This is a genomic window from Streptomyces sp. NPDC093221 (assembly GCF_044753885.1).
Classification (GTDB): domain Bacteria; phylum Actinomycetota; class Actinomycetes; order Streptomycetales; family Streptomycetaceae; genus Actinacidiphila.
In genome coordinates, this window is record NZ_JBIVOA010000001.1 from 1,273,605 (window position 1) to 1,331,275 (window position 57,671).

Below are 57,671 nucleotides of genomic sequence, written 5' to 3' on the forward strand. Positions count from 1 at the left end.
AGGCGGGGAATCTGGCGGTCACCACCGCACCCGCCGTCCAGGTCGAGACCGGCGGCGGCCAGCCGGTCACCCAACGGCCGGTCACCACCAGCGGATTCGACACCTTCGGCGAGGCCGTCGAAGAGGTCGATCCGACCGGCAACCAGACCACCACGGTCTACGACGCCAACGGCAACAAGGTCTCCGAGACCCTGCCGCCGTACACCCCGGCGGGCGCGTCCGCCCCGCTGGCGGCCACGTCGACCTGGTCGTACGACTCCGACGGCAACCAGATCTCCTCCACCACGCCGGGCGGGAAGACCACCGGCTTCCTGTACGACCAGCTCGGCGACCTCGCGCAGGTCACCGAGCCGGACGGCACCAAGCTGCACACCACGTACGACACCAACGGCGACCAACTCTCGGTGACGGACGGCACCGGGGCCGTCACCCAGGCCACCTGGGACTACCTCGGCCGGCAGGTCACCTCGACCACGCTGGAGCGCTTCCCCTCCAACCGGGTGCTGACCACCACCAACTCGTACGCGGTGACCACCGGGAATCCGTACGGCGCGAATCTGGCGTCGACCACGACGCCCGCCGGGGTCACCACCACCTACGGGTACGACCGGGCCAGCGAGGTCACCTCGGTCACCGACGGCGCGGGCAACACCACGAAGTACACGTACGACTTCATGGGGAACCGGCAGAAGACGATCCAGCCGGACAACACCTGGACCGAGACCGACTTCGACGTCGCGGGCAACCCGACGCTGAGCACCCAGTACGACGCCGCCAACACGCAGCTCAGGCAGACCCACCAGGTCTACGACGGCGTCGGCAACCTCACCGCCTCCACGGACGCGAACGGCAACACCAGCCACTTCACGTACGACGCGGCGGGCACCGTCACCCAGGAGATCCAGCCGGTCACCGCGACCACCTCGATCACCACGTCCTTCGGGTACGACGCGGCGGGCAACAGGACCCGGTTCACCGACGGCCGCAACAACTCCTGGCTGTACGGATACACCCCGTGGGGCCAGCAGGAGACGGTGAAGCAGCCGGCCACCGCCCAGTACGGCTCGGCGGCCGACTCCACGACCACCAACGTCTACGACCTCGACGGGCAGTTGGTCTCCAGCACGCTGCCCGGCGGCGTCACCCACACGATGACGTACGACCAGCTCGGCAATCTGAAGACCGCCTCGGGACAGGGCGCCGACGCCGCCACCGCGACCCGCAGCTTCACCTACGACCACGACAACCAGGTGACCGCCGCCGACACCGCGGAGGCGGGCACCACCGGCGCCAAGGACCACCAGGCCGCCACCCACGAGACGTTCAGCTACGACGACCGCGGCGACCTGACGTCGGCGGGCGGCTCCGGCGGCTCGTCCAACTTCACCTACAACGACGACGGTTCACCGCTGACCCGCTCGGACGCGGCCGGCACCACCTCCTACGGCTACGACACCGCGGGCCGGCTGTCCACGCTCAACGACGCGGCCTCCGGCACCGCGCTCACCTACGGCTACAACACGCTGAACCAGACCGCGTCGGTCAAGTACGGCGCGAGCGGCCAGACCCGCACCTTCACGTACAACACCGCGCACGACCTCACCGGCGACACCCTGACGCAGGGCGCCAGCACACTGTCGGCCATCACCTACGGCTACGACAGGAACGGCAACCTGACGTCGAAGAACACCGTCGGGGTCGCGGGCGCCTCCAACAACGTCTACACCTACGACCAGGCCGACCGCCTCAGCTCGTGGAACAACGGCACGGCCACCACGAACTACTCCTACGACGACTCCGGCAACCGCACCCGCGTCGGCGCCGACGTCTACACCTACGACGCCCGCGACCAGCTCACCTCGGACGGCGTCCACAGCTACGCGTACTCCGCGCGCGGCACCATGACCTCGGACACCTCCACCGCCAACGGCCAAGTGGCCTACTCCACCGACGCGTACAACAACCAGATCACCGCGGGCACGCACTCGTACACGCTCGACGCGTCGGGCCGGAACATCACCGACGCCAACTCGGCCGACCAGTCCTCGCGCGCCTTCCAGTACTCGGGCGCCGACAACACCATCGCCGCGGACGGCAACTACAGCTATACGTACGATCCCGGCGGCTCGCTGATCGGCATCAACGGCGGCACCGCGCCGGGCACCGGCCAACTGGCCCTGACCGACAGCCACGACGACGTCATCGGGAACTTCGCGCCGGGGGCGACCACCCTGGCCGGTTCCACGACGTACGACCCGATGGGCAAGGTCACCGCCAACAACGGGCTCATCGGCCACCTCGGCTTCCAGTCCGGCTGGACGGAGGCCGACACCGGCAAGGTCGGCACCGCGTCACGCTGGTACAACCCGGCGACCGGCACCTTCATGAACAAGGACTCCGCGTCCGTCAATCCGGTGCCGAACGAGGCGGCGGCCAACCCCTTCGCGTACGTCGGCGACAACCCGCTCGACGGCACCGACCCCTCGGGCAACTGGGGCCTGGGCAGCGTCTGGCACGCGGCGAGCCACGCCGTCAGCCACGCGGTGAGCAGCACCTACCACGCGGCCACCTCGTACGCCTCCAGCAGTTGGAGCTCCTTCAACTTCTACGCCTCGTACGCCTACTACCACTACACGCCGCCGATCGTGCACAAGGTCGTGCACGCCGCCAAGCGCGTGGTGAAGAGGGTCGTCCACCACGTGCGGGACGTCTACCGCGCCACCGTCCGCTACACCCGCCGCGTCTACCACTACGCGGCGCGCAAGGTGAAACGCGTCGTCCACGCCGCCGTGCACGCCGTCCACTCGGCCTACCACGCGGTCAAGAAGGTCGCGAAACGCGTGGTCCACGCGGTGAAGAAGACCGCCAAGGCGGTGGCGAAGGCATCCAGAACGGCGTATCACGCCACCGTCAAGGCCGTGAAAACCGCGGCCACCTACGCCAAGCACCATGCGGCGGCCATCACGTCCTTCGTGGTCTCCACCGCCGTCTTCATGGGCTGCGAGGCGGTCACGGCGGGCGTCGGCTCCATCGGCTGCGCGGCGGTCGCGGGCGCGGCCGGGTCACTGGTCGAGCAGGGCTTCAAGTGCGCCGAGGCGGGCGGCGCGGCGTGCAGCGCGGGCGCCTTCGCGACCTCCGCCGTGACGGGCGCCGTCGCGGGCGCGATCGGCGGGGCGCTCGGGTCGCTGGGCGGCAAGGTGCTCAGCAAGTTCGCCCCCAAGGCGATGGAGGCCGTCGGCGGGTTGTTCGGCAAGGGCGCCACCGAGGCCGAGGAGGCGGCGGCGGGCGACGCCACCCAGACCGCGGCGCGCCAGGGCGAGTCGGGCGCCGCCAAGTCGGCCACCGACAGCGGGACCTGCCACAGCTTCACGGCCGGCTCCCGTGTCCTCATGGCGGGCGGCGGCACCAAGGCCATCGACCGGATCAAGGTGGGCGACTCCGTCGTCAACTCGGTGCCGGGTGCCTCCGGTACGCAGAGCCACAAGGTCACCGCGGTGATCGTGACGACGACGGACCACGATTTCGTGGACGTCGGGGTGAAGCCGGTCGCGGCCAACGCCGTGACGTCCGCCGCGAAGAAGGTGATCCGGCGCGCGGCCCTCGGCCTCGCGGCCTCCGCGGCGGTCCTGGGCGCCCTGGGCGCGACCCACCACGCGGCCGACTCCCACCCGGCCACGGCCCCGGTGGCGGCGGTCTCCCCGGCCGCCCCGACGCCGGCGAACGGCCACCTCACCACCACCTTCCACCACCCCTTCTACGACGAGACCCAGTCCGCCTTCGTCGAGGCCAAGGACCTCCACCAGGGCGACCTCCTCCAAACCCCCACCGGCACCGCCCAGATCACCACCGTCCGCCTCTTCCACGCCCACACCACCACATACGACCTGACGATCGGCGACCTCCACACGTACTATGTGCTGGCAGGGATTACGCCGGTCCTGGTTCACAACTGTGGTCCTGGGGTTGCAACTGAAGACGATGCGATGCTTGCTCTCAACCGTGCGGAAGAGTTGCAGGCGTCCCGCAATGATTACTTCATGGCGGACGTGAAGGGCACCACGGCGGTAATTGGTGTCTTCAACTCTCAGACGAAGACGTTCGCCACTCGGATCGGAATCAATGGGGGCGGCACAATGCCTTCCGGGTGGACGCTTCGACCGGGAGAGGAATTCGTGCAGGCGGCTGGACATGCAGAGGAAGGGATCCTTAACAGCTTGGGGCCAAATGAGCATGCAGTGTTCGGTGCGGCATCGCGAAACTTCTGCGTTGCCATCTGTTCGCCCATGCTGAACGTTCGCGGGGTGACGTTGGGTGGCGCAGGAATCCGCGGTCATGCTGCACAAAATTCCCCATTCACAATCTTCTGGGCCACTGGAGGCTAGAGGGGCATGGAGATTCCGTCAGAAATTCAGGCAATTTCGAACGCTTCGGACTCTGAGCTGATGCTGATCTGTGCTGCAGCCGCGGAACGGGGGGTGACTTTCTGTCGAGCCCTAGGCCCTTCGGAGTACTTGACGTGGGTCGATGCCTCGCTTGAGCTTGCTTGGGCGGCAGCTGCTGGCGAGTCTGTCCAGGACGAATGCGCCGAGGCGTTGGATGGGCTGGAGATGGAACCTCAGGACGGCGAGGGTGATTCTTATCGCCCAGAGTTCTATGTGGCTCAGGCGGTGGGGCTCGTGGGAAATGCTCTTGCCGTCTCCTTGAGGCCTTCAGCCCCGAAGGCGGAGATGTCTATCAATACCCTCAGGTCACTGCTCTCCATGCTCGATTTCAAGCTGTCAGGAGAAAATCCCGTAATTGTAAGATACGGAGAAGAGCCTCCTCCTCCAGGGCTGCTAGTGCAAATGGAGATTGACGCCGAGCGTGAGGTCCTTGCGCTTCTTTCTCAGGGGTCAGAAGATTCCGCTCAAGGTGTGATTGGACGCTCGGTGGCAACCCAGGCGCAGGTATCAGCAAGCGCATTTTCCGTGCAACTGACTCCTTCTATCGAGGCGTTTGCCGAACTAAACAACTGGGAAATTTGAGAGGCGATCTTAACTCAAGATTCCGCGTCATAAGGTAAGTATCTGAAAAACCATGTCGCCCTTCCCGGAGCTGTTCCGGGGAGGGCTACATGGCGTCTTGACGGCAGTAGTTGACGGCAACGTCAGCGGACGGGTGCTGCACAAAGCGGCGGGCCGTCGCCGTCGTCGGGGTTGGTGGCGGCCTCGGAGGACTTGCCGAGGGTGCGGCCGAGGAGGTCGATGGCGTCGCGCTGGAGGCGGAGGCGGACGTGGGCGTACACGGTGGCGGTGACGCCGATGTGTGCGTGACCCAACAGCTCCTTGATGACGACGAGTTCCACGCCCTGTTCCAGGAGGAGGGTGGCGGTCGAGTGCCTCAGGTCGTGGAACCGGCTCAGCAGGTCGAGGTCGACCCCAAGTCGGTCGAGCGCTGGGTGAACCTCGGGCGTATCCCACGTCGTGCCACCGCCCTCCAGGCGGCCAAGGCCCTGGGAGAAGACGTGCACGCACTCTGGCCGGCGCTCCGCCAAGCCCGCCCCGCCCGCGCCATCAGCCCCGAACTGGTCGCGCTCTACGACCAGCGGGCCGACATCCCTGTCTCGGCGTTCACCGACCTGATGGCCCAGGCCCGGGAACGGATCGACATCCTCGTCTACGCGGCCGTCTTACTCCACGAGGCGTACCCGCGGCTGAACGAACTCCTCAGCGAACGCGCCGCCGAAGGCTGCACCGTCCGCATCGCGATCGGGGACCCCGACAGCGACAACATCCAAGCCCGCGGCCAGGAGGAGCGCTTCGGCCACGGCATCGAATCCCGCTGCCGCCTCGCCCTCATGCACTACAGGCCGCTCGCCGGCACCCCCGGCATCGAAGTCCGCACCCACGAAACCACGCTCTACAACTCCCTCTACCGCGCCGACGACCAGCAACTCGTCAACGCCCACATCTGGGGCGTCAACGCCTACGCCGCCCCCATATGGCACCTTCGCCGACACGAGACAGGCGGCATGTTCGATACCTACGCCGACAGCTTCGACGCCGTGTGGGCGACGGCGACGCCCGTACGAGAGGAAGGCTGACCGTGGCCCGCACCGAGTACTACGACGACCCCACCGCCCCCAAGCCGAACAGCATGGTCGTCGCCGCCTCCGCCGTCGTCACCGACGACCACGGCCGCATCCTCCTCCAGCGCCGACGCGACAACGACCTATGGGCACTGCCCGGAGGCGGCATGGACCTCACGGACTCCCTGCTCGGCACAGCCGTCCGCGAAGTCAAGGAAGAAACCGGCCTCGACGTTGAGATCACCGGCCTGGTCGGCACCTACACCGACCCGAAACACGTCATCGCCTACACCGACGGCGAGGTCCGCCGCCAGTTCAACGTCTGCTTCACCGCCCGCATCACCGGCGGCCAACTGGCAATCTCCGACGAATCCACCGAACTCCGGTTCATGCCGCCCGAAGAGATCGAGCAACTGCCGATGCACCACACCCAGAGGCTCCGGCTCCAGCACTTCCTGGAACACCGTGAAAGCCCCTACCTGGGCTGAACCGGCTGACGGCAGTAGCTGACGGCAACAACCCTGCACAACCACGGACACCCACGCACATCACCGGACCAGCAAACCATGCCTGACCTGCGAAAAAGCAGGTCGAGGGGCTCGCTTAGCACACGTACTATGTGCTGGCGGGCGAGACGCCGGTCCTCGTTCATAATGTAAATGAAGGCGATCTCTGCAATTTGACTCTCGGGCCCAACTTGAAGGGGCAGAAAGCGGAGGGGGTTACTGCTGAGCGTGGAGACACTGTTCTCGCTCACGAGCAGCGGATGATCAATGAATTCGGGGATCGGAACGGTTGCGCGGCTTGCGGTGCCGAAAAGTATGGCTACAAGGATGGGCACTGGACTGGCGACCACAACCCGCCGAACAAGCTCTCCCCGAATGGTCCGTGGACTCTCTATCCGCACTGCAAGGCATGTTCCAAACAGCAGGGTGGAATCGTGCGAACGCTGATCAAGGAGTATTACGACTTCCCGGTGTGGAAGCCGAGACAGTGGGTGGATTCAATGATGCTTTTCGCCTCGTGCACGACAAGATTCGCGCACGGTTTGGTTGTCGCTGCCGCGCCTGGGAGTGTTGACAACCACGCAGGCTGGGACGCGGCTGCTGATGTGGTGCACGGCGGTCCGGACTCCTTGTTCATCGCGGTGCAGCAAGCCGCCAGCGGTCCGGTGTCAGTCCAATGTATGCAGGGGCCTTACCAGTCGAGTGGAAAGGTTCTTGTGTACTCAGGGAATCTGACTCTCCCCAAGGCGTCCCTCGAAATTTCGGATCCTAATGAATCGGTGAGACTGCTGATTTCCGTTCCGAATGTAGAAAATCGGGTCGACGTCTACGGAGACGGAACCGATGAGCCTGATGAGGTGGTCATCGTCCTGACGGGCGATGAGTCGTGGTGATCCGCAAGCTCTGATGTATGGGCTCTGTCGGCAAGTCGGACGCCACGATAATCTCTCAACTCTGCGTGCGCGAGAGGCCGTACCTGGGCTGAATCGTATGATGGCAGTAGTGAAGGCAACAACCACGGTTTTCCCGCAAACCACGGACGTCAGCGGAACGCAAAACGCACGCTGACCAGAGACGCTTGGCCCTTATACCTATTCGCGGGGCGCTTCGCTACTCTGGTGATCGAGTCCTTTTTATCAGTGGCAACCTTATCGAGGATAATCGGGCCACTTTCATGTGCTCACGGGTCAAGGCATGCCAGCGGAAGAGGCAATCTTCACGCATGACCGGGGAAATTGGCTACGAGAAGCGGCTTCGGTGCGCTACGGTCTCTTGAACGTGTTTGGCGAGCCAGGGGCACACTCCACGGTCGAGCCAATCTTTACGAGACCTAAGGGGTGCAAGGGTGTTGATCGATGACTGGGTCGCAGAGGCAGGCCGCATGCAGCGGGAAGGGGCATCGATTATCGACATCGCTGCCTTTCTTCGGGCGTTCGGGGAAAATGGCGGAAGGAAGATTAACGCGGCATCCGCTCTCGGCAAAGAGTATGGCTGGTCAGTAAAAATGAAGCTTGAATTGCTGAGCTGGACCGAAGGTGGTACCACGGACCAAGAGCTGATATCCCTTGTTCCGTCCTGGTTTCCTGGCGGCTAATTTAATCTCAATTATCCCACTGGGTCGGACCGCGTCGTGGAGAAGACCTTTGCCCTGCTCCACCACTTCAAAGGACTTGCTGTTCGGTGGGAACGCCGCACCGAACTTCACGACGCCTTCGAATCTCTGGCCCGCAGCCCCATCTGCTGGAGACGTCCTAACAGACCCGCATCATGACGCTTCAGAAGGGCAGCGGCTCGGCGTCCAGCGGCTCGGCGTATCCCAGGGCCCACCGGCCGGGGACGGTCTCGCAGATCGCCTCCAGGTCGGCCATGGTCCGGCCCCGGACGTGCAGCCAACTGTGGGTGCCCAAGCCATCCTGGCGCAGCAGCTTTCCCGGGGCGGAGAACCAACGCACTGGAAAGTCCTCCGGCCCTGTCCACATCGGATAATCGGGCAGCGCGACCCGCTGGAAGCGGTCAGGCACCGTCCCAAGCAGGTCCGCCGGCAGCTCGCACGCGTTGTACAGCCGACCTCCGCTGCCGAACAGTGCCTCGCTCAGTACGAGCTCGACGCAGGCCAGAGACACCCGGTCCAAGAACGGCACCCAGCCGTGCCGCGCCTGGACGAACACCGGCGGATCGTCTTGCTCAAGGTCGCGCAGGCGCACGCCCCAGAAGGCGCAGCCCTGGTTTTCGCTACGGAAGACGAGGACACCGCCGCACTCGTCATGCACGAACATCTCGGCGGGCGGCAGCAGCGGATCCTGGTTGGCGATCAGGCCGGACCGCGTACCCAGGAGCGTGTAGACCTCGCGCAGCGCGGCCGGCAGGGAGCAGCCGAGCGTCGCCTCGGCTTGCGCCAGTTCCGCTGCCGGCGTGCCGTCATCCTCGGTCAACGGTGCGTCCCAAGCAGCGGCGAAGCCGCGGACAAAGGCCCACGCCCGCCCCTGGTCGGTGACTCCGCCGTAGAGAGCCTGGGCCACGTCGAACACGCCGGTCATGCCGCGAACCGTACCGGAAGCACGCGGCGCATCACCCAGAGACGATCGGGCCGCCAGCGAGAGCAGCCCTACCGGGCGGGTCCGAAGTCCTGGTAGAGCACCGAGGCAAGCATGAAGCCGACGGACACTACGACCTGACCGCACTCGCCAAGATCGTGTGACGAATTCTAAGCGGTCAGAGCACTAGCGCGACTCCGTTGCCTGCTTGCGGTCCTGGGGGATTTCACAGGTTGCATCAACCGCGAGGTGTGAACGTGACAGTGGAGGTGAACCCGTGAGCGCGGTGGATGCGGCGACCGTCAAGCGGGTTGCCAAGGACTGGGCGGCTCGGTACCCAGGGTTCGATGTCAGATGGTGATCGTGTGACGAGCGCTCAAGGACGGAATTCTTCGTCGGTGCCGGGAGGACCGGGTAGGTGGGCGGAACGGTGAGTCGGTCGGACGGGTTGAGTAACGAAGGGCTGTCGGCGCAGTTCGCGGCCATGGGGCGCGGGCAGCGCTGCCAGGCGGCGTATTTCGCCCTGCGGCGACTGCGGGGGCCGTTGGTCGGTATGGCGATGCCCGAGGAGTGGGGAGTGGACCCGGCGGCGCTCGGGGAACTGCTCCGGGCCGGGGCGGACGTGGCGGACGGCGGGAGCGGTGCGGAGTTCGCCCGGGCGGTCGCCGCGTTGACCGCCGCCCCGCTGTTCGAGTCGGAGATCGAGCCGGAGTTCGCGGAGAGCTTCCAACTGGAAGCTCTCAACGGCTGGTTGATGCTCGCGGACGCTCTCGGCGAGATGAGCGAGGCCGACACCGAGCGGATCATCGACGTCGCCCGCGCGACGGCCGTCTACCTTGACGACTACATGGCCGGCTCGCTCACCGAGGTCGCCGGTCAAGAGACCCGCGAGCGCTGGCTCGCTGATGTCGACGAGTCCCTGCGCGTTTACGGGCTGGGGTATTTCGGCACCCGGAACCTCGCCGTCGAGGCCGAGTGTCACGACGCCGTTCTCGCCGCCCCGGCCGGTGCGGATCTCCTGACGTCCGCCGTACGCGAGCGACTTGAGGCATCCTGCGACGCGTACAGCGAGCAACTTGCCGCTGTACTCCGCGGCTTCGCGGCGCAATTGACACGTGGCGTCGTGACCGTGGAGACGTGGGACCCGTCCTACCGGAACTCGAAGGTCCCTCTGTCGGACCTCGCGACGGTAGTCGGCGCGGTTCCGCCGGGCACGTCGATGGGTCTGACGTTGGACGACGGTGAGGACGACTGCGTCATCGTGACCGTGGAGCCGGAGTTCTCCACGGTCACGTTGTTCCGGGACCGGACGTTCTACAACCTTCAGACGTCCGACGACTCCGCAGACACGGTGATCACTGTCGCAGGGGAGGAGATCACCTGGCCGAAGGGCTGTCTCCTACCTCCCGCGACGGGCCCCGAGGTCCTCCTGGAGGCCAGTGACCGACAGACGGTGTGGGAGCGGTACACATGGGTCGAACAGGGCTGACGGAGACGGTCGCCAGTGAAGTGGTCGTCCCGGCGGCATCGGAGCTGCGAGCGGGAGACGTGTGTATGGTCTCCATTCCTCCGACGCGTCTCTACGTCGGCCATGACGAGGAGTACGACCCGCCGCGCGATCTGGGGTGAAGTCCCGTACCCACGGCGGGAATCTATCGAGTGAAGGTCGGGGGGCGGAGGCGGTGACGGGGGAGTTCGCGCGGAGCGCGACGCGGGAGCAGGCGGCGGTGTTCGGGGCGGCCTGTGCCGAGCGGGCGGCGGCGATCTTGTTCTGGGTGGTGGCCGGGGACGGGCGTACGGCGGATCTGGAGGCGTACGCAGCGGAGTTGGAGGCGCTGTGGACGCCCGGGACGCTGACGGAGGGGCGCGGGCGCATCGAGGGGATGCGGGAACTGGTCGAGGGTGACGGGGCGTCGGGGGCGCGGGCGTTCGCGTATCAGGGGGCGGTGGCGCTGCACACGGCCATGGGCGCGGAGCCGGTCCTCGGGTGCTCGTCGGTCCTGCGCGACATGGCGTTCCGGCTCGGGCGGCGCTGCGGCGCCGATCTGCTGACCGGGGAGGACGAGACACAGCGGCAGGACATCGCCGACCTGACGTCAGGGGCGGCGGACGGCGCGATCCGCGAGAGGTCACGGGAGGCGGGGCGGCGCTGGCTGGCCCTGGCGGCCGGTCAATTCGGCGGGCGGCCTGGGGAGATGGGGAGATGAGGACGACGTAAGTGGGGCACGCCGGGGCAGGCGTGATTGTGTAGGGGCAGGGGGGGCGGTGCCGTTGCGTCCCCGGACGACGACCTCCGAGGTGCGTACATGGACAGACGGATATCCCGGCGCCTCGCCTGCGCCGCGACCCTGCTCGCGGTGATCGGCGTGGCGGGGTGCAAGGACACGACACTCGGCGCCGACCCGACGGGCAGCGCGAACCCGTCGGGTGCGGCGGGCCCCGCGGCCGGCAACGGGCGGGCGGTGAGCCCGCTGGACAACCCGGACGGGACGAAGGCCGGTCTGGCCGCGATCACCTCGGACGCCGACAAGAAGAAGGCGCGCGACCTGATCGCCAAGGTGAAGACCAAGGGCCGCGGCCCCAAGACGGGTTACTCGCGGGCGCAGTTCGGCGCCGCGTGGATGGACTCCGCGCCCTCCGTCCCCTTCGCGCACAACGGCTGCGACACGCGTAACGACCTGCTGAAGCGGGACGGCGACGACATCCACTACAAGGGCACGTCCAAGTGCGTGATCGCGACGATGACGCTCAACGACCCGTACACCGGCCGGGTCATCAAGTGGACCAAGACCAAGGCCACCACCGTCCAGATCGACCACGTGATGCCCCTGTCGTACGACTGGCAGATGGGCGCGGCGCACTGGAGCAAGGACAAGCGGGAGTCGATCGCCAACGACCCGCTCAACCTCATCCCGGTCGACGGCCCGTCCAACGGCTCGAAGAGCGACTCGGGACCGGCGTCCTGGCTGCCGCCGAACAAGCAGATCCGGTGCTCGTACGCGGTCCGGGTCGCACAGGTCTCGATCAAGTACCAACTGCCGGTGACCAGCGCGGACAAGGACACGATGCTCGCGCAGTGCGGAGGGTGACGCCGGGGGGCCGCGGTGTGATTGTCAACGGCGCGCGGCCCCGCCATACTTTGCTGGCCGCGCGCACCGCGATCACTCCGATCGCCTCTGGTGGATCGCGCCGCCCGAGCCCCCAGAGGACCCCGTGTCGAACAGCCGTCGCCTGCCCAAGCCGATGCGGTACCGCGTCATCGCGACAGTCGCCGCAGTGATCGTCGTCGGGGGCGGCGGCGCACTCGCCGTGGGCGCCACGTCCGGCGGTGGAACGGGCGGGTCGGCGGCGGCCGGCCAGGCCGCCAACCGGTCCGCCGACGCGAACGCCCCGCAGGGCGCGACGAGCACCCTCAACGCACCGAACGGCGCCAAGAACGCGGCCCCGAAGGGCTCCCCGGCCGGCACCCCGAGCGGCAGCCCCTCCGCGTCGCACGCCCCGGCCGCCGCCCAGACGGCCAAGCCCGGCAACCCGGTCGCCTCGGTCCCCGGCTCCCTGCCGTCCGTACCCCGCCAGACCCGCCGTCCGGCCGCGCCGTTCAGCGGCTTCGTCCGCACCTTCACCGGCCTCGCCTTCGACACCTGCACCGCGCCCAGCGCGAGCAAGATGGCGTCCTGGAAGAGCGGTTCGCCCTACGGCGCCGCCGCGGTCTACATCGGCGGCGCCAACCGCGGCTGCGCACAACCCCAGTTGACGTCCTCGTGGGTGACGACCGTCAGCGCGGCGGGCTGGAAGCTCATCCCGATCTACGTCGGCGCGCAGCCGCCCTGCCAGACCGGCAACAGCCCCGAACGGCTCACGGCGGCCAACGCGGCCACGCTCGGCGCGCGCGACGGCGCCGACGCGGTGACGAAGGCCGCGGCCCTCGGTATGCGCCCGGCCAGCGCGCTCTACCTCGACATGGAGCCGTACGCCGTCTCCGACACCTCGTGCAACAACGCCGTCCTCACTTACGTCCAGGCGTGGAACCGGGCGCTGCACACCGGCGGTTACCTGGCGGGCTTCTACGGCTTCAGCTCGTCCAGCGCCGCTGCCGTGGCGGCGGCCAAGGCGACCATGGACGACATGCCGGACGCCTTCTGGTACGCCAAGTACGACGGCGTCAACAGCACCACCTCCGGCTTCCCGTTCGCCGCGAATCTGTGGACCGGGCACCGGCGCGGACACCAGTTCCTGGTCAACTCCAAGGAGACCTACGGCGGCGTCACGCTGACCGTGGACCGCGACGCCTGGGACGGCCCGGTCGCCGTCGTCTGACGGCGGGGCGGTGAGGGTGGCGGGGACAAAGGCGCCAGGGCCCACCGGGTGCGCGGCGGCCCGGCCGCGAGGCGTACTCTCCCCCGCGAGGAGAGCCGTTTGCGCCGAGTGCTGGAAATCGGCGGGCCCCGGTCCATATCCTCGTACTCGATCATCGCTTCAGTACCGCTAGGTCGTTCCCATGCCGGGAGGCACCATGGTCCGCCGCCGCACCGCCGTCTCGATCGCCGCAGCCGCGCTGCTGGCGGCATCGCCCGCCCTCACCGCGTGCGGTTCGGGACCCGCGCACCCGGGGGCCGCGGCGGTGGTCGGGGACCAGAAGATCTCGATCGCCACGCTCCAGCACGAGGTCGACCAGGTGCGCGACGCGCAGAGCAAGTCGCCGCAGGCGGCGCAGCTCATCGGGCAGAGCGGCAAGCTGCCGCAGCAGACGCTGAGCATGCTGGTGCAGAACAAGGTGATCGACAAGGCCGTGTCCGACGCCGGGCTCTCGGTCAGCACCGCCGAGGTGCAGCAGTCGCACGCGCAGGCGTTGCAGCAGTTCGGCGGCGACGAGAGCCAGTTCGAGGCGGCGCTGCTCCAGCAGTACGACATCGTGCCGTCCGGCATCGACACCTTCCTGCGGACCAACATCGCCGTCGGCAAGCTGATCCAGAGCCTCGGCTTCCAGCCCGGCAGCGACACCGGGAACGCGGCGGCCATCGCCGTCATCTCCAAGACCGCGAAGTCGCTCGGCGTGGACGTCAACCCGCGCTACGGCACCTGGGACGCCAAGAAGGCCATCGTCGGCGCCACCAACGAGCCGTGGGTCGTGACCAAGACGGCGACCCCGGCGGACCCGAGCGCGTAAGCGGACCCGGCCGCGCGGTCCGTGCAGCGGCCGCCCGCAGGGCATGTCGGTGGTCCGGGGTACGTTCGAGGGGTGAACGACGTAGACGACGCGAACGCGCCCGGGCGGCTGGTGCTGCTCACGACCAGCCACCGGGTCGCGCCGGGACAGCTCTCCTGGCCCGCCTGGCAGACGCTGCGCGAGGCCGACCTCGTGGTCTGCGCCGACCCCGAGCATCCGCAGCTCCCGTATCTGCGCGAGGCGGGGGTACGGGTCGAGCTGGCGACGCCCGGCGGGCGCGAGCTGGTGGACGCGACGGCGGGCGGCCGTACGGTCGTCTATCTGCCGCCCGGCGGCGGCGCGGGCGACCCGGCCGTCACCGACGAACTGGCCAGGCTCGGCGGCTCGGGACGGGTCGCCATGCCCGACCTGGAGCTGCTGCCCGGCTCGTACGACCTGCCCGGCGCCCGGCTGCTCGACCTCGTCCAGGTGATGGACCGGATCAGGGCCGAGTGCCCGTGGAGCAGCCTGCGGACGCACGAGGACCTGGCGAAGTACGGCATCGAGGAGATGTACGAGCTGGTCGAGGCGATCGAGGAGGGGGACCGCGCGGCGGTGCGCGAGGAGCTGGGCGACGTCCTGCTCCAGGTCGTCTTCCACGCGGCCATCGCGGAGGGCGACCCCGAGGAGCCGTTCGGCATCGACGACGTGGCCGGGGGACTGGTGGACAAGCTCGTCCACCGGCACCCGCACATCTTCGGCGACGAGGTCGCCGAGACCCCCGAGCAGGTGCGGGCGAACTGGATCCGCCTCAAGGGCGTCGAGAAGTCCCGCGACTCGGTCACCGACGGCGTGCCCCTCGCCTCGCCCGCCCTCGCCCTGGCCGCCAAGCTCGCGGGCCGCGCCCGGGAGGCCGGCCTCCCGCTCCCGGCCGACGACACCCCGGCCGACGGCACCCCCGCCCCCGGCACCCCCGCCACCGACGAGACCGCCACCGACGAGACCGCCCTCGGTGACCACCTCCTCGCCGAGGCCGCCGCCGCCCAGGCCGCGGGCCTCGACCCGGAAGCCGCCCTGCGCCACGCGGCCCGCCGCTACCGCGACGCGATCCGTACGGCGGAGCGGACCCGTACCGCCGAGCCACCCCGTACGACCGAGGCGGGCTAGCCCCGATGCGCGTCGACGTGCCGCACGCGTGGCCGGCCGACGAGGCGGAGGCGCTGGCGCTCCAGGACCGGCTGCGCCCGCTGGCCGACCACCGCGGCCCCGGACCGGCCGCGCCCCGCCTGGTCGCCGGGCTCGACGTCGCCTACGCGGGCGACGGACGCGGCACCGGGGACCTCGTCGCGGCGGCCGTGGTGGTCATCGACACCGCGACGCTCGACGTGGTCGAGCGCGCCACGGCCACCGCGACCACGACCTTCCCGTACGTGCCCGGACTCTTCGCCTTCCGCGAACTGCCCGTCCTCGTCGAGGCGTTGCGCACCCTGCGGGCCACCCCCGACCTGCTGCTCTGCGACGGCCACGGTCTGTCCCACCCGCGCCGCTTCGGCCTCGCCTGCCACCTGGGCGTGCTGACCGGGCTGCCGACCGCCGGAGTCGCCAAGACCCCGTTCGTCGGCCGCTACGACCCCGACGCCCTCGCCCCGGAGCGCGGCGCGTACGCCGACCTCCTCGACGGCGGCGAAACCGTCGGCCGCGCCCTGCGCACCCAAACCGGCGTCAAGCCCGTCTACGTCTCCACCGGCCACGGCATCGACCTCGCCACCGCCTGCGCCCACACCCTGACCCTCGCCCCCGCCTACCGCCTCCCCGAAACCACCCGCCAGTCCGACCGCCTGAGCCGCGTCGCCCTGGCGTCCACAACGTCAGAGAGCCCCTGACGCCCCTGCCCCCGCAACGGCCAGGTCCCCGCCCCCGCAACGGCCAGGTCCCGGTGAGCCGGGAACGCGGCCGGGCCGGATAGCGTCGGCGCATGACCGACCCCACCACCGACTCGCCCACCGGCCCCACCCCCGCCCCCACCGACCCGGCCGACGGCGGCCCCACCCTCTTCACGTGGGAATTCGCCACCGACCCCTACCCCGCCTACGCCTGGCTGCGGGAGCACGCGCCCGTGCGGCGGACGACGTTGCCCAGCGGGGTGGAGGCGTGGCTGGTGACGCGGTACGCGGACGCGCGGGAGGCGCTGGCGGAGGGCCGGCTGAGCAAGAATCCGGTGCATCACGCGGAGTCGGCGGGGGCTAAGGGGAAGACCGGGATTCCGGGGGAGCGCAGCGCGGATCTGATGACGCATCTGCTGAACATCGATCCGCCGGACCACACGCGGCTGCGCCGCCTGGTGTCGAAGGCGTTCACCCCGCGCAGGGTCGCGGAGTTCGGGCCGCGGGTGCAGGAGCTGACGGACCGTTTCATCGACGGCTTCGCGGCGAGCGGCGAGGCGGACCTCATCCACGACTTCGCCTTCCCGCTGCCGATCTACGCGATCTGCGACCTGCTGGGCGTGCCGCCGCAGGACCAGGACGACTTCCGGGACTGGGCGGGGATGATGATCCGGCACGGCGGCGGCCCGCGCGGCGGAGTGGCGCGGTCGGTGAAGCGGATGCGCGCGTATCTGGTCGAGCTGATCCACCGTAAGAGAGAAGACCCGGGCGAGGACCTGATCTCCGGTCTGATCCGGGCGAGCGACCACGGCGAGCACCTGACCGAGAACGAGGCCGCCGCCATGGCCTTCATCCTGCTCTTCGCCGGTTTTGAGACGACTGTCAACCTCATCGGCAACGGGGTGCACACCTTGCTCCGCCACCCGGAGCAGCGCGCCCGCCTCCAGGAGTCGCTGGCCGCGGGCGAGACCGGCCTGCTGGAGACCGCGGTGGAGGAACTGCTGCGCTACGACGGCCCGGTGGAACTGGCCACCTGGCGTTACGCGACCGGCGACCTGAGCCTCGGCGGTCAGTCGATCGCGGCGGGCGACCCCGTACTGGTGGTACTCGCGGCGGCCGATCGCGACCCCGCGCGCTTCAACGCGCCCGATACCGTCGATCTGGCCCGGCGTGACAATCCCCACCTCGGTTACGGCCACGGCATCCACTACTGCCTGGGCGCGCCGCTGGCCCGGCTGGAGGCCAGGACGGCGCTCGCGTCCCTTCTCACCCGCCTCCCCGACCTGCGGCTCGCGGCGGATCCGGCCGAATTGCGCTGGCGCGGCGGACTGATCATGCGCGGACTGCGTACGCTGCCGGTGTCGTTCACCGCCGAGGCCGCACAACAGAAGTGACGGCGCGTCACGGTCGTGATCGCGACGTGATGATCGCTACACCGACTTGTGATCCGTTGGCCAACACCGCTACGTTCTGCGGTCAACGCGAGAAGCGCGGTCGCTCGTACGGGCACGGTGCGTACGGACGGCCACCTCTCGCGGACGGCTCGCGCCAGACGCGGCGGACGTCACGGAAGCGGAAGCGGAAACAGCAGTAACAGCACCAGCAACGTCGGCGGGCTCCGGCCCGCTCCCCGCCGCCGTCACGTCACGCACCGCGCTCCGGCGCGTAAGGCTTACGAGAAAGGCGACCGCATGCTCTCGTCCGGGAACGGCCGGCACCGCCGACCGCGACAGGCCCCGGCGGCCATGGTGACCGTCGCGGCGACCGGCGCGGGGATCGCACTCCCGCTCCTCGGCGCGGGGGCCGCGCACGCCGCGGACTCCAGCACGTGGGACAAAGTCGCGATATGCGAGACCGGCGGCCTGTGGAGCGCCGACCCGAGCAACGGCTTCTACGGCGGCCTGGCGATCACCCAGGACACCTGGAACGCCTACGGCGGCCAGGCGTACGCGCCACGCCCCGACCTCGCGTCCAGGACGGAACAGATCGCCGTCGCCGAGCGGATGCTCGCCGACCTCGGGCCGAACGCCTGGCCCGGCTGCGAGGACGGTACGGGGCTGCTGGACGCCGTGACGCCGCCCGTGGCGGGCGGCACGCCCGCGGCCACCCCCACCACCCCGGCGCCGTCCGCCTCGACCCCGCCCTCCGGCGACGCCACGACCGGCGGCTCCGGCGGCTCCGGCGGCACCGGGGGCTCGAACACCGACCCGTCGCTGCCGACGATCATCCCGACCGCGCCGGGGACGGACGCGCCCACCGGGCCCGCCGACGGCTCGACGGTCACCCCGGTGACGCCCACGGCGCCCACCGCCCCCGTCACCCCCACGTCGCCCGGTGACGGCTCGCGGACCACTCCGGGCTCGCCCACCGCCGACGCGCCCGCGACGCCCGGCACGGGCCGCCACGCGAAGCCGTACGTGCCCACCGACGCCGAGCTGGCCGCGGCCGACCAGGCGACCCGTACGGAGCTGACCGCCGTCACGGACGCGGACGCGGGCGCGGACAGCGGTACGGACACCGGCAAGGGCTCGGACGACGGCAGCACCGGAGCCACCGGCGCCAGCGACACCGGACACAGCGCCGACGGCGGCCACGACTACACCGTCGCGTACGGCGACTCGCTCGCCGGTATCGCCTCCAGCCACCACGTCCAGGGCGGCTGGAGCGGTCTCTACGACGCCAACCGGCAGGTGATCGGCCAGGACCCGAACCTCATCAAACCGGGTCAGATCCTGACACTTGACCTCGGCTGAGGGCTCCGCGTCTTCCTGACCGTCCGTCACGGCCGCGGGGGCAAACCGGACGAACCGTACGACGTCCTCCGCGGCCCGTGTGACAAGCCTCTCGCCCGCCCCTGTGACCGCCCGCTCGCAGAGCGCTGAAACCGGCCCCTGTGACCTGCGATTCTCTGAACCCGCCCTGGGGGCGGGAGCGGTGCGCGGGCGGAACGCGGATGTTTGTCCTTTCCGGCGCCTGTGCTTAGCGTCGTCATCGCTCGCCACAGCGGGCCCCGCCGGTCAGGAACGCCGAGTCCTGCCGCCGACCGACGGGAACAGTCGACGCGAAAGCGCCGTAGGCAGGAGCGGGGGACCCAAGGTCTTTCGCCGGTCACGTTCGTACGGCACGCAGCCTGCGGAACGCACCGGCTCGGGGTTAAGCACGGAATCCGCGGTCGCGGATCCGGCCGGGCAACTCACGCCCGAACCCGACAGCTCACCTCGCAGGCGTCGGTGAGGACACGAACCATGGCTAAGCACCGCCGTACGTCCAAGCTCGTCCGCATCGCCGCGCTCGCCGGTGTCACCGGCACCGCGATCGCCGTACCGCTCCTCGGAGCGACCTCCGCCTCCGCCGCCTCCGTCTCCACGTGGGACGCCGTCGCCCAGTGCGAGTCCGGCGGCAACTGGTCCATCAACACCGGCAACGGCTACTACGGTGGCCTCCAGTTCTCGCAGTCGAGCTGGGAGGCCGCGGGCGGCACCCAGTACGCCGCGCGCGCCGACCTGGCCACCAAGGACCAGCAGATCGCCACCGCCGAGAAGCTGCTCGCCATGCAGGGCCCGGGTGCCTGGGCCTGCGCCGGCGCCGGCAACCTGACCTCGGGCGGCTCCGCGGCGAACGTCGACACCTCGTCGCCGTCGTCGTCCTCCTCCTCGTCGTCGTCTTCCAGCTCTTCCAGCTCTTCGAGCTCCTCCGGCTCCAGCAGCTCGGACTCCTCGAACACCGGCTCCTCCGACAGCTCCTCGCAGCCGTCGCAGCAGCAGAGCACCCCGGCCCCGGCCGAGACCTCCGCGCCGGTCACCCACCACAAGAGCCACGGCAAGGGCAACGGCGAGTACACCGTCGTCTCCGGCGACTCGCTCTCCAAGATCGCCACCGCGCACCACGTCTCCGGCGGCTGGCAGCACCTGTTCGACCTGAACAAGGACATCGTGCAGGACGCCAACCTGATCTACCCGGGCCAGCACCTGCACCTGGGCTGAGGCCACGGGATGTGATCCCCGGCCGGGCACGTACTCTCCCCCGAGCGTGCCCGGCCGGGGCCTTTTTCCGTCTCAGGGTCCGGGCTCGGTACCGGGCGCGACACCGAAGACGGTTAGGCTCAGGTCGAAAAAGACAGAGACATCTCAGAAGGACTGAAGGAGACACTCGTGCCGTCCATCGACGTCGTCGTAGCCCGGGAAATCCTCGACTCGCGAGGCAACCCCACCGTCGAGGTCGAGGTCGGCCTCGACGACGGCAGCACCGGCCGCGCGGCGGTCCCGTCCGGCGCCTCCACCGGCGCATTCGAGGCCCTCGAACTCCGCGACGGCGACAAGAACCGCTACCAGGGCAAGGGCGTCGAAAAGGCCGTCCTCGCCGTCATCGAGCAGATCGGCCCGGAGCTGGTCGGCTACGACGCCACCGAGCAGCGGCTGATCGACCAGGCGATGTTCGACCTGGACGCCACGCCCGACAAGTCCTCGCTCGGCGCCAACGCGATCCTCGGCGTCTCGCTCGCCGTGGCGCACGCCGCCTCCGAGGCGTCCGACCTGCCGCTCTTCCGCTACCTGGGCGGCCCGAACGCGCATGTGCTGCCCGTGCCGATGATGAACATCCTCAACGGCGGCTCGCACGCGGACTCCAACGTCGACATCCAGGAGTTCATGATCGCCCCCGTCGGCGCGGAGTCCTTCTCCGAGGCGCTGCGCTGGGGCGCCGAGGTCTACCACACGCTCAAGGGCGTGCTGAAGACCAAGGGCCTGTCCACCGGCCTCGGCGACGAGGGCGGTTTCGCGCCGAATCTCGGCTCGAACCGCGAGGCGCTCGACCTGATCATCGAGGCCATCAAGCAGGCCGGGTACGCGCCCGGCCAGGACATCGCGCTCGCGCTGGACGTCGCCGCCTCCGAGTTCTACAAGGACGGCAAGTACCAGTTCGAGGGCAAGGAGCGCTCGGCCGCCGAGATGACCGAGTACTACGAGGACCTGGTCGCCTCCTACCCGCTGGTCTCCATCGAGGACCCGCTGTTCGAGGACGACTGGGCGGGCTGGAAGGTCCTCACCGAGAAGCTCGGCAGCAAGGTGCAGATCGTCGGCGACGACCTGTTCGTCACCAACCCCGAGCGCCTGCAGAAGGGCATCGACAACGACACGGCGAACGCGCTGCTGGTGAAGGTCAACCAGATCGGCTCGCTCACCGAGACGCTGGACGCCGTCGAGCTGGCCCAGCGCAACGGCTACAAGTGCATGATGTCGCACCGCTCCGGCGAGACCGAGGACGTCACCATCGCCGACCTGGCCGTCGCCACCAACTGCGGCCAGATCAAGACCGGCGCCCCGGCCCGCTCCGAGCGCGTCGCCAAGTACAACCAGCTCCTGCGGATCGAGGAGATCCTGGACGACGCCGCCGTGTACGCGGGTCGCTCGGCGTTCCCCCGCTTCAAGCACTGAGCCGTCCGTTTCCGGGCCCCGGCCTCCGTACGTCCCCGCACCCGGTCCCGTACCGTGGGCGGGGACGTACTGGCGTGCGCGCCCGTACGGCAGCGTGTGGACGCGACGGCGTGCGAGGACGGCGAGGGGAGACACGGCGTGGGGGCGGATCGGTTCTCCACCTCGGCCCGGCTGAAGGCCATCGGCCAGGAGGCGCAGGCCCGGGTGTACCGGGCGGCGGCCAAGCGGCGCCCGCCGCGGCGCAACAAGCTCACCGGCCGCGCGGCGCTGCTCGCCCTGGTGCTGTGCGCCCTGGTCGTGGCGCTCGCCTACCCGACACGGCAGTACATCGCCCAGCGCTCCGACATCGCCGACCAGCGCCGCGAGGCCCAGAAGGCCCGCCAGCGGGTCGAGGAGCTCCGCGAGGAGAAGGCGCGCTGGCAGGACCCGCAGTACGTACGGACGCAGGCCCGCGAGCACCTGCACTTCGTCCTGCCCGGCGAGACCGGCTACAACGTGGCGGCGCCGGCCCCGACCGGGGACGCCGCCGCCGACCACCGGACGACGAACGAGGCCGCCGCACACCGCCCCTGGTACGACAATCTGTGGGACAGCCTCGACCACGCCGACGCCGCCGCCGCGCCCCGGCACTGACCCCTCTCGCTCCCCGCGTACCGCCCCCGACCTAGAACGGCCCATGACGAAGCACCCCGAGCCCACCGCCCCCACCCCGCCCACCGACGCGGACGTCGCCGCGTTCACGGCGCAGCTCGGCCGCCCGCCGCGCGGCCTGCGCGCGATCGCGCACCGCTGCCCCTGCGGCAACCCGGACGTGGTCGAGACCCAGCCCCGGCTGGAGGACGGCACGCCCTTCCCGACGCTGTACTACCTGACCTGTCCGCGCGCCGCGTCCGCGATCGGCACGCTGGAGGCCGACGGCGTGATGAAGACGATGACCGCCCGGCTCGCCGAGGACGAGGAACTGGCCGCGGCCTACCGCGCGGCCCACGAGGACTACATCGCGCGGCGCGACGCCATCGAGGTCCTGGAGGGCTTTCCCAGCGCGGGCGGCATGCCGGACCGCGTCAAGTGCCTGCACGTGCTCGTCGGCCACTCCCTGGCCGCGGGCCCCGGCGTGAACCCGCTCGGCGACGAGGCCATCGCCATGCTGCCCGAGTGGTGGGCGAAGGGCCCGTGCGTCGCCCCCGCGATGGAGATCGTAACCGCGACCGGGACCGGAACCGCGACCGGGACCGGAACCGGGACCGCCCCCGAGACGGAGGAGTCCGCGTGACGACCGGTACGGCGACAGACGGGCCGCGGGGCACGACCGTCCGCGTGGCGGCCGTCGACTGCGGGACGAATTCGATCCGGCTGCTCGTCGCCGACGTCGACCCCGCGACCGGCGCGCTGACCGACCTCGACCGCAGGATGCGGATCGTCCGGCTCGGCCAGGGCGTGGACCGCACGGGGCGGCTGGCCCCCGAGGCGCTGGAGCGGACCTTCGCGGCCTGCCGCGAGTACGCGGAGGTGATCGCGGAGCACGGCGTCAGCGCGGACCGCGTCCGCTTCGTGGCGACCTCCGCGTCCCGCGACGCGGAGAACCGGGACGACTTCGTACGCGGAGTCGTCTCCCTCCTCGGCGTCGAGCCCGAGGTGATCAGCGGCGACCAGGAGGCCGCCTACTCCTTCACCGGCGCCACCCGCGGCCTGACCGGCGCCGAGGCCCTGGACACGCCGTATCTGGTGGTCGACATCGGCGGCGGCTCCACCGAGTTCGTCCTCGGCGACGACACGGTCACCGCCGCCCGCTCGGTCGACATCGGCTGCGTCCGCCTGACCGAACGGCACCTGGTGGCGGACGGCGCGGTCGTCGACCCGCCGACCGGCGACCGGGTGGCCGCGATCCGCGCCGACATCGACGCCGCCCTGGACGAGGCGGCCCGCGCCGTCCCCCTCGACCGGGCCCGTACGCTCGTGGGTCTGGCCGGGTCGGTCACCACCGTCGCGGGCATCGCGCTCGGCCTGGCCGCGTACGACTCCGCCGCGATCCACCACTCCCGTATCACCGTCGAGCAGGTCGCGGAGATCACCGCGCGGCTGCTGGCCGCCACCCACGCCGAGCGCGCCGCGATCCCCGTGATGCACGAGGGCCGCGTGGACGTGATCGGCGCGGGCGCGCTGGTGCTGCTGCGGATCATGGAGCGCACGGGCGCGAAGGAGGTCGTGGTCAGCGAGCACGACATCCTCGACGGGATCGCGTACGCCGTGGCGGAGTCGGCGGGCCGGGACAGGCCCTAGCCGTCCCTGCGGAACAGGGCCGTCCAGAGGAAGGGCTCCCCGAAGTGCGGGGAGTCCTTCGGCTCGGCGCGCATGCGGCGCAGTTCGACCTCGGTCAGGCCGGAGAAGATCCAGCGCAGCGACTCGGGGGTGTAGCCGAGGCCGCCGTGCAGCCGCGCGTCCCGGTAGAAGTCCGCGTCGGGCAGTTCCGAGCCCATCGCCCCCGCGGCGAAGCAGGTGAGCGCGAGATGGCCGCCGGGGGCGAGCACGCGGTCGAGCAGTGCCAGGTAGCTGATCCTGCGGTGCGGCGGCAGATGGTGGAAGCAGCCGGAGTCGCAGACCAGGTCGTACGGCCCGCTCAACGCGCCCGTGCCCGCGCCCATGCCGTCGCCGTCATCGCCCTCGCTCAGCGCGAAGGCGTCCCCTTCGTGGAAGCGGATTCCCTCCACCCCGGCCCCCCGCGCCCGCTCCCGCGCCCATCGCACGGCGGCCGGTGACAGGTCGACGGCGTCCACCTCGAAGCCGCGCCGCGCCAGCAGCACCGCGTTGCGCCCCGGCCCGCACCCCAGGTCCAACGCCCGTCCCGGCCGCACCACCTCCCGGTCCAGGCAGGACACCAGGTTCTCGTCCGGCTTGTCCACGAAGAACGGCACTCCGCGTTCCCGGTCCCCGTAGAACCCGTCCCACCACCCGGCGGCCCCTGCCGTCCACCGGTCCGCGTCCCCGGCGAACAGCCCGTCCAGCAGCCTCAGTACGTCCTCCACCGACCTGATGTCCCGCTCCACGCCAGCCCCCTCTTCTCCGGTCTTCTCCGGCGTTTCCGACAGGGAGAACGCTAGGCCCATCGGGCATGAAAGCCCAGGTCAGAGCCTTTGTGGCGACCCCTTCACGCGCCGCCTGCGGGCCTGGTCCGACCCGGCCGGGGGAGTCCGCCGGGGGGCCGCCCGCACGTCCCCGGCGGCCCCGCGGAAGCCCGGCGAAGGGCCTCCCGGGGCGAGCGCCGGCACACTTTCTCAGCTGAATTCCGTCCGCGCGGCTGCCGCCGCCGTCTCGATGACCGTCACGATGTCCTTCCCCTTCTTCTCTGTGTACGTGACGAGTTGAGCCGGAGCCCGGACACCGCCTCCAGCACGCGGGAAGATGCTGGACAGGGTTGGACAGGGTTGGACAGGGTTGGACGGGCTCGGGCAGGGCTGGACAGGGTTGGGCAGACCGGAACGGCGGGGCATGGATCAGTCGGAGGACCTGTCGGCGGCGGCCGACTTCGCGGTGTGGCTGGCACGATTACGGGCCCACGCGGGCGACCCGTCGCTGGCCGTCCTGGCCCGGCTGACCGGCGCCGTACCGCGCGGCCGCCCCGTACCGAAGTCCACGCTGGGCCGGGCGTTGCAGGGCGAGAGCCTGCCCTCGGTCGACGACGCCGTCTCGATCGCGGTGGCCTGCGTCCTCCACGAGGGCGGCGGCCGGGAGCGCGCGGAGGACGTCCGGCGCGAGTGCCGCGAGCGGTGGGTGCGGGCCAAGTCGGCCGAGCGGGAAGCGACGTTGACGGCGAAGGCCGCGGCGGACGGGGAACCGGCGCCGTCGGCCGCGGCCGTACGCACCGCGGCCGAGCAGGCGTTCCTCGCCAAGTACCACCCGTGCGTGGAGACGTTGCTGGACACGATGGAGCTGTTCGGTGTGACACTGCGCCGTTCGGACTTCCGCTACCGGATGAGCACGTCGTACATCAGCCTCACCGTCCAGGGCGAGGGCAGCGCCCAGCGCGTGCAGGAGGCGATCCACGCCGCCAAGCGGGTGCTGATCAGGGGAGACGCCGGTTCCGGCAAGACCACGCTGCTCAAGTGGCTTGCCGTGGGGGCCATTCGGGGCGATCTGCCGGAGCCGATGGGCCGGTGGAACGGCGCGACGCCGTTCTTCCTCCCGCTGCGGCACTTCGCCGAACGGCCGCTGCCCGCCCCCGAGGACTTCCTGACCTACGCCGCCAGGACGCTCGCCGACGTCGCGCCGGACGGCTTCGTCCGGGACGCGCTGGACTCCGCGCACAGCCTGGTGCTGATCGACGGCGTGGACGAACTGCCCGCGAGCCGCCGCGACGAAGTCCGCGACTGGCTGCGCGAGTTGACCAGCGGATACCCGGACTGCCGGTATGTCGTCACCTCGCGGCAGGCGGCCGTGACCGAATGCTGGCTCGCCCCGATGGGCTTCGCCTCCTTCGAACTGGCCCCGATGAGTCCGTCGGACCAGAACCAGTTCATCGAGCACTGGCACACCACCATGCGGTCCACCGCCGAGGACGCGGAGGAACGGGCGCGCCTGACGACGTACGAGCACGCTCTCGTGCGCAGCCTGTCCGAGCGGCGCGAGCTGCGCAGACTCGGCGGGAACCCGCTGCTGTGCGCCCTGCTCTGCGCGCTGCACTGGGACCGGGACATGCAGCTTCCCGACGACCGGGTCAAGGTGTACGACGCGGCGCTGGAGATGCTGCTGGTCCGCCGCGACCAGCAGCGGAACATCGCGGTGGAGGGCCCGCGGCTGCGCAGCGGAGTCCAGGAGATGCTGCTGCGCAGGCTCGCGTACTGGATGATCCGCAACGACCTGACCGAGATCTCCTTCGCCCAGCTCACCGGGCGGGTGGCCGCGTACCTCGCGGACTCGGCGCAGTACCCCGAGGAATCCGCCGCCGTGGCCCGCCAACTGCTGGAGCGGTCGGGGCTGTTGCGCGCCCCGGCGCACGACTCGGTGGACTTCGTCCACCGCACCTTCCAGGAGTACCTGGCGGCGGACCAGTTGCTCAACGACGGCGATCTGGCCCTGCTGATCAAGCACGCGCACGAGGACCAGTGGCAGGACGTCGTGGTGATGGTGTCCGGGCGGGCGCGGGACTCCGAGCGCGATCACCTGATCAAGTCCCTGTTGAAACGGGCCCGTCGGGACAAGGCCCACCGGCTGCGGCTGACCGTTCTCGCCGTGGACTGCGTCGGCGACGGCACCGCGATCGACCCGCGCGTCGTCGACGAGGCGAGACGGCGGGCGGCGGAGCTGATCCCCCCGCAGAATCCGGCGCAGGCCGCGGCGCTGGCGAATCTCGGCGAGGTGGTGCTCGATCAGATGCCCGGCCCCCGGCCCGAGTTGGCGCCCGGCGTGGTGCGGGCGATTCTGGAGACCTGCCGCCTGGTCGGCGGGCCCTCCGCCATGCGGCTGCTGGCCCGTTTCGCCGCGGTCCCCGACCTGGAGACCGAGCGGCGGCTGGTCGGCATGTGGCCCGACTTCGACACGGCGGAGTTCGCCCATGTCGTGCTCTCCGAACTGTCCTGGCTCGGGCCGCTGACGGTGGGGCCGCACGAGCTGCCCCATCTCCACCGGCTGACCGGCGTCACGGACCTCACGGTCGACGGCGCCGCCGACAGCTACGCGGTCGTCCGGCGGCTGCGGAATCTGCGCTCACTGCGTCTGGTCGACCCCGAGCCGGGCCTGTCCGGCCTCGAGTTGCCCCCCGCCCTGCTGGTGCTGTCCCTCGACGGTTCCGTCCGGCACGACCGGTTCCCGGCGCCGACGGCGCCGGGCGTCCAGGAGCTGTGGTTCGACGACTGCGCCTGTCCCGACTGCGGCCTGAGCGCGTGGCGCATGGCGGGGCTGTGGCCCGCCGAAGCGCGGCGCGCGGTATGGCTGCTGTCGGTGCGGGCCGCCCCGGCCACGCTCGATCCGCGGCTGCTGGCGGAGCGCTTTCCGGGGCTGTCCGTCCTCGCGGTCAGGTCCGACATGGTGTTCGGCGTCGGCGAGGTCGCGGACTACCTCAAACGGCTCCGCGAGTGCTTCCCCGCGCTGACCGAATTCCGGCTCTACTCCCACGGCGACGACGGGCTCGACCAGCAGCTTCAGGAGGCCGGCTTCCTGCACTGGACCCATACGATGGAGGCCGCGCCGGGGACCCGGACGACCCACGTCTTCACCCGCACGGGGGCCGGATGACCCGGCCGGAGGACCCTCCTCCGGAAAAGCTTTGTGAAACTCTTCACATGAAGTTCCCGCCCCGCGGCCCAAATTTTCCAAGGTGACCGCGTGTCAAACCCCCTGAATCCTTGGCGGGAGAGTGTTTCGGCGGTGTGACGGGCGTCGGAACGACGGATGAGCGGTGATCGATCAGCGCTGCTCAGAGGCGGTGGCCGGAGCGGGCGGTGCGGAGGAGTCCGCGCAGGTCAGATAGGCCCTGGTCATGAAGCCGGGCAGGATAGCACAGGGTGTCCAGTACCTTGTGAAGGGGCTCACGAGCACCCCCCTGGGACGTGCTGAATACTTGTCGCCATGAGCACCACGGAGCGTCCACGGATCCTCGTAGTAGGCGGCGGTTACGTCGGCCTGTACGCGGCGCGTCGCATCATGAAGAAGATGCGGTACGGCGAGGCGACCGTCACAGTCGTCGACCCGCGCTCGTACATGACGTACCAGCCCTTCCTTCCTGAGACTGCCGCCGGCAGCATCTCCCCGCGGCATGTCGTCGTCCCGCTGCGACGCGTCCTGCCCGGGGCCGAGGTGCTCACCGGCCGGGTCGTCGACATCGACCAGGACCGCAAGGTCGCCTCGGTCGAGCCGCTCGTGGGCGAGTCCTACGAGCTGCCGTTCGACTACCTGATCATCGCGCTCGGCGCGGTCTCCCGTACCTTCCCGATTCCCGGCCTGGCCGAGAACGGTATCGGGATGAAGGGCGTGGAGGAGGCCATCGGCCTGCGCAACCACGTCCTGGAGCAGCTCGACAAGGCCGACTCCACGACCGACGAGGACATCCGCCGCAAGGCGCTGACCTTCGTGTTCGTCGGCGGCGGCTTCGCGGGTGCGGAGACCATCGGCGAGGTCGAGGACATGGCCCGCGACGCGGCCAAGTACTACCCGAACGTGAAGCGCGAGGACATGCGCTTCATCCTGGTGGACGCGGCGGACAAGATCCTCCCCGAGGTCGGCCCGCAGCTCGGCACGTGGGGCCTGGAGCACCTGCGCGAGCGCGGCATCGAGGTCTACCTCAGCACGTCGATGAAGTCCTGCGTCGACAAGCACGTGGTGCTCGCCAACGGCCTGGAGGTCGACGCCTCCACCATCGTGTGGACGGCCGGTGTGAAGCCCAACCCGGCGCTCGCCCGCTTCGGTCTGCCGCTGGGCCCGCGCGGTCACGTGGACACCGCCCCCACCCTCCAGGTGCAGGGCAGCGACTACATCTGGGCCGCGGGCGACAACGCCCAGATCCCCGACCTCGCCGCGGGCGAGGGCGCCTGGTGCCCGCCGAACGCCCAGCACGCGCTGCGCCAGGCGAAGGTGCTCGGCGACAACGTGGTCTCCGGGATGCGCGGTTTCCCGCAGCAGGAGTACAAGCACGCGAACAAGGGCGCCGTCGCCGGTCTCGGCCTGCACAAGGGCGTCGCGATGATCGTCTTCGGCAAGGCCAAGATCAAGGTCAAGGGCCGGCTGGCCTGGTACATGCACCGTGGCTACCACGGCATGGCCGTGCCGACCTGGAACCGCAAGATCCGGGTCTTCGCCGACTGGACGCTCGGCATGTTCCTCAAGCGCGAGGTAGTCTCGCTCGGCGCGATCGAGAACCCGCGCGAGGAGTTCTACGAGGCCGCCCGCCCCGCTCCGGTTCCGGCCGCGGCGGTGCCGGCTCCCGCCGAGAAGACGGCGGAACCCGCCAAGGCGTCCTGACGCGCCGCGGCGCGCGCGCCGCACCCGCTGCACCGTCCGAAGGGCGCCCGCCATCCGTGGTGCGGGCGCCCTTCGGCGTACCCGGCGCCGTTTCCGGGACCTGCCCGCGCGGCCTGCTCCCGAGCCGCCGGACGCCCCGCCGTGTCCGGTCGGGGCGGCGCCTCGCCGCCCGTCCCGCGCACCCGCGCGGCGTCCTCCGCTTCCGCCGCGCGGCGCCCGCGCCGCCGCCGGTGAGCGGCCCGGAAAAAATGCATGTATCCGCAACGTAGATTCGTCAGCGGAGACTGTCTTTCAGTCGTACGCTCGGAAGCATGGCTGACGCGGCTCACAGAATCGTCGAACTCGCCGACCACGCCCTCTCGACTCCGTTCCCGTTGCGCGTGCGCGCCTGGGACGGCAGCGAGGCCGGGCCGCCCGGCGCCCCCGTCCTCGTCATCCGGCGCCGCCGCGCGCTGCGCCGACTGCTGTGGAAGCCCGGCGAGCTGGGCCTGGCCCGCGCCTATGTCTCCGGCGACCTCGATGTCGACGGCGACTTCTACGAGGCGCTCGGCCTGCTGTCCGGGCTGTTCTGGGAGCGCGAGGAAGGGCCCGCGCAGAGTACGGCCGCCGCCGTGCGCCGTACCGCGGGCGTCCTGCGCGACCCGGCGAACTACCGCGTCGCCCGCGCGGCCCTCGCGCTGGCCGGGCCCGGGCTGCCGCCCCCGCCGCCGCCCGAGGAGGTCCGCCGCCGTACCGGGATCGCCCACAGCAGGCCGCGCGACAAGGCGGCCATCGCCCACCACTACGACGTGGGCAACGATTTCTACTCGCTGGTCCTCGGCCCCTCGATGGTCTACTCCTGCGCGGTGTGGGAGGGCGAGAAGACCACGCTGGAGGAGGCGCAGTCCGCCAAACTCGACCTGGTCTGCCGCAAGCTGGGCCTCCGGCCGGGGATGCGGCTGCTGGACGTCGGCTGCGGCTGGGGGTCGATGGTGCTGCACGCCGTCGAGCACTACGGCGTCCACGCGACCGGCGTCACGCTCTCCACCGAGCAGGCCGCCTTCGCCCGCAAGCGGATCGCCGAGGCCGGGCTCACCGACCGTATCGACATCCGCGTCCAGGACTACCGGGACGTCAAGGACGGCCCCTACGACGCGATCTCGTCCATCGGCATGGCCGAGCACGTCGGCAGCGAGCGCTACCGCGAGTACGCGCAGGCGCTGTACGGACTGCTGCGGCCGGGCGGGCGGCTGCTCAACCACCAGATCGCGCGCCGCCCGCTGCGCGACGAGGAGTCGTACCGCATCGACGAGTTCATCGACCGGTACGTCTTCCCCGACGGGGAGCTGGCGCCGGTCGGGTCGACGGTGGCCCGGCTGGAGGAGGCCGGGTTCGAGGTGCGGGACGTCGAGGCGCTGCGCGAGCACTACGGGCGCACGCTGCGCGCCTGGGTGCGCAATCTGGAGGACGCCTGGGGCGCCGCCGCGCGGGCCACGTCGGCCGGGCGGGCCCGGGTCTGGCGGCTCTACATGGCGGCCTCCGCGCTGGCCTTCGAGCGCAACCGGATCGGGGTCAACCAGGTCCTCGCGGTGCGCACCGCCCCCGACGGCGACCCCGGCATGCCCGCGACCCGCACGGCGTGGCTGAGCTGAGCCCGGCTGAGCTGAGCCCGGTTGAGTTGAGCCCGGTTGAGCCGAGCCCGGTTGAGCTGAGCCTGTTGCGCCGAGCCGGCTGGGTTTGTGCTGTGCTGGGTTTGGGTGGTGCTGAGGCGAGTTGAGCGGGGCCCGGCTGAGCGCGGAGGGCGAGATCCGGTCGCGGAGAGCGATTTCGCGTCACTTGTGCGTGGCGACTGATACTGCTGTGAACGGTGCCTGTTCAGCCCAAGAACCCTGGAACTCGTACTAACACCCCGTCAGTAACCCCTAAAATAAGACAACATGGCCGGTTGGGCGCCCTGTTCGGGATCTCCAACCCCGATACGCTTTTCACTGCGCCTCGCCGGCCCGGATGGTGGAACGCAGACACGGCGAGCTTAAACCTCGCTGCCCCTCGGGGGCGTGCCGGTTCAAGTCCGGCTCCGGGCACCACCGCCCTCACCGGCGGTGACCCCGCTCCACCCAGAGGACCGCCCGGTGGGCACCGTGCCAGCACGGTGCCCCCACGCCCCCGGAGCCGACGGGCGGTGCCCCCTTCCGCGTGAGGCGGGCCTCAGCGGATGCGGCCGCGGCGGCCGGTGACGGCCAGGGCTATGGCGATGACTATGGCGGCGATGACCGCGGCGACGATCAGGATGTGCAGCATGCGGGCCCCCATGGTGTGAGCTGGTGTACACGTCATGCCCGGGAAGGCCGGTGCGTACCCCGGTCGCGGGCAGCCGGTCGGCAGCCGTACGACCCGGCCAGTGCGAGGTCCGCACCCCGCGCCGGGGTGCCGGAGGGCGCATGGAGCCGCCGGGGTGTCGGGGTGTCGGGGTGCCTCGTTCCGGGGTTACGGGTGCGGGGAGGTACGCGGGCGGGCCGCCGAGGCCACCGTTGCCGCCGCCTCGCGCTCGCTCAGCCCGGTGTGCACCGCCGCCGTCACCAGCGCCGGTGCCAGCGCTTCGCCGAGACCGGCGTCGTACGCCCGGCACGCGGCCCAGAACAACCGGCCGTTGCGCTCTCCTTCGTGTGAATCCAGGACGAAGCGGACGAGCGCGGCGGCACGTTTCTCCGCGGGGTGGCGCGGCGCGGAGGCATCGCGGGGCGGCGCGACCGGCGGTGGCGGCGCGGCGAGCAGCAGCAGCGCGGACGGCGCGGGCGCCAGCGGATGGCCCGCGGTGCCGGGCGCCAGCAGATAGCGGCCCGCGACCGTACGCGAGCCGGGGCCGACCACGTAACCGCCCTCGCCGCGCACGTCGATGCCCGGCGCCAGGCGGCCCGCCGAGTTGGGGACCTGCGTCGGCGCGGTCAGCCACAGGTGGCGTCCGCCGCTGGGGGTGAGCACCGTGACCGTGTCGGGCACGGCGAAGCCGTGGGCGGCGGCCAGGGCGGTGAGCGCCGCGACGCCGTCGGCGCCGTGCTTGACGTCCAGGTCGAGGCCGATCAGATGGTGCGGCGCCCGGCCGCAGGCGATCCCGTACCCCGTCGCCCAGGGCGCGGCGGCGAACAGGGAGCGAATCCGGGCCGGGTCGGTGCTCGCGTCGTACACACCGTGTCCCGGACGCCCGCACGCGCCCCGGCAGTCACTCGTACGGGGCTCGTCGCGGTGCGGTGAGCGGATGGCGGGCAGTTTGGTCCGGGACAGCGGGATCACCGGCAGGCCGCGCGCCGCGGTGAGCAGGGCGGCGTGCAGCGCGCGGGTGTGGTCGGGGCGTGGCATGGCCTGCTCCCTGACGTTCGAACGTGTGTTCGTCTGCACCCTCAAGTAATACCGCGCGCGGCGCCCACCGTCCACTGCGCGAGCCGGTGTGGCGGTGCGTTCCGCGTCACGCCCGTGACACCCCGGTGACCGTGTTCGACACGCGCGGGTACTACGGTCGGGCGCGGACAGGTCGTAGCTGTCCGAGTCCGGCCCCAGGCGGGCCGGCGCCGCGACGGAGGGGCGGGAGAGATGGACGAACTGCACGCGGGGGACGCCGAGTTGTGCGCAGGCGGCGGTGACGAACGGCTGGCGGCCGAGGGCGAGACGGCACTGGCCCGGCTGATCATGGACGGCGGCGACCTGCCGCACGCGGCGAGCCATCTGGGCAACGCCGTCGCCATCGACCCGCTGCTCCCCGAGACCCACGAGGCGCTCACCGAACTCGCCACCCGCGCGGGCGGCCCGCGCGCCGCGCTCGACCTCTTCCCGCTCGACCACCCCTACATCGGCGCCGTCGTCTGCCGGGCGCACCTCCAGGCCGCCTGCGGCGAGTGGGCCGAGGCGGTCGGCCTGATCGCCGCCGCCGTACGCGCCGAGTACGACCGGCCGTGGTCGCACGTCGCCTGGCTCACCCAGGACCGGCTGCCCGAACTGCTGCCGCCGCAGGTCATGACGCAGGCGCTGGCCCGCGCGGTCGGCGGCGCGCTGCCCGACCCCGTGCCCGAGCACGCCCGCGACGCGCTGCGGCCCTTCTACGACCTGACCCGCGCGGTGGTCGAACGCCACCCGGACGAGGCGCAGCTCGCCGCCATCGGCTCGGGACTCGCCCGCCGCTTCGAGGACCACGACCGCGCCATCGCCTGGGCCCGGCAGGCGGGCCGGGTCCAGCCGGGACACGTGCCCAGCGTCATGCTCGGCTACGCGCTGCGCGCCGCGGGCCGCCCCGACGAGGCGCTGCGGGTCTGGGAGGAGGAGATGGCCAGGGACGACTCCGACCTCTCCTTGATGGTCGACATCGCCGAGCTGTACGCGGTCACCGGCCGCGCCGAGCAGGGCCTGGCGTGGGCCGAGCGGGCCGTCACCGCGGACCCGCGGCACCCGCAGGCCGCCCCGGCCGTGCACGGCGTCCGCTACGCCGCCGACGGCGACCCGGCCCATCTCGTCGCGCTCACCGACCACCTGCGCGAGCACCCCGACCACCCCTACGCGGGCACCGTCCTGGCCCGGCACAGCGAGTGGCAGCCGTGGCTCGGCGTGGTCGACAACGCCACCGAGGCGACCGTCAACGTCCTGCACCAGATCCTGGAGAGCCCCGACGCGCAGGCGATCCGGTCCGGCGGCGGCGCGAAGCTGTCCGCCTCCGCGGTCGAACCGCCGAGCGCCGCCCTCGCCTTCGCCCTCGCGCTGCCCGGCGGCACGCTCGTCAACGACGCGGCGGGCGACCCCGACCCCCGGCAGCCGACCGCCGAGGTCGCCGTCCGGATCTGGCGGTACGAGGGCCTGGCCGCGCTGCCCGCCGTCGCGCCGCCGTCGCCCGAGGCCGCGGGGCTGGTCCAGGACACCGCCTCGGTGAGCTGGCCGCACCTGCCCGCCGCGTACGACCACGCGGTGCGGCTGGCCGGGCTCGGGCTCGACGACCTGCTCGGCGTCCTCGCCCACCCGCCGCAGCCGCCGGACGACGACCAGGGCCGCTTCCTGCGCGACCACCGCCCCGAGCTGTGGATTCGCGCCGTGCAGACCTTCGCCTGCCTGGGCGTGGCCCACCACCGCGCCGACGAGCCGTGGGAGGACTCCCGGCGCCGCGCGGTCCTGCTCGACCTGCTGCACGGCCCCGAGGACTGGGTCAACGAGACGGCGGCCTTCGCCATGGTGGCCACCGCCTGGGGCGACCCGGCCGTCCGCGCCGACGTGGGCCTGCGCCTGACCGAACGGATGCTGGACGCGGCGAAGGCGTACCAGACCCGTGAGGTGACCGTCCTCGGCTCGCTGTGCCGCCTGGTGCTGCTCTGCCCCTGGCTGGACGACACCTATACGAGCCTCGCCCGTGACCTGCTGGCCGCCGTCCGCCGCTCGGACGCACACGCCGAGCAAGGCGAACGAGCCGAACGAGCCGAACACAGTGAACAGGGCGAGCAAGGCGAACAAGCGGAAGCCGTGCGGGAAACGGCCGCGGAAACCGCCGCCGCGGGTCCGCCCCGCCGCGGACTCTTCCGGCGCCGACGTGACTGAGGGTCCGTCCTGGGGGAAGATCCTCCTCCAGGCGTAGCTCGGCTTTTTGCCAAGCCATTACTCTTGACGCAAGCGGAGCCGCAGCACGCGGTCTTGGAGGAGTGAAATGAGGAGCAGCAACCCGGTCTTCTCCCGGCGGGGATTCACCCGCGGGGACTCGTACGCCGGATTCGGTGCGCAGGGCGCCCAGGGTGCCCGGCAGCAGGGCGGAAACCCTTACGGGCAGCCAGCGGGGAACCCGTATGCCGCCCAGCCCCAACAGGGTGGGAACCCGTACGCGGCCGACGGGCAGCCCCTCACCCCCGAGCAGATGGAGGAGATGTACGCCGGTCCCGCCGCGGGTCCGGCGCAGACCGGCCGGATGACGATCGACGACGTCGTCATGCGGACCGCGATGACGCTCGGCGTGGTCGTGCTCGGCGCGATCCTCGGCTGGTTCGCGCTGCCCGACAGCTACGGCCTGGCCATCGGCGCGGCGCTGATCGCGTTCGTGCTGGCGATGGTCCAGTCGTTCAAGCGCACCCCGATGCCGGCCCTGATCCTGGGGTACGCGATCTTCGAGGGCGTCTTCCTCGGCGTGATCAGCAACATGTACAACGAGCGGTGGCAGGGCGCGCCCGTCCAGGCCGTGCTCGGCACCATGGCGGTCTTCGCGGGCATGCTGTTCGCGTACAAGACCCGGCTGATCCGGGTCACCGCCCGCTACGCGCGGATCGGCATGGCCATCGCGGTCGGCTTCCTGCTGGCGATGGTGGTCAACCTGCTGTTCTACGCCTTCGGCAGCGGCAACGGCCTGGGCCTGACCACCGGCCCGCTGGGCATCGTCTTCTGCCTGCTGGGCATCGGCCTCGGCGCCTTCTTCCTCTCCCTGGACTTCAAGCAGGTCGAGGACGGCATCCGCTTCGGCGCCCCGCAGAACGAGTCGTGGTTCGCGGCCTTCGGCCTGACCGTCTCGCTGGTCTGGATCTACCTGGAGATCCTGCGGCTGCTCTCGATCCTGCGCGACTAGCGCACACGGTCCGCGTCATCGCGACGGGCCGCCGGGAAGCGTCGCTTCCCGGCGGCCCGTCGGCGTCTGTGGAGGGAGGGGGCGGGGCCTGGCGGGCGCTACATCAGATTGCGTGCGGCCCGCCGCAGGTCGTACTCGTGGACGAGGGCCTTCGCGTGGCCGTAGGAGAGGGCGTGCTCGCTGCGCAGCCAGCTCACCTTGTCGTCGAAGCGGAAGAACGAAGGGCCGTCGGCGAGGTCTCTCAGCCAGTCGCTGACCTCGCGGCCTGTGCAGTGCGGGATGCGGTCCAGCAGATTGCGGTGGGTCTCGGCGGAGAAGTGCGTTTGGGACATCGGCGCCTCCGGTAGGTGGTCCGGTTACCCCACCGTGCCCGAGCCTTCCCCCGTTGGCAACCACCCCGGACGTGCGGATATGGGTGCGATGCCGGTCCGCGCGCGCCGGTAGGGTCACGACCATGGCCGATCGCACTCCTCTGCGCCCCTCCGTCGAACGCCTCGCGGGACGGCTGCGGGCGCTTCCGCAGCGACGCCTCCAGGCGGGCGCGGCGGCCGAAGGGCTCGCGCTGGCACGGTGGTTGGCGCGGCAGGCGCAGGCGCTGGAGTTCCCCGGCCGGGAGCCGTACGAGCTGCCCGACGACGGCGTCTTCACCGTCGGTGATCAACTGGCCGTCGCGGGCAATGACTTGGCGGCGGCCCTGGAAGCCGACCCGGCGGGTACGGCGGAGGTGTGCGCCGCGGCCCTCCAGCGGGTGTCGGCGGCGGCGAAGGCGATCGGCTGAGCCGGTCAGGGCCGGAAACCGGCGTCCCGCTGTGGAGCGGGTCCGGCCCTGGGGTGAGTCCGCCTCAGAGCGAGGCCACGACCCGGTCGGCCAGTACGTACACGCTCTCGTCGCCGTACGCGAAGGTGAGCGCGTACGCGCCCGCTATCGCGGAACCGCCGCGCAGCACGGGCACCTCGCCGCGGTCGAGGGCGTCGGAGAGCTGTACCGCGGTCTCGCGGTGGCCGGGGGTCATGCACAAGGTGGTGCCGTCGGCGAAGACGTACACGTCGAGGGTGCCGAGCGGTCCGGGGCGCACGTCGGTCAGCGGGACGCGGCCGTCGGCGAGGTCGGCGAGGCGCTCGGCGGTCTGGTCCTGGGACGCGACGACCGGGGACGGCGCGTAGTCGGGACCCGAGGGGTGCGGGAAGGTGCCGGGCAGCGGGAGGGTCGCCTCCGACGCCTCGGGCTCGTGGGCCGCTTCGAGGCCGCCCGTCTCGATTCCGGCCGCCTCGAGGCCCGCGAGGTCGGCCTGCCGGGGCAGGTAGGGAAGCACCGGCGGGACCTCGTAGTCACCGGCCGCGGGACCCTCGGCGCCGGCGCCGTAGACGCCGCCGCGGAAGAAGGTGCCGTCGGTGGCGGTCTCGCGGGCCTCCTGCTCGGCCCAGAAGGCACGGGCCTCGGCCAGCTCCCGCTCCCGCTCGTCGGCGAGCGCGTCGGCGACGGCGGACCTGATGTCCCCGGCGGAGGCGCGCGGTCCGGGCACACTCAGACCGGCGAGGTCCTGACGCAGGGCGGACAGCTCGCGGCGCATGCCACGAGCGGAGAGCAGGGCGGCGGAACCCGCGGCCACGGCGATACCCGCGGCGACCAGCAGGACGGTGAAGTTGGCGCTCACTGACGTTCTCCCGACTGACGCGCGACCCGAGCAATGCCCACCGAAGCGGTGGGTGAAACTTTCCCCTCCCAACACTCTGCCGGTAAACCCCTGGCCTTTGCAGTGCGGAAAGTCACGAATTGGCCGGGTCTGTCGTCCTAGGCCATCCGGGTATGACCGTTCTGACCTGCGAAAACGCATCGCCCCCAGGAAAAATCACATCCTGGGGGCGATTTGATTGCGACTTACGTCACAACTGTGCGTTACGAAGCCGAGTGATCACGGAAGGTCACAAAATGGCCGGATGACGGGCTTCGACGGCGCGTTACGACAGCCTCTCGATGACCATCGCCATGCCCTGGCCGCCGCCGACGCACATCGTCTCCAGGCCGAACTGCTTGTCGTGGAACTGGAGGCTGTTGATGAGAGTGCCGGTGATGCGGGCGCCGGTCATGCCGAAGGGGTGGCCTACGGCGATGGCGCCCCCGTTGACGTTCAGCCGGTCCAGGTCGATGCCCAGGTCGCGGTAGGACGGGATGACCTGCGCCGCGAACGCCTCGTTGATCTCGACCAGGTCGATGTCGCCGACCGACAGACCCGCGCGCGACAGCGCCTGCCGGGACGCCTCGACCGGGCCGTAGCCCATGATCTCGGGGGAGAGCCCGGACACGCCGGTGGAGACCACGCGGGCCAGCGGCGTGATGCCCAGCTCGCGCGCCTTGGTGTCGGACATCACGACCAGCGCGGCGGCACCGTCGTTGAGCGGGCAGCAGTTGCCCGCGGTGACCGTGCCGTCGGGGCGGAAGACCGGCTTGAGGCCCCGTACGCCCTCCAGCGTCACCCCGGCCCGCGGACCGTCGTCCTTGGACACCACGGTGCCGTCGGGCAGCGTGACGGGCGTGATCTCGCGCTCCCAGAAGCCGTTCTTCAGCGCTTCCTCGGCCAGATTCTGCGACCGCACGCCGAACTCGTCCTGGTCCTCCCGGGTGATCCCCTTGAGCTGGGCCAGATTCTCGGCCGTCTGCCCCATCGCGATGTACGCGTCCGGCACCGCGCCGTCCTCGCGCGGGTCGTGCCAGTCGCCCAGCTCGGCGCTGCCCTGCTCGGCGCGCTGCTGCGTACGGGCCCTGGCCTCGTCGAAGACCGGGTTCATCGTGTCGGGCAGGCTGTCGGAGTTGCCCTTCGTGAAGCGCGAGACCATCTCGACGCCCGCCGAGACGAAGACGTCGCCCTCGCCGGCCTTGATGGCGTGCAGCGCCATCCGCGTGGTCTGGAGCGACGAGGAGCAGTAGCGGGTGACCGTACAGCCCGGCAGGTGGTCCATGCCCATCCGCACGGCCACGATCCGGCCCATGTTGAAGCCCTGCTCGCCGCCGGGCAGACCGCAGCCCAGCATCAGGTCGTCGATCTGGCGCGGGTCGAGCTGCGGGACCTTGTCCAGCGCGGTCCTGATGATCGTGGCGGCCAGGTCGTCGGGCCGCAGCTCCTTCAGCGACCCCTTGAAGGCGCGCCCGATGGGCGAACGGGCGGCAGAGACGATGACGGCTTCTGGCATCGCGACACTCCTCGTCGAGGCTGCGGGATTCTCGGGACTCCTGGGGAAGCTACCGCCACGTAGCGCAGCGAGTCATCAGAGACCGCCTGTGATGCGGGCCTCTTTCTGAGCGCTTGCTTACCCCGCTCCGTGGCTGGTCCTACCCGGCTCCGCCCGTTCCCACCCCTTCGGCCGCCGCCTCCGGGTGCCGCTCGTCCTCCGCCGGCAGTCCGCGCCGCCTGCGCCGCTTGATCAGCGCCCAGCGCCCGCGGGGACCGGACACCGCGCCCCGCGCCGCCGTGACCTCCGTACCGCCCTCGGAGGCCGCCTCGGCCGCCGCCTGGGCCACCGGCAGGAAGCCCTCGCCGCGGCGCGCGTCCGGCCGCTCGTCGTCGGTGTCCGGCCACAGCCCCAGCGCCGCGCACAACGTCGGCAGTACGGCCATGGCGGCCGTCGCGTAGCCCTCCGCCGACGGGTGGAAGTTGTCGGGGCCGAACAGCTCGCGCGGCCTGGCCTCGAACTCCGGGCCGAGCAGCGCGCCCAGCGACACCGTACGGCCGCCCAGGCCCACCACCGCGATGGTCTGCGCGGCGGCGAGCTGGCGGCTCATCCGGCGGGCCAGATAGCGCAGCGGCTGGTAGACCGGCTCGACCGAGCCCAGGTCGGGACAGGTGCCCACGACCACCTCGCACCCCGCCTCGCGCAGCCGCCGTACCGCGTCCGACAGCAGCCGGACCGAGGTGGCCAGCGGCATCCGGTGCGTCACGTCGTTGGCGCCGATCATGATCACCACGACCTCGGGCACCGGAGCGCCCGACTCCAGCAGCAGCGTCACCTGACGGGCCAGGTCGTCCGACTGCGCGCCGGGCAGCGCCACGTTCACCAACTGCACCGGCCGCTCGGCGACCGCGGCGAGCCCGGAGGCCAGCAGCGCGCCCGGCGTCTCCCTGGCCCGGCGCACGCCCTGACCCGCCGCCGTGGAATCACCCAGGAAGCCCAATCGCAGCGGCGTCTCGCCGGTCCGGTGCGCGAACGCGGAGCCGTACCTCCCGTCCGCCCGCGGCGCGACCGCGCCGGATCCGCCGACCATCCGCTTGGCCAGCCGCGCCTCGGTCAGCAGCACCCCGATCGCGGCCCCGCCCAGCAGGCTGATGCCGCCGCCTCCGAACGCCGCCGCCGTCGCGATCCGCCGTGCCACCCTCGCCCTCGACATCGAGCCGGTCACCTCCCACTGACTCCACCGGCCTACTGCGTGTACGCACGCGTATCGGTCCTGGTTACTTGGTACATGAACCTGGTGCCCCGTCAGGGACCATCAGCAACGTCAACGCTGTCCGCGTCGTCCACGTTTCGCCCGCGGTTCGCTTCCCCCGTCCTGGACCTGCCCGCCAGGTACCGCCAGCCAGACGAGACCTTGCGGACACGCCCTAGGCTTGGCCCCACCATCACGGAGAACCCGGAGACATACGGTGCAGTTTCACGACTCGATGATCAGCCTCGTGGGCAATACCCCGCTGGTGAGGCTCAACAGCGTGACCGAGGGGATCCAGGCGACCGTCCTGGCCAAGGTCGAATACTTCAACCCCGGCGGTTCGGTGAAGGACCGCATCGCGCTGCGCATGATCGAGGCCGCGGAACGCAGCGGCGATCTCAAGCCCGGCGGCACCATCGTGGAGCCCACCTCGGGCAACACCGGCGTGGGCCTGGCCATCGTCGCGCAGCAGAAGGGCTACCACTGCGTCTTCGTCTGCCCCGACAAGGTCTCCACCGACAAGATCAACGTCATGCGGGCGTACGGCGCCGAGGTCGTCGTCTGCCCGACGGCCGTCGACCCCAGCCACCCGGACTCCTACTACAACGTGTCCGACCGGCTGGTCCGCGAGACGCCCAACGCGTGGAAGCCGGACCAGTACAGCAACCCGAACAACCCGCTGTCGCACTACCACTCCACCGGCCCCGAGCTGTGGGAGCAGACCGAGGGGCGGATCACCCACTTCGTCGCGGGCGTCGGCACCGGCGGCACCATCTCCGGCACCGGGCGCTATCTGAAGGACGCCAGCGAAGGCCGCGTCCAGGTGGTCGGCGCCGATCCCGAGGGTTCGGTCTACAGCGGCGGCTCCGGGCGGCCCTACCTGGTCGAGGGCGTCGGCGAGGACTTCTGGCCGACCGCGTACGACCGTGAGGTGGCCGACGAGATCGTCGCCGTCTCCGACAAGGACTCCTTCCAGATGACGCGCCGCCTGGCCAAGGAGGAGGGCCTGCTGGTCGGCGGCTCCTGCGGGATGGCGGTCGTCGCCGCGCTGGAGGTCGCCAAGCGGCTCGGCCCCGACGACGTGGTCGTCGTCCTGCTGCCGGACAGCGGGCGCGGCTACCTCTCCAAGATCTTCAGCGACGAGTGGATGAGCTCGCACGGCTTCCTCGACGAGAGCGGCGGCAACCAGCGGATCGCCGACGTCCTCGCGCACAAGGACGGCGGGCTGCCGCAGCTCGTCCACATGCACCCGGACGAGACGGTCGGCCAGGCCATCGAGGTGCTGCGCGAGTACGGCGTCTCGCAGATGCCCGTCGTCAAGCCCGGCGCCGGGCACCCGGACGTGATGGCCGCCGAGGTGATCGGCTCCGTCGTGGAACGCGACCTGCTGCACGCGCTGTTCACCAAGCGGGCCACGCTGGAGGACCCGCTGGACAAGCACCTGTCCGCGCCGCTGCCGCAGGTCGGCTCGGGCGAGCCGGTCGCCGATCTGATGACGGTGCTGGAGAGCGCGGACGCCGCGATCGTGCTGGTGGAGGGCAAGCCGACCGGCGTCGTGAGCAGGCAGGACCTGCTCACCTTCCTGGCCGGGCACAGCGGCGTCTGAGCCGCCGGGGGGCCGTGTGCGGCGGGTGTCCGCGGCGCGGGCGGGGATTCGCGGAAACTGGTACACCCGCGACACGTCCGCGCAGCACGGGCTTAACAAGCGTCCGGCACATTAGGGGATGTCGAAAGGCACGGGACACCGGCCGGTCGGCACAACTGAATGTGGCGCCAAGGACTTCCGGAGCGGCTCCCGGACTCCATGGTGACCCTTGGACGCGAGTGCTCGGCCCTGACCCAGCCCGCGTCCACCGCGGGAACCGCCGTCGTCCCGCCCTCCGGCCTTGTTCCGGGGGTGCGGCGGTTCCCGCGCTAACTCTTTCGCCGGCCCGATCGCGAGGGCGCACCGTACGGGTGCGGGTTCTTCGGCGCGGGGCCCGGCCGGCCAGGGCCTGTCCGGCCCTAGGCCCAATCGTCCTTGTCGTCGTCGCGCTTCGAGCGCGGGACCAGGAAGCTGCTCAGGCCCTGGGCGACGTTCACGCCCACGATGCCCGCCCAGGTGATGAACAGGCCCGCCGTACCGGCGTTGACCGCGCCGATCGCGGACAGCGGGATGGCGGCGATCATCGTGAACCCGGCGAAGCCGTAGCGGGCGAAGCGCGCGCTGGGCTGCGGGGGCCCGATCGGGCGGCGGTCGGCGCGGGCGTACGACGTCTGCTGCTGCGCCAGCTCACGCCGTACGCGCTGCTCCACGCGGCTGTCGACGCGCTCTGTCACCTTCTCCATGAACGAGTCGACCAGCTCCGACTCGTACTCCGCTCCGAGGTCCTTGCGTGCCTGCAAGGTGGCGGAGAGTTCCTTGTTGAGTTCCGGGTCGCGGGCGTCCATGCGGACACCGTACGGACAGCGGGGGGTGGGCGACACTGGGGTTAGCCCCCGAATGCGCCGGGGGCCAGCCGTCCGCGAGGAGATTCCCGTATGCCTTCCCCCGTGCCGCAGCCGCCCGCCGTCCCCCTGCTCACGGCGCTGTACGAGGGCCGGGACCGGGCGGACGCGCTGACCGTGGACGGCCGGTCCTGTTCGTACGAGGAACTGCTGGGCGCCGCGGGCGCGGTCGCGCGGCGGGCGGCCGGGACCGGGGCCTTCGTCGTGGAGGCGACGGCGTCGCTGGAGACGGTGGCGGCCGTGGTCGGCGGGCTGCTCGCCGGGGTGCCGGTGGTGCCGCTCGCGCCGGACGCGGGCCCGGCCGAGCGCGAGCACGTCCTGCGCGACTCCGGCGCCCGGACGCTGCCGGTGGACTTCGCCGAGCGCGCCGACTTCACCGGGACGCCCGCGCCGGGCCCGGCCCTGATCCTCTACACCTCCGGCACCACGGGCCCGCCCAAGGGCGTACTGATCTCACGGGCCGCCGTCGCCGCCGACCTGGACGCGCTGGCCGCCGCCTGGCAGTGGACCGCCGACGACACCCTGGTGCACGGCCTGCCGCTCTTCCATGTGCACGGCCTGGTCCTCGGCGTGCTCGGCGCGCTGCGCACCGGCAGCCGCCTGGTGCACACCGGACGGCCGACCCCGCAGGCGTACGCGGCGGCGGGCGGCAGCCTCTACTTCGGCGTGCCGACCGTCTGGCACCGGGTGGTGCGGGACGAGGCCGCCGCCCGCGCGCTGTCCGGGGCGCGGCTGCTGGTCTCCGGCAGCGCGCCGCTGCCCGCGCCCGTCTTCCGCGACCTGCTGGCGCTCACCGGCCAGGCCCCGGTGGAGCGGTACGGCATGACCGAGACGCTGATCACCCTGAGCGCGCGGGCCGCGGGGGAGCGGCGTCCCGGCGCGGTCGGCACCCCGCTGCCCGGCATCCGTACCCGGATCGCCGAATCCGCCGACGGCGTCGGCGAGTTGCAGCTCACCGGGCCCACCCTCTTCGACGGCTACCTCGGGCGGCCCGAGGCGACGGCGGCCTCGTACACCGCCGACGGCTGGTTCCGTACCGGCGACATCGCGAGCGTGGACGAGGACGGCACGCACCGGATCGTCGGCCGGGCCTCCACCGACCTGATCAAGTCCGGCGGTTACCGGATCGGCGCGGGCGAGGTGGAGAACGCGCTGCTCGACCACCCGGCGGTACGGGAGGCCGCCGTCGTCGGCGCGCCGCACGCGGACCTCGGCCAGCAGATCGTCGCGTACGTCGTCGCGGACGGGGTGACGGCGGCCGAACTGACGGACTACGTGGCCACCCGGCTGTCGGTCCACAAGCGGCCCAGAATGGTCCGTTTCCTGCCTGAACTGCCGCGCAACGCGATGGGGAAGCCGCAAAAGAAGTTGCTGCCGCCCGTATGAAAAAGGTAGGGATACGGGGGTCGGAGTTGCCGCTTGCCGGGCGGCAAGTAGGCTCCTGGCCTATAAGTCCACCCCCTTGCACACCACCGGGCGGCCGGTACACGCCGCCCGGGTCGCCGATACCCGGGCCCCGCTCCAAAGGGTGGCGGTGATACGCCCTGCCATGGAGGCAGCACCGCATGTTCCACCGCATCGGACGCACCGTCGTCCGCCATCCCGTATGGACGATCGTCGCGTGGCTGATCGCCGCCGTCGCGATCATCGCCACCGCACCGAGTCTCCCGTCCAACAGCGACGAGAGCAGCTTCCTGCCCAGCAGTTACGAGTCGATCAAGGCGATGGACGTCCAGGAGAAGGCGTTCCCCGCCGCCTTCACCCCGGCCGCGATCGTCCTCTACCAGCGCACGGACGGCGCGGCGCTGACCGACGCCGACAAGTCGGAGATCACCAAGATCACCGACGAGCTGGGCAAGAAGAAGATCGACCAGGTCCAGAAGGTCGTCGAGGGCAGCGCGTCCAAGGACGGCAAGTACCAGACCGCGCTGGTCCAGATGAACAAGGAGACGGCCGGTCAGCCCAAGCAGGCCGACGCGGCCAAGGCGCTGCGTGACGACTCCACGGCGCTCGCCAAGGGCACCGATCTGAAGGTGCAGGTCGGCGGGCAGGCGGCCCAGGCCCTCGACCAGCAGGACGCGGGCAAGACGTCGGACGCCGTGGCGCTCGTCGGCTCCCTGCTGATCATCATCATCACGCTGGCGATCATCTTCAGATCGCCGCTCATCGCGATCATGCCGCTGGTCATCCTGACCGGCGTCGTCTTCACCGTCGCCAACGCGCTGATCGCGGACGCCACCAAGATCTTCGGACTCCAGGCCAACAGCTCCATCTCGGCGCTGCTGATCGTGGTCGTCCTCGGCGTCGGCACCGACTACTTCCTCTTCCTGATGTTCCGCTACCGAGAACGGCTGCGGGCGGGTGACGAACCCAAGGAAGCGATGATCAACAGCGTCACCCGCGTCGGCGAGGCCATCGCCTCGGCGGCGGGCGCGGTCATCATCTCCTTCCTGGCGCTGGCGCTGTCCACCCTGGGCTTCCTCACCCAGCTCGGCCCGGCGCTGGCCATCCTGGTCGCCGTCACCCTGATCGCGGGCCTCACGCTCTTCCCCGCGATCTGCTCGCTGATCCCGCCGCGCGCCCTGTTCTGGCCCGGCAAGAAGTGGCAGCAGGAGCCCTCCGACGCGCGCTTCGCGGCCATCGGCCGGGTCGTCGGCCGCAGGTCCGGCATGGTGGCGATCGTCTCCGGTCTCGTCATGCTGCTGCTCGCGCTCGGCACGCTCGGCTACAAGGCGTCCTACGACCTGGCGTCCGGGTCGATCCCGAAGACCAAGGAGTCGATGGTCGTCCAGGACACCCTCCAGAAGGCGTACTCGGCCGGTGCGGCGGAGCCGACCTCGGTCTTCCTCACCAGCACCTCGAACAAGCCGCTGGGCTCGGTCGACTACACCGCGTACGCCGACAAGCTGAAGAAGGTCGACGGCGTCGCGGACGTCTCCTTCGACCAGAAGAACGACCTCAACAAGGACGGCACCACCGCGAACTTCACGGTGACCCTGAAGTACGAGTCGGCCAGCGACAAGGCGATCGCCGCGGTGGGTGATGTGCGCACGGTCGCGCACGACAACGCCCCGCCCGGCACCGAGGCCCTCGTCGGCGGCTCGTCCTCGATCTTCAAGGACATCAACGCGGCGGTGAACCACGACTACAAGACGGTCTTCCCGGTCGCCGCGATCCTCATCATGATCATCCTGGGACTGCTGCTGCGCAGCGTCGTGGCGCCCTGGTACCTCATCGCGTCCGTCGCCCTCGGCTTCGGCGCCACCCTCGGCGCGACCGTGCTCATCTTCGGCCGCGGCGACGGGCTGATCTTCCTGCTGCCGATCATCATGTATCTGTTCGTCGTCGCCATCGGCACCGACTACAACATCCTCATGATCGCCCGGTTGCGGGAGGAGGCGCAGGAAGGCCGCGAGCCACGCGAGGCCGCCAGCATGGCGCTGCGGCACGCGGGTCCGACGATCGGCGCCGCGGGATTCATCCTGGCCGCGACCTTCGCGACCCTGATGCTCTCCGGCAACGCCTTCCTGACCCAGATGGGCTTCGCCGTCGCCTTCGGCATCATCGTCGCCGCCTTCGTCATGGCCATGTTCTTCACCCCCAGCCTCACCGCCCTGATGGGGCACGCGGCCTGGTGGCCCGGCCACGCCGACCGCACCCGCGCGGCCGCACCCGGCGGTCCCGCTCCCGAGCGCGAACTGGACGAGTCCGGCCACCGCTGACCCCGCGCGGTGCGGTCCGCTCGGTCCGCACCGTTCGTCCTTTATGTCCGACTCGCTCCGGCTCCTGAAGGGGCCGGGCAGGTGTTCACCGCCTGCCCGGCCCCTTCGCCGTGCCGGTCGAGGACGCGGGTGGGTAAACCTCGCAAACCCTGACGGCGTCCTACGTCATGGTCCGCATGGGGCGGATGTCCGGCGGATAGACGCGTCTATACGCTTGTGGGCGGAGTTTGGGAGCGGGAGAGGGGGCGGTGTCGGGTGCCGGGCAAGGTCCGCGCGGGGAGTCGGGGCGCCGCGGAGCGGGTGGGGACGGCGCTGCGGGGAGCCCTGCGGCTGATCTGGCGGACCGTGCGCGGCGAGTGGCAGGGGATCGTCGTCGCGCCGGTGCGTGAGCTGCTGCGCCGCGGGCTGCCCGGACTGTCCCTGGCGTTCCTCGCCGGGCTCGGGGTGATCTTCTTCCACGGGATAGCGCAGAGCAGGGCGGGCGCGACCGTGGTGCGCGTGGTCGGCGGTGTCTACGCCGATCTGCCGCTGCCGCTGGCCCTGTTGCGGACACCGGTCTCGCTGTACGTCCCCGCGCTCGACCTGCCCGTGTGGGCGGGCATGACGCAGCTCTTCCTCGCCTTCGCGCTCGCCGAGCTGGTACTCGGGCGGGCCAGGACGCTGGTGATCGCGTACACCACGACGCTGGTCGGCACCCTCATGGCGCGCGCCATGATCGCGATGGGCACCGGCTGGTGGGGGCTCGGGCTGCCGCCCGACGCCGGGGCGATCCTCGACACCGGGCCGTCGGCCGCCGTCGTCGGGCTCTTCACGTATCTGTCGATCACGCAGCGCGCGCCCATCGTCTTCTTCTTCACCGGCGGCTCCATGGTCATGGAATCCGTCATCAAGCCGAATCTGGCGGGCCGCGAGCACCTGATCGCCATCGCCACCGCGATCGTCCTGGCCGTCGTCCACCGCCGCCACGCGCTGTCGGCCTCGCGCGTGATCCGCAGCTCCGTCGCCGAGGAGCACTCCCGCCGGGTCGAGGAGCACCCCCTCCGGGCCGAAGAGCGCCCGCACCGAACCGAGGAGCGCCCCCTGCGGGTCGAGGAGAACCGCGACCTGCCGGGCGCCCAGGCACCGTAGCCTTGCCCGGACTGCATATCGTCATGCAGAGTCTTGTCCCAGTGAATAAGAGCCGGTGGACGGGGTCACGATGGGCTGGGCGGCGAAGGTCGGGGACGGCGAAGGGCCGGTGCGGTGACGGGGAGCGACGTGGTGACGGGCGGCGATGCGGCGGCGCGGGACGCGGCGGGCGGCGCCTCGGCCCGGCTGCTGAAACTCTTCGAGGCGCACCGCCTCACGCCCACCCAGCGGCGGATCGCGCACTGCCTGGTGCGTAAGGCCGCGCAGGCGCCGTACCTGTCCAGCGTGGAGGTGGCGGAACTGGCGGGCGTCAGCCAGCCGTCGGTCACCCGTTTCGCCGTCGCCCTCGGCTTCGACGGCTACCCGGCGCTCCGCCGCCACCTGCGCGAGGTCGCGCCCGCGCCCGCGGAGCCGGAGACGGCCGCGTACAACGAGTACCAGCAGGCCGTGCACGCCGAGATCGAGAATCTGCGGCACCTCGCGGAACTGCTCGGCGACACCGGGCCCGCCACCCGCGCGGGCGCCGTACTCGCCGCGTCCCGGCCGCTCCCGGTCCTCGGCCTGCGCGCGGCCGGCGCCCAGGCCCGCGGCTTCGCGTACTTCGCCGCCAAGGTCCACCCCGACGTGCGGCTCCTCGACGAGGGCGGCACGATGCTCGCCGACCGGCTCGACGCGGCCGTGCGCGCCGGAGCCACCGCCCTCCTGTGCTTCGCGCTGCCCCGCCACCCCCGCGAGGTCGTCGACGCCCTCGCCCACGCCCGCGCGGCCGGCCTGACCGTCGTCACCGTCGCCGACAGCGCCTTCGCCCCCGTCGCCGCCCACACCGACCTCCTCCTCCCCGCCGCCGTCGGCACCGGCCTCGCCTTCGACACCGCCTGCGCCCCCATGCTCCTCGGCCGCGTCCTCCTGGAGTCCATGTGCGACGCCCTCCCCGACGCCCAGGCGCGCCTGGAGGAATTCGACGCCCGGGCGGCGGCGCGGGGCGTCTTCACCGAGTAGCGCCTCGGGCGCCGTTCTGATGGCCTGGTGCCGTTCTCAGGGCCCGGTGCCGGTCTCATGGGCCGGTGCCGGTCTCATGGGTCCGGCGCCGCCCCGCCCGCGGCGAATCCGCATGATTCCGGGCCGGAAGCCGCACTTCTTAACGAAAATCTGAGAAACACTGAGTACCCTCCCCACCACTTGCTGGGTGATGCCGTGGCGAAGGACGGCAGCGAAGGAGGAGGCGCGACGTGGTGCGCGGGGCCTACACATTGGCACGGGTGGCAGTGACGGTGCACGCGGCGGCGTGCTGGCTGTGGTGGGCGGGGGTGATCGCGGCCGTGCCGGGCACGGCGGTGACCTTCAGCCCGACAGGACGCCGGATCGGCGTCATGGCGGGCGCGGTGGCGTTCATCGTCGCCGCGGTGACCGCCTACGCGGTACGCGGCGGCCGGTACGCCGAGCGGGCGAGCGCCGCGACCAAGGCGGCGAAGAGCGTCTTCCTCCAGGACCGCAGGGTCACCGCCCGCGCCTGGCTGCGCCGCCGCAGGTGGTGGCTGCTCGCCGCCTTCGTGGTGGCCGCGGCCTCGTCGCTCGCGCTCCCCTGCGCGGGCGGCATGCTGCTCGGCGGCATCGGCGCCGGGCTGTGGGCCAAGTCCCGCAGGATCGCCCGGATCGAGCGCTCCCAGGACGCCCTGCTGTGGGTCCGCCCGGACGGCGACGGCGCCGCCTACCAGCTCACCGGGATCGCCGCGGGCGACGCGGCCCCCGGCGGCGGTCGCCGCCGCGGCCCGGTGACCGCCGCCAACCCCGTCGCGGCCCCTGCGCCGCGCCGCCGCTCCGCGCGCCCGGCCCGTCCGCGCGCCGGACGGTCCTGAGCCGAGGGAAGGCGACCGCCGGGTGGCCGCCGCCGGGCGGTCCTGACCCGAGGGATGGTGACCGCCGTGTGACGGCGGTCGGCCCGGCACCGGGCGGTCCTGACCTGGGCGAAGGCGACCGCCCGGTGGCTGCCGCCGGGCGGTGCTGACCCGTGTGACGGCGGTCGGCCCCGGCACCGGGCTGCTGCCCCCGCGCTAAGCGAGGGGCAGCCCGGTCGTCGCCGTCAGCCCCGGCGCAGGGGCGGCAGGGCGCCGCCGCTCTCCGCGACCAGGTCGTCCAGGGTCTGGGCGGTCCTGACCCGGGCGAAGGTGACCGAGCCCGTGCTGTCCGCGGTGTAGCCGTGGACGGCGGGCCGGGGCAGCGAGTTGTACGCGAAGTGGTTCGAGAAGTAGTACGCGCCGGTGTCGAGCAGCGCGACAAAATCACCCGCGTCCAGCAGCGGCAGCGCCCGGCCCTGCGCGACCAGGTCGCCCGCGAAGCAGCACGGCCCCGCCACGTCCTGCACGACCGGCTCGCCGTCCTTCTCGCGGCCCTTCCCGTCCAGCGCCAGCACCCGTATCGGCCACGCCTCGGGGACGAAGACGGTACGGGTGGCCACCTGCGCGCCCGCGTGCGTCACCGCGATCGGCCGCCCGCCCGCGGACTTGGCGTACTCCACCCGCGCCAGCACCGTGCCGTTCTTGGCCAGCAGCGAGCGCCCGAACTCGGTGACGATGCCGTAGCGCCCGTCGAAGAGGCCGGGCACCTCGGCGCGCAGCACGCGCGCGTAGTCCGCGAAGGACGGCGCGACGTCGTCGGAGCGGAAGTTCACCGGCAGGCCGCCGCCGATGTCGAGCACGCTGACCTGCTGCCGCCCGGCCGCCGCGTTGATCCGCTCGGCCAGCTCGTACGCCGCCCGCACGCCCGCCGCCATCAGTTCGAGCGGCACACCCTGCGAACCGGTGTGGGTGTGCAGCCGGTTGAGCCAGGGGCGCTCGGCGTACGCGCGCAGCACCCACTCCTCCGCGCCCGGGTCGCGCAGCGCCACGCCGAACTTCGAGGTGGCCGTCGCGGTGCTCATCGCGCCGATCGTGCCGCCGCCCACCTGCGGGTTGACCCGCAGCCCGACGGGGGAGGCCGACTCCGCCCCGGCCAGGCGCAGCGCGTCGATTCTGGCCAGCTCCTGCGGATTGTCCGCGTTGACGGCGATGCCCAGCTCCAGCGCCTCGCGCAGCTCCGCCACGGTCTTGGCGGGGGAGTCCAGTACGGTCCGGTCGGCCGGGATGCCCGCGGCGCGCGCCAGCGCCAGCTCGCCGGGGCTGGCGACCTCCGCGCCGAGCCCGCACTCGCCGAGCAGCGCGAGCACCGGGACGAGGGAGGCGGCCTTGACGGCGAAGGTGTGGGTGACGGCCACGCCCGGCGTCGCGAAGGCGGCGTGCAGCGCCGTCGCCGAGCGTTCGATGCCGGTGACGTCCAGCAGGCCGACGACCGGCTCCGCCTCGCCGACCAGTCCCTGCTCCACCGCGGCACGCAGCGCGTGCCCTCGCCGTATTCCCAGTTCATCCGTCATGACATCCATCCCACCACCTCCCCGCCCGCGCCCGCCAACCCGGCTCAAGGAGTGGTCGCGCCGATCTCACCGGGGCCGCGCGACCGCACCTTGTTGACTAGAGCTATTCAGCTAGTCAGGATGTGAATGGATGCACCCACACCGGGTGCGCCGACGACGAGGAGGCCGCACCGATGACGGGACCGAGGCCGGTACGCGCACCGCGCGGTACGGAACTGAGCGCGCTGGGCTGGCAGCAGGAAGCCGCGTTGCGCATGTTGCAGAACAACCTCGACCCGGAGGTCGCCGAGCACCCCGACAAACTCGTCGTCTACGGCGGCACCGGCAAGGCCGCCCGCGACTGGAACTCCTTCGACGCCATGGTCCGCACCCTGCGCGGCCTCAAGCAGGACGAGACGATGCTCGTCCAGTCCGGCCGCCCGGTCGGCGTCATGCAGACCCACGAGTGGGCGCCGCGCGTCCTCATCGCCAACTCCAACCTCGTCGGCGACTGGGCGAACTGGGAGGAATTCCGCCGCCTCGAAGCCCTGGGCCTGACCATGTACGGCCAGATGACCGCCGGCTCGTGGATCTACATCGGCACCCAGGGCATCCTCCAGGGCACCTATGAGACCTTCGCCGCCGTCGCCGCCAAGCGCTTCGGCGGCTCGCTCGCCGGGACCATCACCCTCACCGCCGGACTCGGCGGGATGGGCGGCGCCCAGCCGCTGGCCGTCACCATGAACGGCGGCGTCGTGCTCTGTATCGACGTCGACCCGCGCGCCATCGAGCGCCGTATCGAGCACCGCTACCTCGACGTGAAGGCCGACTCGCTGGAGCACGCGCTGCGGCTGGCCACCGAGGCCCGCGACGCCCGCCGCCCGCTGTCCATCGGCGTCCTCGGCAACGCCGCCGAACTGGTGCCCCAACTGCTCGCCATGGGCGCCCCCGTCGACATCGTCACCGACCAGACCTCCGCCCACGACCCGCTCGCGTACCTCCCGCTCGGCATCGACTTCTCCGACATGGCCGACTACGCGGCCGAGAAGCCCGCCGAATTCACCCAGCGGGCCCGCGAGTCCATGGCCACGCACGTCGAGGCCATGGTCGGCTTCCAGGACGCGGGCGCCGAGGTCTTCGACTACGGCAACTCCATCCGCGGCGAGGCCCAACTCGCCGGGTACGAGCGGGCCTTCGCCTTCCCCGGCTTCGTCCCCGCCTACATCAGGCCGCTGTTCTGCGAGGGCAAGGGCCCCTTCCGCTGGGCCGCGCTGTCCGGCGAGGCGTCCGACATCCACAAGACCGACAAGGCCATCCTCGAACTCTTCCCCGAGAACGAGTCGCTGGCCCGCTGGATTCGCCTCGCGGGCGAACGCGTCCAGTTCCAGGGCCTGCCCGCCCGCATCTGCTGGCTCGGCTACGGCGAACGCGACCGCGCGGGCGAGCGCTTCAACGAGATGGTCGCCGACGGCACCCTCGCCGCCCCCGTCGTCATCGGCCGCGACCACCTCGACGCCGGTTCCGTCGCCTCCCCGTACCGCGAGACCGAGGCCATGCTCGACGGCTCCGACGCCATCGCCGACTGGCCGCTGCTCAACGCCATGGTCAACGTCGCCTCCGGCGCCTCCTGGGTCTCCATCCACCACGGCGGCGGCGTCGGCATCGGCCGCAGCATCCACGCCGGCCAGGTCACCGTCGCCGACGGCACCCCCCTCGCCGCCGAGAAGATCCGCCGCGTCCTCACCAACGACCCCGGCATGGGCGTCATCCGCCACGTCGACGCGGGCTACGACCACGCCGACGAGGTGGCCGCCGAGCGCGGCGTGCGCGTCCCGATGCGGGAGGGCACCTCCGGTGAATGACTTCGCGCCCCCGCACAATTCACCCCCTCCGGCGTTCGAGGAGCGGGGTCCAGGGGCCGAGCCCCCCGTTCCGGGAAGGGGCGGGCCAGGGGGGAACGGGCCAGGGGAGAACGGCTCAGGGGCGAAACAGCCCGCCGCGGGCGCGTCCTTCCACGCGATGTGGCGCGACCTCCTCCCGGTCGGCCGGGACACCGGAACCGGCGGCTACCGCCGCTACGCCTGGACCCCGGCGGACACCGACTGCCGCGCCTGGTTCCGCGCCCAAGCGGAGTCCCGCGCCCTGACCTACGAGGTCGACCGCAACGGCAACCAGTGGGCCTGGCAGGGCGACCCGACGGCGGGCGACGCCGTCGTCACCGGCTCCCACCTGGACTCCGTCCCCGACGGCGGCCCCTTCGACGGCCCGCTCGGCGTCATCTCCTCCTTCGCCGCCCTCGACGAACTCCGCGCCCGCGGCGCGACCCCCACCCGCCCCCTGGCCCTGGTCAACTTCACCGACGAGGAAGGCGCCCGCTTCGGCGTCGCCTGCGCCGGTTCCCGGCTGAGCGCGGGCCAGTTGACCCCGGAGCGCGCCAGGGAACTGCGCGACGCGGACGGCGTGAGCCTCGCCCGGGCGATGGAGGCGGCGGGCCAGGACCCGGAGGCGATCGGCCCCGACCCCGAACGCCTCGGCCGGATCGGCGCCTTCGTGGAACTCCACATCGAACAGGGCCGGGCCCTGGACCTGTCGGGCGACGCGGTCGGCGTCGCCTCGGCGATCTGGCCGCACGGCCGCTGGCGGTTCGACTTCACCGGCGAGGCCAACCACGCGGGCACCACCCGCCTGGAGGACCGCCGCGACCCGATGCTGACCTACGCCAACACGGTGCTGGCCGCCCGCAAGAAGGCCCGCCTCGCGGGCGCCCTCGCGACCTTCGGCAAGGTCAGCGTGGAACCCAACGGCGTCAACGCCATCGCCTCACTCGTTCGGGGCTGGCTCGACTCGCGCGCCGCGGACGAGGCCACCCTCGCCGAGGTCGTCACCGCCATCGAGCAGGCCGCGACCGAGCGCGGCGCCCGCGACGGCGTGGACGTGCGGGTCGTCCGCGAGTCCTTCACCCCGGTGGTGGAATTCGCCCACGACCTGCGCGACCGCCTCACCGCGCTGCTCGGCGGCGCCGCGCCCGTACCGGTCCTTCCGACCGGCGCGGGACACGACGCGGGCATCCTGTCCGCGACCGTCCCAACCGCCATGCTGTTCGTACGCAACCCCACCGGCGTCTCGCACTCCCCGGCCGAATCGGCGGCCGAGGACGACTGCGTCGCCGGTGTGACCGCACTCGCCGACGTACTGGAAGGTCTCGCGTGCAGGTGACGTACTGGCTGGAGCACGCCTGGCTCGGCACCCATGTCGAGCCGGGCGTCGCGCTCACGGTCGCGGACGAACGCATCACCGAGGTCAGCACAGGCGTGGACGCGCCGCCCGCCGGGGCGACCGTCCTGCGCGGCCTGACCCTGCCCGGCCTGGCCAACGCCCACAGCCACGCCTTCCACCGGGCCCTGCGCGGCACCGTGCAAGTCGGCTCCGGGACCTTCTGGACCTGGCGCGAGTTCATGTACGGCGTCGCGCAGAAGCTCACCCCCGACACGTACTTCGACCTCGCGCGCGCCGTCTACGCCGAGATGGCGCTGGCCGGGATCACCGCGGTCGGCGAATTCCACTACCTGCACCACCAGCCGGGCGGCACCCCGTACGACAATCCCAACGCCATGGGCGAGGCCCTGATCGCCGCCGCGGGCGCGGCCGGGATCCGGATCACGCTGCTCGACACCGTCTACCTGCACGGCGGCCTGAACCGGAACGGCTACGCGCCGCTGGCCGGACCGCAGACCCGCTTCGGCGACGGCACCGCCGACCGCTGGTACGAGCGCTGGTCGCAGCTCAAGGGCGGCGGCCACGCGACGATCGGCGCCGCGCTGCACTCGGTGCGGGCCTTCTCCGCGAGCGACGGCTACACGGCCTTCGCCCGCTGGACCGACGGCGTGCCGACGCACATCCACCTGTCCGAGCAGCCCGCGGAGAACGAGGCGTGCGTCGCGGTGCACGGCCGCACCCCGGCCCGGCTGCTCGCGGACTCCGGCTTCTGGAAGCCGACCGCCACCGCCGTGCACGCCACGCACCTCACCGGTGAGGACATCGGCCTGATCGGGCGCGCGGGCAGCACCGTCTGCATGTGCCCCACGACGGAACGCGACCTGGCCGACGGCATCGGCCCGGCGCCCCGGCTCAAGGCGGCGGGCAGCCCGCTGAGCCTGGGCAGCGACAGCCACGCCGTCATCGACCTGTTCGAGGAGGCGCGCGCCATGGAGCTGAACGAACGGCTGCGCACCCGCGCCCGCGGCCACTGGACCGCGGCCCAACTGCTGCGCGCCGCCACCGAGGACGGTCACGCGAGCCTCGGCCGACCCGACGCGGGCCGCCTGGAACCGGGCTGCGCCGCGGACTTCACCACGATCGCGCTGGACTCCGTCCGCACCGCCGGACCCCTGCCCCGGCTGGGCGCGGAGACCGCCGTATTCGCGGCCACGGGCGCGGATGTGACGTCCACCGTGGTCGGCGGCCGGCAGATCGTCCGTGACGGGCGGCATCAGCTCGTCGAGGACGTGCCCGCCGCCCTGGCAGCGGCCATCGCGGCCACCCGCTGAGTCCGAGCCGGAACCCGAGCCCGAATCCGAACCCCCTCGCGGGGCGCCCACCGAGCCCGAGCCCGTCCCCGAGCCCCGGCACCCCGCCCCCGTGCCCGCGTCCGAAGGAGAACCCCCGCGCGATGACCAGCAGCCCGGCGACCAGCAGCCCGGCGACCAGCGCCCCGAGCGGCCCGGCGCACAGCACGGCCATCACCAACATCGGCAGTCTGGTCACCAACGATCCCTCCCTCCGCACCCCGGAAAACCCCCTCGGCCTGATCCAGGACGCCGCCGTCGTCATCGAGGGCGACCGCGTCGTCTGGACCGGTACCCACAGCAAAGCACCCGCCACTGACAGTCACCACGACGCCGGGGGCCGGGCGCTGCTCCCCGGCTTCGTGGACTCCCACGCGCACCTGGTCTTCGCGGGCGACAGGACCGCCGAATTCCACGCCCGGATGTCGGGCCGCCCCTACTCCGCGGGCGGCATCCGCACCACGGTCGCGGCCACCCGCGCGGCCACCGACGACGAACTGTCGGCGAGCGTCGCCCGCTACCTCGCGGAGGCGCTGCGGCAGGGCACCACGACGCAGGAGACCAAGTCCGGCTACGGCCTGACCACGCACGACGAGGCCCGCGCGCTGCGGATCGCGGCCGGTCACACCGACGAGGTGACGTACCTGGGCGCCCATGTCGTCGCCCCGGAGTTCGCCGCCGACCCGGCGGCGTACGTCGCCCTGGTGACCGGCGAGATGCTGGACGCCTGCGCGCCGCACGCCCGCTGGATCGACGTCTTCTGCGAGGAGGGCGCCTTCGACGGCGACCAGGCCCGCGCGGTCCTCACCGCGGGCGCGGCCCGCGGACTGGTCCCGCGCGTGCACGCCAACCAGCTCTCGTACGGCCCCGGCGTGCGCCTCGCCGTCGAGCTGGACGCGGCCTCGGCCGACCACTGCACGCATCTGACGGACGCCGACGTGGACGCGCTCGCCAGCGCGCCGCGTACGGTCGCGACGCTGCTGCCCGGCGCCGAATTCTCCACCCGGGCCGTCTACCCGGACGCCCGGCGGCTGCTGGACGCGGGCGCGACGGTGGCGCTGTCCACGGACTGCAACCCGGGCTCGTCCTTCACCAGCTCCATGGCCTTCTGCGTGGCCCTCGCGGTCCGCGACATGGGCATGACGCCCGACGAGGCCGTCCTGGCCGCCACCCTCGGCGGCGCCCGGGCGCTGCGCCGCACGGACGTCGGCACGGTCGCGCCGGGCGCCCGCGCCGATCTGCACCTGCTGGACGCCCCCAGCCACGTCCACCTCGCCTACCGCCCGGGAGTCCCCCTGACGGCGGCGGTGTGGCAGGCCGGGAAGCGCCTCTGAAGCGCCGAGGAGCGCGCCTGAGCGCCCGGGGGAGGCTGCTTAGGGTCTGTGCGGCGGGCGGGCGTGCCAGGGGGCGAAGGGGCCGTTCGTGATCCGCCGGACAGGCCCTAGTCCTCGACCATCAGTCCGCGGCGCAGCCGCGCCAGCGTGCGCGACAGCAGCCGTGACACGTGCATCTGCGAGATGCCCAGCTCCTCGCCGATCTCGGACTGCGTGAGATTGGCGACGAAGCGCAGCGACAAGATGGTGCGGTCGCGCGGTGTGAGCCCGGCGATCAGCGGCTTGAGGGACTCGACGTACTCGATGCCCTCGAGGTCGTGGTCCTCGTAGCCGATCCGGTCGGCCAGCGCGCCCTCCGGGTCGTCCTCCGCGGGCTGGGCGTCCAGCGAACTGGCGGTGTACGCGTTGCTCGCCGCCATGCCCTCGACGATCTCGTGCTCGGGCAGGCCGAGGCGTTCGGCCAGCTCCCGCACGGTCGGGGAGCGGTCCAGTTGCTGTGCCAGCTCGTCGCCCGCCTTGGCGAGGTCGAGCCGCAGCTCCTGGAGCCGCCGCGGCA

47 protein-coding genes, 1 tRNA gene, 1 pseudogene and 1 riboswitch (2 of these 50 cut by a window edge) are annotated in these 57,671 nt (G+C 71.5%); of the genes and pseudogenes, 37 read left to right on the forward strand and 12 right to left on the reverse strand.

The features are described 5' to 3' along the window. Together ACIQCJ_RS05700 and ACIQCJ_RS05705 are read left to right on the forward strand one after the other, a co-directional pair. Positions 1-4,382: the 3' portion of a LamG-like jellyroll fold domain-containing protein gene (locus ACIQCJ_RS05700; protein ID WP_402710784.1), read on the forward strand. 6,553 nt of this gene lie to the left of the window's left edge; only the last 4,382 of its 10,935 coding nucleotides appear in the window; its start codon lies beyond the left edge, outside the window; the stop codon is at positions 4,380-4,382. A 6-nt stretch (positions 4,383-4,388) separates the two neighbouring features. Then, the gene (locus ACIQCJ_RS05705; RefSeq protein ID WP_401716143.1) at positions 4,389-5,024 is read left to right on the forward strand and encodes a hypothetical protein; all 636 of its coding nucleotides are present in this window, start codon (positions 4,389-4,391) and stop codon (positions 5,022-5,024) included. Positions 5,025-5,146: 122 nt separating this feature from the next. Here ACIQCJ_RS05705 and ACIQCJ_RS05710 read toward each other — a convergent pair whose 3' ends face one another. Further along, positions 5,147-5,344 (reverse strand): hypothetical protein, encoded by a 198-nt coding sequence (locus ACIQCJ_RS05710; RefSeq protein ID WP_401310281.1) that lies wholly within the window; start codon positions 5,342-5,344, stop codon positions 5,147-5,149. A gap of 30 nt (positions 5,345-5,374) precedes the next feature. Between ACIQCJ_RS05710 and ACIQCJ_RS05715 the strand changes: the two genes are divergently transcribed. The 4 genes from ACIQCJ_RS05715 (at position 5,375) to ACIQCJ_RS05730 (ending at position 8,167) form a co-directional block, all read left to right on the forward strand. Then, entirely contained in the window at positions 5,375-6,082 is a 708-nt protein-coding gene (locus tag ACIQCJ_RS05715) for an XRE family transcriptional regulator (protein ID WP_401310278.1), read from the forward strand. Positions 6,083-6,084: 2 nt separating this feature from the next. Beyond that, on the forward strand, positions 6,085-6,555 hold the full coding sequence (locus ACIQCJ_RS05720) for an NUDIX domain-containing protein (protein ID WP_401310275.1): 471 nt from the start codon (positions 6,085-6,087) through the stop codon (positions 6,553-6,555). Positions 6,556-6,686: 131 nt separating this feature from the next. Further along, entirely contained in the window at positions 6,687-7,466 is a 780-nt protein-coding gene (locus ACIQCJ_RS05725; RefSeq protein WP_402710785.1) for a hypothetical protein, read from the forward strand. 452 nt (positions 7,467-7,918) lie between these two features. After that, a complete protein-coding gene (locus ACIQCJ_RS05730; RefSeq protein WP_402710786.1) occupies positions 7,919-8,167 on the forward strand; it encodes a hypothetical protein in 249 nt (82 codons plus the stop codon). A 181-nt stretch (positions 8,168-8,348) separates the two neighbouring features. Here the strand turns inward: ACIQCJ_RS05730 and ACIQCJ_RS05735 are convergent, their stop codons facing one another. Continuing rightward, complete coding sequence (locus ACIQCJ_RS05735; protein WP_402710787.1) at positions 8,349-9,110, reverse strand: SMI1/KNR4 family protein; 762 nt, start codon at positions 9,108-9,110, stop codon at positions 8,349-8,351. 550 nt (positions 9,111-9,660) lie between these two features. Here ACIQCJ_RS05735 and ACIQCJ_RS05740 point away from each other — a divergent pair. The 14 genes from ACIQCJ_RS05740 (at position 9,661) to ACIQCJ_RS05805 (ending at position 23,848) form a co-directional block, all read left to right on the forward strand. After that, the gene (locus tag ACIQCJ_RS05740) at positions 9,661-10,596 is read left to right on the forward strand and encodes a hypothetical protein (protein WP_402710788.1); all 936 of its coding nucleotides are present in this window, start codon (positions 9,661-9,663) and stop codon (positions 10,594-10,596) included. A gap of 193 nt (positions 10,597-10,789) precedes the next feature. Next, positions 10,790-11,314 carry a hypothetical protein gene (locus tag ACIQCJ_RS05745; protein WP_402710789.1) on the forward strand — a complete coding sequence of 175 codons (525 nt, stop codon included), beginning with the start codon at positions 10,790-10,792 and terminating at the stop codon, positions 11,312-11,314. Between the two features lie 99 nt (positions 11,315-11,413). Continuing rightward, positions 11,414-12,196, forward strand: a complete 783-nt coding sequence (locus ACIQCJ_RS05750) for an HNH endonuclease family protein (RefSeq protein WP_402710790.1) — start codon at positions 11,414-11,416, stop codon at positions 12,194-12,196. A gap of 466 nt (positions 12,197-12,662) precedes the next feature. After that, positions 12,663-13,424 carry a glycoside hydrolase domain-containing protein gene (locus ACIQCJ_RS05755; protein WP_401310687.1) on the forward strand — a complete coding sequence of 254 codons (762 nt, stop codon included), beginning with the start codon at positions 12,663-12,665 and terminating at the stop codon, positions 13,422-13,424. 181 nt (positions 13,425-13,605) lie between these two features. Next, positions 13,606-14,274 (forward strand): SurA N-terminal domain-containing protein, encoded by a 669-nt coding sequence (locus tag ACIQCJ_RS05760; RefSeq protein WP_355346893.1) that lies wholly within the window; start codon positions 13,606-13,608, stop codon positions 14,272-14,274. 72 nt (positions 14,275-14,346) lie between these two features. Continuing rightward, the gene (locus tag ACIQCJ_RS05765; protein ID WP_402710791.1) at positions 14,347-15,420 is read left to right on the forward strand and encodes a nucleoside triphosphate pyrophosphohydrolase; all 1,074 of its coding nucleotides are present in this window, start codon (positions 14,347-14,349) and stop codon (positions 15,418-15,420) included. Between the two features lie 5 nt (positions 15,421-15,425). Then, on the forward strand, positions 15,426-16,136 hold the full coding sequence (locus ACIQCJ_RS05770; protein ID WP_401310254.1) for an endonuclease V: 711 nt from the start codon (positions 15,426-15,428) through the stop codon (positions 16,134-16,136). A 92-nt stretch (positions 16,137-16,228) separates the two neighbouring features. Continuing rightward, entirely contained in the window at positions 16,229-17,530 is a 1,302-nt protein-coding gene (locus ACIQCJ_RS05775) for a cytochrome P450 (RefSeq protein WP_402710792.1), read from the forward strand. A gap of 297 nt (positions 17,531-17,827) precedes the next feature. Beyond that, complete coding sequence (locus ACIQCJ_RS05780) at positions 17,828-18,889, forward strand: transglycosylase family protein (RefSeq protein ID WP_402710793.1); 1,062 nt, start codon at positions 17,828-17,830, stop codon at positions 18,887-18,889. A 305-nt stretch (positions 18,890-19,194) separates the two neighbouring features. Beyond that, positions 19,195-19,378, forward strand: a riboswitch (cyclic di-AMP (ydaO/yuaA leader). A 3-nt stretch (positions 19,379-19,381) separates the two neighbouring features. Next, positions 19,382-20,119 carry a transglycosylase family protein gene (locus ACIQCJ_RS05785; RefSeq protein WP_402710794.1) on the forward strand — a complete coding sequence of 246 codons (738 nt, stop codon included), beginning with the start codon at positions 19,382-19,384 and terminating at the stop codon, positions 20,117-20,119. Between the two features lie 168 nt (positions 20,120-20,287). Next, positions 20,288-21,568 carry a phosphopyruvate hydratase gene (gene eno, locus ACIQCJ_RS05790; protein WP_355346911.1) on the forward strand — a complete coding sequence of 427 codons (1,281 nt, stop codon included), beginning with the start codon at positions 20,288-20,290 and terminating at the stop codon, positions 21,566-21,568. Positions 21,569-21,706: 138 nt separating this feature from the next. After that, positions 21,707-22,201: a septum formation initiator family protein gene (locus ACIQCJ_RS05795; protein WP_355346914.1), complete on the forward strand. Its 495-nt coding sequence runs from the start codon at positions 21,707-21,709 to the stop codon at positions 22,199-22,201. A 43-nt stretch (positions 22,202-22,244) separates the two neighbouring features. After that, entirely contained in the window at positions 22,245-22,841 is a 597-nt protein-coding gene (locus tag ACIQCJ_RS05800; protein ID WP_401310244.1) for a DUF501 domain-containing protein, read from the forward strand. After that, positions 22,838-23,848, forward strand: coding sequence for an exopolyphosphatase (locus tag ACIQCJ_RS05805; protein ID WP_401716111.1), 1,011 nt, complete (start codon positions 22,838-22,840; stop codon positions 23,846-23,848). The genes ACIQCJ_RS05800 and ACIQCJ_RS05805 overlap by 4 nt, the downstream gene beginning before the upstream one ends. Here ACIQCJ_RS05805 and ACIQCJ_RS05810 read toward each other — a convergent pair. Continuing rightward, a complete protein-coding gene (locus ACIQCJ_RS05810; RefSeq protein ID WP_402710795.1) occupies positions 23,845-24,612 on the reverse strand; it encodes a class I SAM-dependent methyltransferase in 768 nt (255 codons plus the stop codon). The genes ACIQCJ_RS05805 and ACIQCJ_RS05810 overlap by 4 nt on opposite strands. A gap of 442 nt (positions 24,613-25,054) precedes the next feature. Between ACIQCJ_RS05810 and ACIQCJ_RS05815 the strand changes: the two genes are divergently transcribed. The 3 genes from ACIQCJ_RS05815 to ACIQCJ_RS05825 all read left to right on the forward strand — a co-directional run bounded on the left by ACIQCJ_RS05815 (position 25,055) and on the right by ACIQCJ_RS05825 (position 31,149). Beyond that, entirely contained in the window at positions 25,055-27,796 is a 2,742-nt protein-coding gene (locus ACIQCJ_RS05815; protein ID WP_402710796.1) for an NACHT domain-containing protein, read from the forward strand. Between the two features lie 333 nt (positions 27,797-28,129). Then, positions 28,130-29,518, forward strand: coding sequence for an NAD(P)/FAD-dependent oxidoreductase (locus ACIQCJ_RS05820; protein ID WP_355346929.1), 1,389 nt, complete (start codon positions 28,130-28,132; stop codon positions 29,516-29,518). A 311-nt stretch (positions 29,519-29,829) separates the two neighbouring features. Further along, positions 29,830-31,149, forward strand: a complete 1,320-nt coding sequence (locus tag ACIQCJ_RS05825) for a cyclopropane-fatty-acyl-phospholipid synthase family protein (protein ID WP_355346932.1) — start codon at positions 29,830-29,832, stop codon at positions 31,147-31,149. 20 nt (positions 31,150-31,169) lie between these two features. On the opposite strand, the pseudogene ACIQCJ_RS05830 reads toward ACIQCJ_RS05825, so the two are convergent. Next, positions 31,170-31,376, reverse strand: a pseudogene (locus tag ACIQCJ_RS05830) (hypothetical protein); the annotation flags it as partial. A 122-nt stretch (positions 31,377-31,498) separates the two neighbouring features. Between ACIQCJ_RS05830 and ACIQCJ_RS05835 the strand changes: the two are divergent. Next, positions 31,499-31,584 (forward strand) — tRNA-Leu (locus ACIQCJ_RS05835). 400 nt (positions 31,585-31,984) lie between these two features. Here ACIQCJ_RS05835 and ACIQCJ_RS05840 read toward each other — a convergent pair. After that, positions 31,985-32,854, reverse strand: coding sequence for a bifunctional DNA primase/polymerase (locus ACIQCJ_RS05840; protein WP_355346935.1), 870 nt, complete (start codon positions 32,852-32,854; stop codon positions 31,985-31,987). 231 nt (positions 32,855-33,085) lie between these two features. Here ACIQCJ_RS05840 and ACIQCJ_RS05845 point away from each other — a divergent pair, with 231 nt between their 5' ends. After that, positions 33,086-35,065: a hypothetical protein gene (locus ACIQCJ_RS05845; RefSeq protein ID WP_402710797.1), complete on the forward strand. Its 1,980-nt coding sequence runs from the start codon at positions 33,086-33,088 to the stop codon at positions 35,063-35,065. A 106-nt stretch (positions 35,066-35,171) separates the two neighbouring features. After that, entirely contained in the window at positions 35,172-36,074 is a 903-nt protein-coding gene (locus ACIQCJ_RS05850) for a Bax inhibitor-1/YccA family protein (protein WP_355346941.1), read from the forward strand. Positions 36,075-36,172: 98 nt separating this feature from the next. Here ACIQCJ_RS05850 and ACIQCJ_RS05855 read toward each other — a convergent pair whose 3' ends face one another. Next, positions 36,173-36,406: a DUF4287 domain-containing protein gene (locus ACIQCJ_RS05855; RefSeq protein WP_188285479.1), complete on the reverse strand. Its 234-nt coding sequence runs from the start codon at positions 36,404-36,406 to the stop codon at positions 36,173-36,175. Positions 36,407-36,528: 122 nt separating this feature from the next. On the opposite strand from ACIQCJ_RS05855, the gene ACIQCJ_RS05860 reads away from it, so the two are divergent. Then, positions 36,529-36,852 carry a hypothetical protein gene (locus ACIQCJ_RS05860; protein WP_355346944.1) on the forward strand — a complete coding sequence of 108 codons (324 nt, stop codon included), beginning with the start codon at positions 36,529-36,531 and terminating at the stop codon, positions 36,850-36,852. 64 nt (positions 36,853-36,916) lie between these two features. Here ACIQCJ_RS05860 and ACIQCJ_RS05865 read toward each other — a convergent pair whose 3' ends face one another. The 3 genes from ACIQCJ_RS05865 to ACIQCJ_RS05875 all read right to left on the reverse strand — a co-directional run bounded on the left by ACIQCJ_RS05865 (position 36,917) and on the right by ACIQCJ_RS05875 (position 40,455). Continuing rightward, positions 36,917-37,729: a hypothetical protein gene (locus tag ACIQCJ_RS05865; RefSeq protein ID WP_391051582.1), complete on the reverse strand. Its 813-nt coding sequence runs from the start codon at positions 37,727-37,729 to the stop codon at positions 36,917-36,919. Positions 37,730-38,033: 304 nt separating this feature from the next. Then, complete coding sequence (locus ACIQCJ_RS05870; RefSeq protein ID WP_402710798.1) at positions 38,034-39,263, reverse strand: acetyl-CoA C-acetyltransferase; 1,230 nt, start codon at positions 39,261-39,263, stop codon at positions 38,034-38,036. Between the two features lie 139 nt (positions 39,264-39,402). Beyond that, entirely contained in the window at positions 39,403-40,455 is a 1,053-nt protein-coding gene (locus tag ACIQCJ_RS05875; protein ID WP_402710799.1) for an SGNH/GDSL hydrolase family protein, read from the reverse strand. 256 nt (positions 40,456-40,711) lie between these two features. On the opposite strand from ACIQCJ_RS05875, the gene ACIQCJ_RS05880 reads away from it, so the two are divergent. Further along, complete coding sequence (locus ACIQCJ_RS05880; RefSeq protein WP_355346953.1) at positions 40,712-42,100, forward strand: cystathionine beta-synthase; 1,389 nt, start codon at positions 40,712-40,714, stop codon at positions 42,098-42,100. Positions 42,101-42,498: 398 nt separating this feature from the next. Here the strand turns inward: ACIQCJ_RS05880 and ACIQCJ_RS05885 are convergent, their stop codons facing one another. Beyond that, positions 42,499-42,924, reverse strand: a complete 426-nt coding sequence (locus tag ACIQCJ_RS05885; RefSeq protein ID WP_355346956.1) for a hypothetical protein — start codon at positions 42,922-42,924, stop codon at positions 42,499-42,501. Positions 42,925-43,014: 90 nt separating this feature from the next. Between ACIQCJ_RS05885 and ACIQCJ_RS05890 the strand changes: the two genes are divergently transcribed. From ACIQCJ_RS05890 to ACIQCJ_RS05910, 5 genes are all read left to right on the forward strand, one after another. Beyond that, on the forward strand, positions 43,015-44,367 hold the full coding sequence (locus ACIQCJ_RS05890; protein ID WP_355346959.1) for an AMP-binding protein: 1,353 nt from the start codon (positions 43,015-43,017) through the stop codon (positions 44,365-44,367). A gap of 179 nt (positions 44,368-44,546) precedes the next feature. After that, entirely contained in the window at positions 44,547-46,703 is a 2,157-nt protein-coding gene (locus ACIQCJ_RS05895) for an MMPL family transporter (protein ID WP_391162274.1), read from the forward strand. A gap of 255 nt (positions 46,704-46,958) precedes the next feature. Continuing rightward, positions 46,959-47,831, forward strand: coding sequence for a hypothetical protein (locus ACIQCJ_RS05900; RefSeq protein ID WP_402710800.1), 873 nt, complete (start codon positions 46,959-46,961; stop codon positions 47,829-47,831). A 129-nt stretch (positions 47,832-47,960) separates the two neighbouring features. Further along, complete coding sequence (locus ACIQCJ_RS05905; protein ID WP_391051695.1) at positions 47,961-48,830, forward strand: MurR/RpiR family transcriptional regulator; 870 nt, start codon at positions 47,961-47,963, stop codon at positions 48,828-48,830. Positions 48,831-49,090: 260 nt separating this feature from the next. Continuing rightward, a complete protein-coding gene (locus ACIQCJ_RS05910) occupies positions 49,091-49,687 on the forward strand; it encodes a hypothetical protein (protein WP_402710801.1) in 597 nt (198 codons plus the stop codon). A 224-nt stretch (positions 49,688-49,911) separates the two neighbouring features. Here the strand turns inward: ACIQCJ_RS05910 and ACIQCJ_RS05915 are convergent, their stop codons facing one another. Then, the gene (locus tag ACIQCJ_RS05915; protein ID WP_391051568.1) at positions 49,912-51,237 is read right to left on the reverse strand and encodes a diaminopimelate decarboxylase; all 1,326 of its coding nucleotides are present in this window, start codon (positions 51,235-51,237) and stop codon (positions 49,912-49,914) included. A 173-nt stretch (positions 51,238-51,410) separates the two neighbouring features. Between ACIQCJ_RS05915 and hutU the strand changes: the two genes are divergently transcribed. The 4 genes from hutU to hutI all read left to right on the forward strand — a co-directional run bounded on the left by hutU (position 51,411) and on the right by hutI (position 57,115). After that, on the forward strand, positions 51,411-53,078 hold the full coding sequence (gene hutU, locus ACIQCJ_RS05920; RefSeq protein ID WP_402710802.1) for a urocanate hydratase: 1,668 nt from the start codon (positions 51,411-51,413) through the stop codon (positions 53,076-53,078). A 157-nt stretch (positions 53,079-53,235) separates the two neighbouring features. Beyond that, the gene (locus tag ACIQCJ_RS05925; RefSeq protein WP_401310207.1) at positions 53,236-54,432 is read left to right on the forward strand and encodes an allantoate amidohydrolase; all 1,197 of its coding nucleotides are present in this window, start codon (positions 53,236-53,238) and stop codon (positions 54,430-54,432) included. After that, positions 54,423-55,763 carry a formimidoylglutamate deiminase gene (locus tag ACIQCJ_RS05930; protein ID WP_355346977.1) on the forward strand — a complete coding sequence of 447 codons (1,341 nt, stop codon included), beginning with the start codon at positions 54,423-54,425 and terminating at the stop codon, positions 55,761-55,763. Before ACIQCJ_RS05925 ends, ACIQCJ_RS05930 begins: the two co-directional genes overlap by 10 nt. Positions 55,764-55,885: 122 nt before the next feature. After that, complete coding sequence (gene hutI, locus ACIQCJ_RS05935) at positions 55,886-57,115, forward strand: imidazolonepropionase (RefSeq protein ID WP_402710803.1); 1,230 nt, start codon at positions 55,886-55,888, stop codon at positions 57,113-57,115. Positions 57,116-57,222: 107 nt separating this feature from the next. Here the strand turns inward: hutI and ACIQCJ_RS05940 are convergent, their stop codons facing one another. After that, positions 57,223-57,671, reverse strand: partial view of an RNA polymerase sigma factor SigF gene (locus ACIQCJ_RS05940; protein WP_355346983.1) — the 3' portion only. Its footprint extends 403 nt past the window's final position; only the last 449 of its 852 coding nucleotides appear in the window; its start codon lies off the right edge, out of view — the gene reads right to left on this strand; the stop codon is at positions 57,223-57,225.

Excerpts from the sequence above, each read along its gene's own strand:
- ACIQCJ_RS05705 (WP_401716143.1), top strand. The coding sequence starts at position 4,389 with ATGGAGATTCCGTCAGAAATTCAGGCAATTTCGAACGCTTCGGACTCT.
- ACIQCJ_RS05735 (WP_402710787.1), bottom strand. The coding sequence starts at position 9,110 with ATGACCGGCGTGTTCGACGTGGCCCAGGCTCTCTACGGCGGAGTCACC.
- ACIQCJ_RS05740 (WP_402710788.1), top strand. The coding sequence starts at position 9,661 with ATGGCGATGCCCGAGGAGTGGGGAGTGGACCCGGCGGCGCTCGGGGAA.
- ACIQCJ_RS05750 (WP_402710790.1), top strand. The coding sequence starts at position 11,414 with ATGGACAGACGGATATCCCGGCGCCTCGCCTGCGCCGCGACCCTGCTC.
- ACIQCJ_RS05760 (WP_355346893.1), top strand. The coding sequence starts at position 13,606 with ATGCCGGGAGGCACCATGGTCCGCCGCCGCACCGCCGTCTCGATCGCC.
- ACIQCJ_RS05770 (WP_401310254.1), top strand. The coding sequence starts at position 15,426 with ATGCGCGTCGACGTGCCGCACGCGTGGCCGGCCGACGAGGCGGAGGCG.
- ACIQCJ_RS05775 (WP_402710792.1), top strand. The coding sequence starts at position 16,229 with ATGACCGACCCCACCACCGACTCGCCCACCGGCCCCACCCCCGCCCCC.
- ACIQCJ_RS05780 (WP_402710793.1), top strand. The coding sequence starts at position 17,828 with ATGCTCTCGTCCGGGAACGGCCGGCACCGCCGACCGCGACAGGCCCCG.
- ACIQCJ_RS05785 (WP_402710794.1), top strand. The coding sequence starts at position 19,382 with ATGGCTAAGCACCGCCGTACGTCCAAGCTCGTCCGCATCGCCGCGCTC.
- ACIQCJ_RS05800 (WP_401310244.1), top strand. The coding sequence starts at position 22,245 with ATGACGAAGCACCCCGAGCCCACCGCCCCCACCCCGCCCACCGACGCG.
- ACIQCJ_RS05815 (WP_402710796.1), top strand. The coding sequence starts at position 25,055 with ATGGATCAGTCGGAGGACCTGTCGGCGGCGGCCGACTTCGCGGTGTGG.
- ACIQCJ_RS05820 (WP_355346929.1), top strand. The coding sequence starts at position 28,130 with ATGAGCACCACGGAGCGTCCACGGATCCTCGTAGTAGGCGGCGGTTAC.
- ACIQCJ_RS05825 (WP_355346932.1), top strand. The coding sequence starts at position 29,830 with ATGGCTGACGCGGCTCACAGAATCGTCGAACTCGCCGACCACGCCCTC.
- ACIQCJ_RS05840 (WP_355346935.1), bottom strand. The coding sequence starts at position 32,854 with ATGCCACGCCCCGACCACACCCGCGCGCTGCACGCCGCCCTGCTCACC.
- ACIQCJ_RS05845 (WP_402710797.1), top strand. The coding sequence starts at position 33,086 with ATGGACGAACTGCACGCGGGGGACGCCGAGTTGTGCGCAGGCGGCGGT.
- ACIQCJ_RS05850 (WP_355346941.1), top strand. The coding sequence starts at position 35,172 with ATGAGGAGCAGCAACCCGGTCTTCTCCCGGCGGGGATTCACCCGCGGG.
- ACIQCJ_RS05855 (WP_188285479.1), bottom strand. The coding sequence starts at position 36,406 with ATGTCCCAAACGCACTTCTCCGCCGAGACCCACCGCAATCTGCTGGAC.
- ACIQCJ_RS05860 (WP_355346944.1), top strand. The coding sequence starts at position 36,529 with ATGGCCGATCGCACTCCTCTGCGCCCCTCCGTCGAACGCCTCGCGGGA.
- ACIQCJ_RS05870 (WP_402710798.1), bottom strand. The coding sequence starts at position 39,263 with ATGCCAGAAGCCGTCATCGTCTCTGCCGCCCGTTCGCCCATCGGGCGC.
- ACIQCJ_RS05875 (WP_402710799.1), bottom strand. The coding sequence starts at position 40,455 with ATGTCGAGGGCGAGGGTGGCACGGCGGATCGCGACGGCGGCGGCGTTC.
- ACIQCJ_RS05885 (WP_355346956.1), bottom strand. The coding sequence starts at position 42,924 with ATGGACGCCCGCGACCCGGAACTCAACAAGGAACTCTCCGCCACCTTG.
- ACIQCJ_RS05890 (WP_355346959.1), top strand. The coding sequence starts at position 43,015 with ATGCCTTCCCCCGTGCCGCAGCCGCCCGCCGTCCCCCTGCTCACGGCG.
- ACIQCJ_RS05895 (WP_391162274.1), top strand. The coding sequence starts at position 44,547 with ATGTTCCACCGCATCGGACGCACCGTCGTCCGCCATCCCGTATGGACG.
- ACIQCJ_RS05915 (WP_391051568.1), bottom strand. The coding sequence starts at position 51,237 with ATGACGGATGAACTGGGAATACGGCGAGGGCACGCGCTGCGTGCCGCG.
- hutU (WP_402710802.1), top strand. The coding sequence starts at position 51,411 with ATGACGGGACCGAGGCCGGTACGCGCACCGCGCGGTACGGAACTGAGC.
- ACIQCJ_RS05925 (WP_401310207.1), top strand. The coding sequence starts at position 53,236 with ATGTGGCGCGACCTCCTCCCGGTCGGCCGGGACACCGGAACCGGCGGC.
- hutI (WP_402710803.1), top strand. The coding sequence starts at position 55,886 with ATGACCAGCAGCCCGGCGACCAGCAGCCCGGCGACCAGCGCCCCGAGC.